Here is a 57,671-nt window from a genome sequence, read left to right as displayed (position 1 = left end):
GCAGCAGCAGCCCGGTTACGGATATCCGCCCGCCGACCAGCCGGCCCCCGGCTACGGCGCGCCCCAGCCCGGCTACGGTGCGCCGCAACCCGGTTACGGGGCGCCCCAGTCGCCCTATGACGCAGCGCAGCCCGGCTATGGCGCACCGCAACCGGCGTACGGCGCGCCCCAGCCCGGTTTCGAGGCCGCACCGGCCTACGGCGCACCGCAGCCCGCCTACGGCGCGCCCCAACCCGCTTATGGCGCACCGCAACCCGCCTATGGCGCTCCCCAGCCCGGCTACGCTCCGTTCGGGGGGTACGGGGCACAGTACGCGAGCTGGGGCGCACGAGTCGGGGCCTATCTGGTCGACGCGCTGATCACCGCCGTGCCCGCCTGGATCCTGAACCTCCTGGCCGGCACCGCGGGCACCAGTAAGCCGACCTGCAGTGTCACCCCGGGCACGTACCACACCTACTGCAGCGGCGGCGGTTACAACGCGCTGGGCTGGATCTGCCTGCTGCTGGCCATCGTGGTCGGCATCGGCGGCACGCTGTTCCTGGCCTACATGGAGGGCACCACGGGCCAGACCCCGGGCAAGAAGGTGGCCGGCATCAAGCTGATCCGCGAGGCCACCGGGCAGCCGGTCGGCATGGGCCTGGCCTTTGGCCGGCGCCTGCTGCACATCATCGACGCCATCCCCTGCTACCTCGGCTTCCTGTGGCCGCTGTGGGACGACAAGAAGCAGACCTTCGCCGACAAGGCGGTGGGCACCATCGTCGTCAAGGCGTGAGCCTGAGCGCGTAAAGCAATGGCCCGCAGCGATTTTCGCTGCGGGCCATTGCTTTTCGAGCGGTTTACCGGTGCGACACCAGATCCCAGCCCGGGACGGCGTCCGGCTTGCGCGGGGACGGGCCGGTGTAGATGGCGGCCGGGCGGACCAGCTTGCCCAGCTTCTTCTGCTCCAGGATGTGGGCGCACCACCCGGCGGTGCGGCCGCAGGTGAACATGGCGGGCATCATGTGCGCCGGGACCTCGGCGAAGTCCAGGATCACGGCGGCCCAGAACTCGACATTGGTCTCGATGGCCCGGTCGGGGCGGCGCTCGCGCAGTTCGGCCAGGGCGGCCTGCTCCAGGGCGGCGGCGACCTCGTAGCGCGGGGCGTCGAGGCGCTCGGCGGTGGCGCGCAGCACGCGGGCGCGGGGGTCCTCGGCCCGGTAGACGCGGTGGCCGAAGCCCATCAGCTTCTCCTTGCGGTCCAGGATGCCCTTGACCAGAGCACGTGCGTCGCCGGTCTTCTCGACCTCTTCGATCATGGGCAGCACGCGGGCCGGGGCGCCGCCGTGCAGCGGGCCGGACATGGCGCCGATGGCGCCGGACAGCGAGGCCGCCACGTCGGCGCCGGTGGAGGCGATGACGCGGGCGGTGAAGGTGGAGGCGTTCATGCCGTGCTCGGCGGCCGATACCCAGTAGGCGTCGATGGCCTCGGTGTGGCGCGGGTCCGGGTCACCCTTCCAGCGGGTCATGAACCGCTCGGTAATGGTGGTGCACTCGTCGATCTTCCGCTGCGAGACGGCGGGCTGGTAGATGCCGCGCGCCGACTGGGCGACGTAGGACAGGGCCATGACCGAGGCCCGGGCGAGGTTCTCGCGGGCGGTGTCGTCGTCGATGTCGAGCAGCGGCTCGTAACCCCAGATCGGGGCCAGCATGGCCAGGCCGGCCTGCACGTCGACGCGGACGTCGCCGGTGTGGATGGGCAGCGGGAACGGCTCGGCGGGCGGCAGGCCGCGGCCGAACTCGCCGTCGACCAGCAGGGCCCACACGTCACCGAAGGTGACCCGGTTGCCGACGAGGTCCTCGATGTCGACGCCGCGGTACCGGAGCGCGCCGCCGTCCTTGTCGGGTTCGGCGATATCGGTGGTGAAGGCCACCACTCCTTCGAGACCGCTCACGAAGCCGTCGGGGACGACCGAACCTGGAACCGCAGCGCTGGCAGTCATGTTGTGACTCTCCTTGCAAAGTCGGGCCACCCGATCTTTGGGCAGCCACGCCGATCACCTGGAGCTTAACCCTCGCATTACTCCGGAGTAACGTCTGCCCCATGGTTGACCAGGAGCAATTCGCCACATCCGACCTCGACCTCGCGGCCCTGCGTGTCGAGTACGGAGTCGATCAGGGCGACAACCACCCGGGCCCGGAAACCGACCTCGACGAGACCTGGCTGACCGAGGGCTGGGAGCCCTTGCTGCGCAATTGGATCGAGGACGCCACCAGCGCCGGTATGACCGATCCGAACGCCATGGTGCTGGGCACCGTCGAGATCACCGAAACCGGTCCGCGGCCCTCGTCGCGAACTGTCCTGTGCAAAGGGCTTTCTCCCGAAGGTGTGACTTTTTACACGAATTACGAGTCGTTCAAGGGCCGGCAGCTGACCCGAACCCCGTATGCCTCGGCCACTTTCGTGTGGCCCGCGATGGGCCGGCAGATCACCGTTCGCGGGCCGGTGCGGCGGGTGCCGGCCGAGGCCACCGAGGTGTACTGGCAGTCCCGGCCGCGCAGTTCCCGGCTGGGGGCGTGGGCCTCGGAGCAGTCGCGGCCCATCGCCTCGCGCGCCGAGCTGGACCGGCAGATGGACGCGACCGCGGCCAGATTCGCGGAGGTCGCCGACGTTCCCGTGCCGCCGTTCTGGGGTGGCTTCCAGATCCAGCCGGAGACCGTCGAGTTCTGGCAGGGCCGCCGCAGCCGCATGCACAACCGCATCCGGGTCACCGTCGAACCGGGCAACACCGATGTGTCGGCGATGAAAGTCGAACGCCTGCAACCCTGACCACCCTTTCGACCACCCGAAAGAGTTGGATATCTCACGTTCGAATGGTGGGATGATCGGCCCAAAACGCCTAGCCAAGCCCTCTTCGACCTGGCTAGGTTGGGTCGGTGAAGCTGCTCGCCGACATAACTCCATTACGGGATCCTGACTACCGGAGGCTCTGGGCCACCGGCATCGTCACCGTGATCGGCGCACAGCTGTCCGTCGTAGCCGTCCCCAAACAGCTCTACGACATCACCCACAGCTCTTCGTATGTCGGCCTGGCCGGGCTCTTCGGCCTGATCCCGCTCATCGTCTTCGGCCTGTGGGGCGGCGCGCTCGCCGACGCCATGGACCGCCGCAAGATGCTGCTCGTCACCGGCGCGGGCACCGGCCTGACCTCACTGGCCTTCTGGGCGCAGGCCGCCGCCGGGGTGAACAACGCCTGGCTGGTGCTGACCCTGTTCTCGGTGCAGCAGGCGTTCTTCGCGATGAACCAGCCCGCCCGCAGCGCCATCTACCCCCGCCTGCTGCCGCCCGAGCAGCTGCCCGCGGCCAACTCGCTGAGCATGACAGTCATGCAGTTCGGCGCCATCGCGGGACCGGTGCTGGCGGGCATGCTGATTCCGTTCGCGGGCCTGGCCACGCTGTATCTGATCGACTCGATCGCGCTGCTGGCCACGCTGTGGGCCACCTGGAAACTGCCGCCCATCCCGCCGCACGGCGAGACCCGGCGGGCGGGCCTGCGCGAGGTGTTCGACGGCTTCGCCTACCTGGCCACCCAGCGCATCCTGCTGGCCTCGTTCGCGGTGGACGTGGTGGCCATGGTCTTCGGCATGCCGCGCGCCCTGTTCCCGCAGATCGCCCAGGACAGCTTCGGCGACAACGCCTCCGGCGGTACCGCGCTGGGCCTGCTGTTCGCGGCCATGTCGGTGGGCGCGGTGCTGGGCGGGGTTTTCTCCGGCTGGCTGTCGCGGGTGCGGCGGCAGGGTCTGGCCGTAGTGGTCTGCATCGTGCTGTGGGGTCTGGGGATGGTCGGGTTCGGCCTGGCCGTCGGGCTGGCCGGGCACGGGCTGACGCTGACGATCGCGCTCTGGATCGCGCTGGCCTGCTTGGCCTTCGGCGGTGCGGTGGACATGTTCTCGGCGGCCCTGCGCACCACCATGTTGCAGTCGGTGGCGACCGACGAGATGCGCGGACGGCTGCAAGGGGTCTTCATCGTTGTCGTGGCGGGTGGACCGCGCATCGGTGATGTTGCGCACGGTTTCGCGGCAGCGGCGGTGGGTACCGCCGCGGCGGCGGCCGGCGGCGGCGTCCTGGTGGTGATCGGCATGATGATCGCGGCCGTGGCGTTTCCGGCGTTCGTGCGATACCGGGTGGCACGTGCGCATTCGGAGGTGCAGCTCGCGTGACGCCGCGGGGTTCATGCGCATAGCACATGACAGCCGCTCTCCTCACCTGCGAAGCATGTGACTGTGAGGTAGCAAAGCACCACCCTCATTGGTAGGGCGTAGTGGACAGCGGCTAGCGTTGACTCGAGCGCATCGCGCGCCGACCGCGTCCGATGCCTACGGTTACAAGCCTGAGAGGGATCCTTCCGTGCCCGCTGAGAACATCATCAACGTCGACGACGACGCCAAGCCGGTACTGCAATACCCGGGCGGCGAGTACCCGATGACCGTCACCAAGGCTGTCGAGGGCAATGACGGAATCGACCTGGGCAAGCTGCTCGCCAGCACCGGGTACGTCACCTACGACCCCGGTTTCATGAATACCGCGTCGACCAAGTCGGCCATCACCTACATCGACGGCGAGGCGGGCATCCTGCGCTACCGCGGGTACCCGATCGAGCAGCTGGCCGGCAAGTCGACCTTCATCGAGGTCAGCTACCTGCTCATCTACGGTGAGCTGCCGACCCAGGCCCAGCTCGACGACTTCACCGACCGGATCCGCCGGCACACCCTGCTGCACGAGGACCTGAAGCGGTTCTTCGACGGCTTCCCGCGCAACGCGCACCCGATGCCCGTGTTGTCCTCCGCGGTCAACGCGCTGTCGGCCTACTACCAGGACTCGCTGGATCCGCGCGACCCCGAGCAGGTCGAGCTGTCCACCATCCGCCTGCTGGCCAAGCTGCCGACCATCGCGGCCTACGCGTACAAGAAGTCGGTCGGCCAGCCGTTCCTCTACCCGGACAACTCGCTGTCGCTGGTGGAGAACTTCCTGCGCATGACCTTCGGTTTCCCGGCCGAGCCCTACGAGGTCGACCCGGAGATCGCCGCGGCGCTGGACATGCTGCTCATCCTGCACGCCGACCACGAGCAGAACTGCTCGACTTCGACTGTGCGCCTGGTGGGTTCGTCCGACGCCAACCTGTTCACCTCCGTCTCCGGCGGCATCAACGCGCTGTGGGGCCCGCTGCACGGCGGCGCCAACCAGGCCGTGCTGGAGATGCTGGACGACATCAAGGCCCAGGGCGGCGACGTCAAGGAGTTCGTCCGCAAGGTCAAGAACAAGGAAGACGGCGTGAAGCTCATGGGCTTCGGGCACCGCGTCTACCGCAACTACGACCCGCGCGCCACCCTGGTCAAGCAGGTCGCGGACAACATCCTGTCCAAGATCGGCGGCGACGACCAGCTGCTCGACATCGCCAAGGCCCTCGAAGAGGCCGCCCTGACCGATGAGTACTTCATCGAGCGTCGCCTGTACCCGAACGTCGACTTCTACACCGGCGTCATCTACCGGGCCATGGGCTTCCCGACCCGCATGTTCACCGTGCTCTTCGCCATGGGCCGCCTGCCGGGCTGGATCGCCCACTGGCGCGAGATGCACCGCGAGCCGCTGAAGATCGGCCGACCGCGCCAGATCTACACCGGCTACGGCGAGCGCGACTACGTGCAGATCAACGGTCGCTGACACCGACGGGCCCTGCGCCCGAAGGGTTTCCGGAGAACCCCGCCGCAACGCATCGTTGCGGCGGGGTTTTTCGTTTACAAGGACTTGTTAAGAATCTTGCTGGAGTGCGGCGGCAATCTTGTTCCTGTGAGACGGACACGATCTCACGAACAGTGAAAAGGTATGTGCCGCAGGGACATACGAATACGGAGGGGAGCATCGTGCTGGGACTGCTCGGATCGTCCATCGCCGCCAATGCCACGGCCGCGATCGGCAACATCCTCGACATCATCGGGGCGCTGACGCACCCGTAACCGATCCGGAGGGACGGGGGGCGTTCCGGGGGAACGTGATTCGGGGGGCGTCGGATCCGGGGGGATCTGACGCGATGGATCCGAGGGCCTGCGGACAGAGCGGTCCGGAGGCTTGGGGGAACCGGCGGATCTCGGGGCAGAGGAGACCGGCGGTCGGGGGCGGAGGGATCCGGGGGATCCGGGGTTAAAGAGTCCGGGGGATCCGGGGACAAAGAGTCCGAGGGATCCGGGGACAAAGAGTCCGAGGGATGCGGGGACAAGGAGTCCGGGGGATGCGGGGACAAGGGGTGATCGGGGGACTCAGGGGGCAAGGGGTGGTCGGGGGTTCCGAGCTCCGGTGTCACCTGCCGCGGCGGGGGCGGCAGGTGACGCCGGAGAAAATCGGGTGCGATGGACCGTGACTCGTGGGATGTTCGGGGGTATGGCATCGACGAATGGCATTACCGTGCGTTCGGCGCGAGCGGAGGAGCGGGCGGAGATCATCCGCCTGTCCGAGGTCTGCTTCGGGATGCGGGTCGGCCCGGCCGATCTGGAGTTCGGCAACGGCGTATTTCCGACCGAGCGGGCTCTGGTGGCCGTGGATGACGATCGCATCGTCGGGCACACCAACGACTGCACCATGACCGTGACGGTTCCGGGCGCGCGCACCGTCCAGGCGTGCGGCGTCACCAGCGTCGTGGTCGCGCCGACCCATCGGCGGCGCGGCATTCTGCGGGCGCTCTACACCGAGCAGCATCGGCGCACCGAGGCCGAGGGCGTACCGCTCACCATCTTCACCGCCAGCGAGGGCACCATCTACGGCCGCTTCGGCTATGGCCCGTCCATCGTGGCGAACGAGATCTCGGTACGCGGGCGGACCGCCGAATTCCGTTCCACCACACCGGATCCCGGCGGTGTTCAGGTCGCCTCGCTGGACGAGGCCAAGGTGCGGCTGCCCGAGATCTACGACCGCTGGCGCCGGCTGGTCCCGGGCGCGCAGGTCCGGCCCGAGGCCCGCTGGCAGCAGCGCGTCTTCGCCGACTCGGTGCAGAACGAGGAGAGCTCGCCGCAGTTCTTCCTGATCCATCCCGACGGTTACGCCATCCTGCGGCGGGCCTGGCACGAGGACAAGAACACCGCCACCGTGCGCGAGGTGCGCACGGTCACCGCCGAAGCCCATGCCGCGCTGTGGCGAATCCTGCTCAGCCTGGATCTGGTGCACACCGTCGAGGCGACCCTGAGCGACCACGATCCGCTCCCCTACCTGGTCACAAACCCGCGCCTGGTGCACGTCACCGGCCGGCACGACGCGCTGTGGACCCGGATCATGGACGTCCCGGCCGCCCTCACCGCCCGCACCTATCAGCGGGATGTGGATGTGGTGCTGTCCGTGGACGATCCGTTCCGGGACGCGGGCGGCACCTTCGCACTGCGGGTCCGCGACGGCATCGCCGAGTGCGCGCCCACCGGCCGTACCCCGGATCTCGAACTCGGTATCGACGTCCTCGGCAGCCTCTACTTCGGCGGCTACCGGGCCAAGGTGTTCGCGGCCGCGAACCGGATCCAGGCCAAGGACGCGGCCGTGTTGCGCGCGTTCGACGAGGCGTTCACCGCCGAACGGGACGCCGAACTCGGCTGGTTCTTCTGAGCCGGTCCCCCGGCACCGGGAAGATCAGGGTTTTCCCGGTGGTGGGTGGCCGCCCGGCGCTGGCATGCTTGATTATGTGAAACCCATCCAGGTGATACTCAACGTCCTGTGGCTGGTGCTGGTCGGATTCTGGATGGCCCTCGGATATGTCCTGGCCGGGCTCATCTGCTGCGTGCTGATCGTGACCATCCCGTGGGGTATCGCGTCCTTCCGGATCGCGAGCTTCGTGCTGTGGCCCTTCGGCCGGGAGGCCGTCGAGAAGCCGGGCGCGGGCGTCGGCTCGATGCTCGGCAATATCGTCTGGATCATCGTGGCCGGCTGGTGGCTGGCGCTCGGTCACCTGACTACCAGCATCGCCCTCGCCCTCACCATCATCGGGATCCCGTTCGCCTGGGCCAATCTCAAGCTGATCCCGATCTCGCTGTTCCCGCTGGGTCGCGAAATCGTCGACAGCGACCGGCGTTTCGGCTACTGACCCGCGCTACTCGGATTCGTCGACGATCTGCTTCATGATCCCGACGGCTTCGGCGAGCACGCCGACCTGGGCGGGCGAGAGCCGGGACAGCTGATCGGTCATCCACGCTTCGCGGGCCTGGTTCTCGTCCGCGATCAGGGCCCGCCCGGCGTCGGAGAGCGACACGATGATCTGCCGCCCGTCGGTCGGGTGCGGATTGCGTTCCACCAGATCCATTTCCGACAGCGAGGCGATGACCCGGGTCATCGACGGCGGCTGCACCCGCTCCTTGGCGGCCAGCGAACCCGGGGTCATGGCGCCCTCCCGATTCAGCGTGGCGAGCGCGGACAGCTGGGTCAGCGAAATCTGGGCATCGGCCCGCCGGCCTCGCAGATGCCGAGTCAAGCGCACCACCGCCAGCGAAAGTTCACCGGCGAGCGCTCGAATGTCGGAAGGCGTTGTCACAGAGGCAAACGATACGGGACCGCTCGCGCAGGGGGCGTCTGTTCCGGTGCGTGGAGGGCGGCCGCCCCGGCGTTCTACCCGAACCGCCCCTGCCCTCTACTCTGGTGGAGTGACCACGCCGCCCGTTCCGGAGATTCCGCCGCGCTTCACCGATCCGCGGCCGGTGCTGGCCGTGGGCACCATAGGTTTCCTGATCGCGACGGCGGCGGTGTGGGCGAACGACGAGTGGGCGACCGCGCGGCCGGTCTGCCTGATGGGCCTGGCGGTGGGGCTGCTGGGCTACACGATCTTCACGATCCAGCGGCGGAGCGCGCGGCGCGGGGACAAAGGCGCCCAGCTCGGTCTGGATTAGCGTGCCAGCGCCCCGTTTACCGGACAAAAGGACTGGTCGGCCGTCCAGGACGCTCTGACAAAACGAACTTGCGGACCGTGCGAATTGACTGCACGCGCCTCGGAGGCTTAACTCCCTGGAGTGTCCTCCCGATTGAGCGTCGAAGAACGACGGGCCCACCTTATCGAGGCGGCCATCGGCCTTGCCGAAAAAAAGGGCGTGGCAGGAGTTACCACGCGCGATGTTGCCCAGGCAGCCGGTGTTTCCCTCGGTGTGGTGCATTACTGTTTCGAAAACAAAGATCAGCTGATGACCGAGCTGGTCAAGGCGCTGTCGATGGAATTGCGCGATTCCGTCGACGCCAACGAAACGGTATGGCAAGACGTCGGAGCCGGAAAAGAAGCGCTGCAACAATTGGTCCGCGCCGGTCTGGAACTCATGTGGCTCAACATCGAAGCCACTCCGGAACGCCAACTACTCACCTACGAAACCACCACGTACGCGCTACGCGAAGGCGAGCAGACCCCCGCCAAACTCGCCATCGCGCGCGAGCAGTACACCTTCAACGACTCCACGGTCGCCGATGTCATCGAGCACGCGCGCGAAGCCACCGGTACCTCGTGGACAGTGCCGGTCGGCACGCTGTCCCGCTTCATGCTGGCCGCCATCGACGGCATCGTGCTGCGCTGGCTGGTCGACAACGACAGCGCCGCTGTCCGTGACCAACTGGACGTCCTCGCCACCACCGTGGCCACCCACGCGGCCTGACCCGGGCCTCCTCCGCTCCGGCGCGGGCTCTGCGCAGCACTCGTAGGCACTGCGCAGCACACCCGCGCCGGACCCGAATCCCTAGCGGTGCCCGAAATTCTGCGGCTGCGCCTGCACGTGGGTGATGTCGCCGTCTCGCCACCACGCGACCGTGACCGTGGCCTCGAACGCGCCCGTGAGCCGGACGCGGAGTTCGTCGTGCACCACGAGATCGCCTGCGGGCAGCGGCAAGTCGAACTGCAGGCGCAGCAGCACGCCCAGCGGCTCGGCGGTCCAACTGGTCTCCCGGCCGGTGCTCACCACCTCCGCCGTCACCGCCTCCGAGGCCAGCGGCAGATCCAGCAGCGTGGCCAGCGGGCGCGCCGACGCCAGGTCACCCACGACCAGCCGGTCGGCGGGCAGGGCCGGGCCCAGCCACGGGCGATCCAGCACCATGGCGTCCGCGGCCGCGATCACCTCACCGGTGAGGGCGCGCACCTGCCCCGGCAGCACCAGGTCCTCGGTGTCCAGGCGACCCGTGTCGAGCGCCTCGGCCAGATACCGGTACGTCTGCGAAATCGATTCCGGGGTGGGCATTCTCGCCGGATCCGCGAGGGCGTCGAGGAGTTCCTCGGCCAGCACGGGGGTGAGCACCTCCGGGTCGGCGAGCACGCCGCGCAGCACCGCCAGATCGTGCGTGTCGAATCCCGGCAGCTGCGGGAGCAGGCCCGCGAACAGGGTGTCGTCGGGGTGGCGCAGCAGCCCCAGCGGGATGCCGTCGATGTGGGCGTGATGGCGCAGCCACCAGGCGGTGTAGCCGTCGCGGTCCGCGAGCAGCCGGCGGGTCGTCTCGTCGGACAGCAACAGCCGCAACGCTTCCGGCCATTCGGCGTCGTCCACCAGGTCCAGATCGCGGACGGCCACCAGTTCGGCCGGATCGTCGGCCAGGCCCTCCCACCAGGTCTCCTCATCGTCGAGGTGGTGGTCCGGGCCGGTCGGATCGGACTCCGTGACCAGGGTGAAGCTCCAGCCGACGCCGATGGCGCGCAAGGCTTCCGGGCCGTAGCGCTCGACCACCTCGGCGTCCACGGTGGTGAACGGCGAATCCTCGACGAGCACCCGGGCCAGCGGCGCGCCGGGCAGCAGCAGTTCGTCGGCCGGCGTCGATTCGCCGTCCACATCAGGCAATTCGACCAGGCCCAGCCAGGACGGGAGCACACCCGGCGCGGCCAGGGTGGTGGCCGCCAGGTTCAGCACCGCGTCCACGGTGTCCGGGTCGCTCGGGTCGTCCTCCAGCACCGCCTGCAGCCCGGGGTCGTTGAGCAGATCCTCCGGCGTTGCCGGGCGCGCGCCCAGCCGGCCCAGCAGCTCGTGCGCCGCCTCCGGATGCACCAGACGCGCCCAGTGCACCGGAATCGCCTGCTCCAGACGGTCGTCCAGCACCACCGTGCGCGGCCCGGTCACCAGGCGGCCGTCGGTCAGCGGCACCGCCAGCGCGCCCAGCTCCTCCACCGCCAGCGGATCCACCGCGAACGACTCCAGGGCGTCGTAGAGCGAATACCACCACTGCGGTTCGCGTTCCAGGCTGCTCGACAGCTCGGCGATCCGCGCCAGGCCGATCCGGTGCACGTCCAGCACGGCGAGGGCATCGGAGTACTGGCGGCCGGACAGCTCCGGAATCAGCAGCGGGCCAACCATATCCGCCAGTAGATCGGCCAAATCCACGGTGGCGCCCATGAATACGGTGGTCCGGCGCGGCGCGGCCACGTTCGACCGCGAATCCGCACCCGCAGTTTCGGCGATCGGCGATTCATCCACAACCATCCCCAGGTCCGCTGGGGATGATTCGCCGAACTCGGCGGTGCGGTCGCGGGCCGCGTCGAAGGTGGCGACCACGTCGTGCGGGCCGATGGCGTCATGGGGTTCGACCGAGTCGGCGGGGCCCTCACTCTCGGACGGGAGATCCCACAGCGGCAGTGTTTCCTGCTCCCACGCCGCGGTCACCTTCGCGGCGCTCCCGCCCGCGAGCGTCGCCACCTCGGCGGCGGTGCCGAGTTCGAGCGCGGCCGCGGTATCGAGATCACCCGATGCCGACTCCGCGCCAGCCTCATCGGTCCTGCCGAAAGCGTCGAATTCCGCAGGTACCGGCGCGGATTCGCCGCCTGATTCGGGACGGCCGGTGAGGACCGGCAGCCACTCGTTGTCGCGCAGCTCGGTGATCAGGGCCTCGCGGAGCAGGCTGTCGGCCTCGCTGCGGGCGAAGCCGGGCAGCGGGACCAGCACCAGCCGGTCGCGCGGCGGCAGAGCGCGGGCGAACGCGGCGTAACCGGCGGCCAGCGCGGTCAGCGGCGCGCCCGGCAGCAGGCGACGGCGATCCGGCTGCATCGGGATGTCGGCGATGAGCAGGGCCGGGATGGACAGCTCCTCGTCGGAGCGGGTGGGCGCGCGCAGCACGTCGGGGCGGGTGGCGACGGGCCGGCCGTCGCGCACCGGCAGCAGCCAGCGGGCGCGCTCGGTGCGGTACTGCCACCACACGCGCTCATCGGAATTCGGCCCGGTGACGCGCAGCTCCGTCAGGCCGTCGCCGAGTTCCCGCTCGGCGCTGCGGATCTCGTCGTCACCGATCCGGATGCCGTGCAGCGCGGGCAGTTCCAGCAGCAGGTCGGCCGCTTCCGACCGCATCGCGGTGAGCAGGGCGACGGTGTCCACGCTCTCGCGCAACCGCAGCACGATCTCGCTGTCGAAGCCGCTCACGGGCCGTTCCGCGGTGGCCCAGGCCAGGCGCAGCGCGGGCGGCTCGAAATCGGCGGGCGTCTCCGGGATCTCGATGCCCTGCACCCCGAGCAGCGCCCAGGTCTCGGCCCGCGAGAACCGCACCGATCCGCCGGTCGAGCGGAATTCCACCTCGTCCGACACGGTCAGCACCGCGGTGAATCCCACGCCGAACTGACCGACGGCCGCGGCCTCGGTCTTCCCTGAAGCCCGCAGCGCGGTGAGTGCGTGCACACCCGAAACATCCAGCGGCGCACCGGTATTGGCGACATGCAGGGTGCGGCCGTCCAGCCACACCGCGATCCGGCCGTCGACGCCCGCCTTGGCGGCTGCGTCGGCGGCGTTCTGCGCCAGCTCGGTCAGCAAGCGGTCCCGGTAGCCGGCCCGGACCAGGTCCGCCTCCGTGGCGGCGTCCTCCCGCAGCCGGGTGGGCGATCCGCGCCAGGCGGCCACCACCCCGGCCCGCAGTTCCGCCGTCCCGAACGGATCCCCTGCATCGGTCGCGACCACGCCCTAACACCCCTTCCGCACAACCGTTGATGGCACGCCGGGCCAAGCATCCGGGTATCTCACAGAATCACGGCACGATCCACCGAAAACCGTGCCCGCCGCCGGGAATCCGGCGGCGCTACAAACTAGCCGGGCGATCGCCTCAGCGCGACTCGGACGACCCGCCCTCGGGCTCCACCCGAACCGCGTTCACCGCCCACGCATCGTCGTACACCGAATCCGGACCGCCCACCTCGAACAACCCGGCCGCATCGCCCACCGCGGGGCCCTCGGCCGCATCGCCCACCGCGGGGTCCCCGGCCGCATCGCCCACCGCGGGGCCCTCGGCCGCATCGCCCACCGCGGGGCCCTCGGCCGCATCGCCCACCGCGGGGTCCCCGGCCGCATCGCCCACCGCGGGGTCCCCGGCCGCATCGCCCACCGCGGGGTCCCCGGCCGCATCGCCGCTCTCGGACGCCACCGCCACAGCCGCGACCGTGACGTCCGCGTCGATCACACCCGCCTGCACATCCGCGGTCTCGGCATCCGACTCGGCCGGGGCCACGGCCACCTCGCCGGTCGCATCCTCGCCGTTGGTGTCCGCGGCAGCGGCCGCGTCGACCGCCGAATCAGCGTCCGCTTCGCCCGATTCCGCCGCTGACACAACGTGAGATTCGGTCGCGGCAGCCTCGACGGAGCCGATGGTCGCGGCGGCATCACCGGTCCCGGCGGCATCGCCCTTCGCGGGAGCGTCAGCGTCGGCCAGGGTGGTCGTCGAATCCGCGTCGCGCGCAGGCGCTTCCACGACCTCTACCGCGCCGGAATTGCCCACTTCGCCCTGCTCACCGGATTCGGCTGCGGGCGTGGCGGTCTCGCGGAGGTCCGCGGTCGGGAACAGATCCACGGCGGCGTCGTCGTAAGCCTCGTAGAGAGGCGAGCCGTTGCCGGTGGGGAGTTCGACGTCGGAGTGGGCGCCACAGCCGTAGGCGACGTGGACCACGTGCCCGTCGGCACCCATGGCATTGGCGCAGATGCCGAAGGCGGCGCCCAGCGAGCCGGCCATGGGGACGAAGAAGCCGCAGCGGCCACAGGTCGACGGTGCGGCGCGGGCCATGTCGGTGTCGGGGCCGTATTCGGAGAACCAGCGGTCGGCGGCCTCCTCGCGGCCCTCGCGGGAGAGCACCTGGGTGCGGCCGAGGCCGATCTCCAGGGCCACCTCGTCGACGGCCGGGTCGCCGGTGGCGACATAGCCGGGCACCAGGCGCGGGTCGCCGAGCGGCGGGGCCAGCAGATCGCCGGGCGCGAGGTCACCGGGCCGGATGCGCTGATCCCACGGAATGAAGTCGGGCGCAACCAGCGCGTCCGGCCCGGGCAGCAACGCCGACTCGCTCACCGTGGCGGTGGTCGCCTCCGGCGGCGCGGCCACCACAACCGCCCACTGCCAGCCGCGATAGCCGGGCAGTGTCGCCTCGAAGTGATGGGTGGCCGACGACTCGTCCTCGCCGGTCACGCCCAGATGCGCGCCCACTCCGACCGGTTCCAGGTCCAGGAGCGCACGGCGGGCCAGCTCGACCGCCTCCGCCAGGATGGGCCGCATACCGGACTCCGAAACTCCAACCGCGCTCACGCCCTACATTTTGCCGTATGGAGCGCAAACGCCGTGCACCGGTAGCGACCGCCACGATCATGCTGTCCACGGCCCTGGCCCTGGCCGCGACCGCGACCGGCTGCACCAGCAGCGACAACACGCCGAAGTTGCGGGTCGAGGTGGTCGCGACCCGGCCGCACGATCCGGGCGCGTTCACCGAAGGCTTGGAAGTCGACGGGCCGGTTCTCTACGAGGGCACCGGACTCAACGGCCACTCCGCGGTCCGGGCCACCGACCTGAACACCGGCGCCGAACTCGCCCGCGCAGATCTGCCCGCGACCCTGTTCGGCGAGGGCATCACCCGGGCCGGGGACGTGCTCTGGCAACTCACCTACAAGAACGGTGTCGCCATCGCCCGCGACCCCGCCACTCTCGCCGAACTCCGCACCACGCATTTCGACGGCGAGGGCTGGGGCCTGTGCACGCGGGAGGGCCGCGTGGTCATGAGCAACGGCAGCTCCACCCTCGCCTTCCGCGACCCGCAGACCTTCGCGGTCACCGGGAGCGTGGCGCTCACCAGCCACAAGGACGCCAAACTCAACGAACTGGATTGCGCCCCCGACGGTTCCGTGTACGCCAACGCCTGGCCGACGAACACCATCCTGCGCATCGACCCCGGCACCGGCGAGGTGCTCGGCGCGATCGACGCCGCCGGCCTGCTCCCCGGCAGTGCCCGCACCCCCGACACCGACGTCCTCAACGGCATCGCCCACCTGCCCGGCACCGATCACTTCCTGCTCACCGGCAAGAAGTGGCCGACGTCCTACGAAGTGCGTTTCGTCCCTGCCTGATCAGGCCCGTGGCGACCGGTCGCCACGAACTTGTGGCGGCCCACACCGGCCGTAGTGCAGCCACCGGCCGACGGCACTGCAAGAATTGGGGGCGTGACTGCTCCCCGTGACCCCGGTGCCGATCCCGGTCGCTGGGGTGACGAGGACTCACCCATGATCGAACGGCATCCGGGGTACGACCGCTATCCGCCCGCCAACCGCGCGGGCCGTCGTCCCGTCCCGCCGAGCGAGGCCGGCGAAGTGCCGGAATTCCTGGCCCGCCGCGCGCCCGCGCGTCCCGCCGACCCGCCCTCCCGGTCGCGCGGCGAATCCGCGCGCGGCCCGGGCGGCGAACCACCGCGCGAACCGGAGGGCCGGACCTCGCGCTGGGCACGCCGCCGCCACGAGAAGGCCGCCAATGAGGGCCGGTCCGAGGACAACCCCCCGACCCGGCCGTACGAGAGCCAGCCGCCCAGGGGAACCGACAGCGAGCCGGAAGCGTGGCAGCAGCCGCACGACTTCGGCACCACGCGGCGAGTGCGTTACGACCCGGAGTCCGGAAGCTCCGCCTCGCACCGCCACGAGCACGCGCCACGCCTGCGCGTTTCCAAGCCCCCGCGCTCGCACGACCCCGAACGGTACGACGCGGAGTCCGCGTCCCGATCCCGGTCGCACGAGCCGGAATCCACGCCTCCCGCACCCCGCGATCCGGGTCATCCGACGCGCCCCGACAACACGCGGAACACCGCCGCGCCACAGCCGGAAACGACTCACACGCAATCGTTTTCGCACGAGGCCGATCCGGATGCCTCCGACAGCGGCGGGCTGCACAAGCCGCCCCGCAAACTGACCGTCACCCGGGTCGCGGCCCGCCGCAGCATCGAGCTGACGCAGAGCGGGTTCGCGACCTTCCAGCGCGCCGCCAAGGCCGACGGCGCGGAGGAGTCGGGACTCACCGCGCTCATCTACGCCACCATGGCCAATTTCGCCACCGACGCCGCGATCGCGGTGGCGCTGGCCAACACGCTGTTCTTCGCCAGCGCCACGGCGGAATCCAAAACCAAAGTGGCGCTGTACCTCTTGATCACCATTGCCCCGTTCGCGGTGATCGCCCCGGTCATCGGGCCGATGCTGGACCGCCTGCAGCGCGGTCGCCGCGTCGCCCTGGCGGGCTCGTTCGCGATCCGCGTGCTCATCGCCGGGCTGCTCATCTTCAATATCGACAACTGGGCGCTGTATCCGCTGGCCCTGTGCATGATGATCCTGAGCAAGTCGTTCTCGGTGCTGAAATCCGCGGTCACGCCGCGCGTGCTGCCGCCGGGAATCGACCTGGTGCGCACCAACTCCCGGCTCACCGTGTTCGGCCTCGTCGGCGGCACCATCGGCGCGGGCGCGGTGGCCGCGCTGACCGCCAAAATCGCGGGCTCCACCGGCGCGCTGCTGTTCGCGGCGGCCCTCGCGGCGGCGGGCGCGATCCTGAGCCTGCGCATCCCGTCCTGGGTGGAGGTGACCGAGGGCGAGGTCCCGGCCACCCTCGGCTATCACGGCAACGACGCCCGCACCGAGGTGCTGGACCCGGGCCAGGCCGACGCGGTGCAGGCGAGCAAACGCCGTCAGCCCCTGGGCCGTTCGGTGGTGACCGGGCTGTGGGGCAACAGCACCGTGCGCATCCTGACCGGCTTCCTCACCTTCTACGGCGCGTTCGTGGCCAAGTCCACCGAGCATCGGCCGGTGCAGCAGCTGGCCATGCTGGGCGTCATCGGCGCGGCCGCGGGCATCGGCAACTTCGCGGGCAACGCGACGGGCGCGCGCATGAAACTCGGCCGCCCGCAATTGATCGTGGTCAGCTGCACCGGCGCGTGCGTGGCCGTCGCGGTGGTGGCGGCGGTGATGGGCAATCTGCCGGGCGCGGCCCTCGCGACGCTGGTCGCCTCCGGTGCGAGCGCCCTGGCCAAGGTGTCGCTGGACGCCTCCATCCAGGACGATCTGCCGCCCGAGTCCATCGCGTCCGGTTTCGGCCGCTCCGAGACCGTGCTGCAGCTGTCCTGGGTGGTCGGCGGGGCCATGGGCGTCCTGCTGCCGCCGACCTGGTGGATCGGGTTCACGGTGGTCGCGTCGGCGATGGCGCTGGGCTTGATCCAAACGGCGTTCAGCTACCGTGGTCATTCGCTGCTGCCCGGTTTGGGCGGTAACCGACCTCAGCACGCCAAGCAGGAGATCCCCGGTGCGCACGGCGCGGGGGAACCCACCACCCAGTGACGGACAGGAAACCCCGGTGAGACAACCCAAAGCCCGCACGATCATCGCTCTGCTGGCGGTTCTAGTCGTGGTGGCCGTGGCCTATTTCGCCGCGATCGTGGTCATCGCCCGCCACACCGAGAAGCCGAATCCGGAGATGACGGCGTACGCGCACGGCAAATCGGTGTCTGTGAATCCGTTCCTGTACTGCGATCTGCAGATCTCCAAGGACAAGTTGTCGATGGGCAAGTGCGACAACACCGGCGCCGTCTCCGAACTCGACGTGCCGCCGGGCTCGACGGTGCAGCTGTCGCTGCCCAAGGAGATCGCCGACGCGCCCTGGGAACTGCTGATCGGCTACCGCCTGCCGAACAACAAGGTCGACGGCGACGTCCTGACCTACAAGGAACCCTGGAAGCTGTCGGGCAAGCCCGAACGCGACCACGACGACAAATGGGCCAAGCCGCGCGCCCTGACCATCAAGACCCCGGCCAGCGAACACGTGCGCCTGGCCATCATGGAACTGCATCTGCCTGTTCCCGCCCGCGACGAGAACGGCAACGAGGGTGTCATCAACCGTGGCATCTGGGCCATCCACACGGCCGAATTCGATCCCGCGCTGTTCAGCTGAGATCTGCTCCGCCGCAACGCGAAAACGGGCCCCGGTGATCGAATCACCGGGGCCCGTTGGCTTCTCGACCCGACCTAGTGGTCGAGCTCCCGCGCCACGCCGCGAACCACTTCGGCGATGCGCTGGGCGGTCTTGCGGTCCGGGTACTTGCCCCGCCGCAGATCCGGCTGCACCTTGGTCTCCAGCAGCGTGATCATGTCCTCGATGAGGCCGTGCAGCTCGTCGGGGCTCTTGCGGTTGATGGGGGCGTCGTTGCGCCCGCCGCCGCGGCGGTCGCCGCGCTCGCCCCGGCCGCCGCGCTCCTCGCGCAGGGTCGGCGTCTCCAGGAGCTTCAGCGAAAGCGCCTGCGGGCCACGGCGACCCGCCGCCATTCCGAATTCGACGCGCTGGCCCGGTTTGAGGGCCTCCACGCCATCGGGCAGCGCCGACGATCGAACATAGACGTCCTCGCCCTCATCCTGGGAAAGGAAGCCGAAGCCCTTTTCGACGTCGTACCACTTCACCTTGCCGGTCGGCACTGCGCTCACCCGTTCGTCATTCGAGCCCGGGCCAGCGCCGGGGCACATTCGTGGTCGCCGACGCATGCGCCGGCGACCTTTCTGTTTGCGAAAAGAACGCGCCCCACACAGCTATGCAGGACGCGACTGACATCGAGTCTACCCCGGTGCGAATAGCGCAAGCACATCAGTTTTACGGTTCAGAGGTGTCCGACACTTCTTCCAAGCAGGCCCCTCGCGGTTCGGCGAGCTGGCTGCTGTATATCGCCTTGGGCCTGTTCGCGATTGGATTACTGGCGGTGTTCGCGATCTTCGGCGTGCATCTGCTGAGTGACGCGAAGCCCGGAGTGTGGCTGTATCTGCTCGCCATGTGCGCGCCGCTCGGGTTCCTGCTGTCGGTGGTCTACGCGCTCTGGTCGGGCCGCCGATCCCGCTGACCGTCCGGGCCACAACCACAGGGCTCGCCGACACGCGGGCGGCGACACCGAGATTGCCCAGTTCGTTACCCGGGCATGCGTGTGATCTTCATCACATAACGAGAAGGTCACAGAGCGGTGACAGACCCCTATCGGCGCGGACTCGCCGTGACCACCTGCGAAGAAGCCATTCGGAACCCCTTGCGCCGGTAAGTGACCCGGACAGACACGTCGGTTATCAAATGGTGATTTTTGGCGGCGTTGGTCGTAGTGTCTTCCACGCCGGGTCAGCCCGGCGCCACCGGCCCGCCGCACCGAACTTCGCCCCGCGGGTACCGGACCCCCAACTGGAAAAAAGGGGCGAAGACGAGGAACAGCGCACATCCAGTGCGCCGGGCCGGACGACCTCTCAGTTCGACCCCGGTAGTCGGCCTCGCAGGCGCGTACGAGAGGAAAGACCCGAAAATGAGTGGACGCCATCGCAAGCCGACCAACACCGGCCGCACTGTCGCCAAGGTCGCCCTGACGGGCATCGCCCTCGGCGGCGCTGGAGTGGCCATGGCTGGTAACGCCAGCGCGGCACCCGACTCCGACTGGGATCGCCTCGCGCAGTGCGAAGCCGGCGGCAACTGGGGCATCAACACCGGCAACGGTTTCCAGGGTGGGCTGCAGTTCTCGCCCGGCACCTGGACCGCCCACGGCGGCGGCGAATACGCCCCCACCGCCAACCAGGCCACCCGTGAGCAGCAGATCGCGGTCGCCGAGAAGGTGCTCGCCACGCAGGGCTGGGGCGCTTGGCCCGCCTGCTCCTCGAGCCTCGGCCTGACCAGCGGATCCACTCCGCGCACCGCCCCCGCGCCGGCCACCTCCGACACCCCGCAGTGGAACCCGCAGCAGGCGGGCCCCGGCAACGGCTCGGATGGCACCCAGGAAGTCTTCCAGGCCGTGGACCGCGCCATCGCGGTCGCGCAGGCGCAGGGTGTCAACATCCCGCAGCCGGCCCTGGATTTCCTCAACGCCACCAAGGCCAACGGCACCAAGCTGGACCCCGGCATCGTGAACTTCTTCGAGGCGAACAAGGGCCTGCTGCCCCAGTAGCACCAGTTCCCTCTCCGGAATGCCCCGCATCAACGTCGATGCGGGGCATTTCGGCATTTCTCCGTGACCGACTGCCCACGTTGCCCTTTCGCGGACCGAGCACTCCATGTTCGCGGCCCGCCTCGGCCTGGACTGACGTAGCGGAGGAGCGAAGCGGAGGGAGCGGAGGAGGGAAGACCGAGGTAACAGGGCCGCGAACGCGCCATAGCGAAGCGGAGGCAAATCAACACAGTGCCGGAGGGGGCGGTACCCGGGGCCGCATGCCAGAATGAGCGCGTGGTGAACAAATCGAACAAACCCTATGTCGACAACGGCTGGCCGGAGATGGCCAACGGCGATCACGCGGTCACCGAACTCTCGTCAACCCGCTCCGGCGGCCTGTCCCCGTACGGCGAGGACACCGAGTTCCCGCTGCCGGCCGACAAGCTCCCCTACGTGCACCCGCACACCGTCGTCAACCGCTGATCCGACGCACGACCGACAACCATGCGGTTAACGGCGCTCGTTTCCGAGCGGCCGCCGCGCATACGACCCCAGGCCCCACCTACCGCCTGGTCGCCGCGGCGGCCGCCGAACCGCGCCCGCACCCAGCCCGCTGAGCCGGGCCCGCATGGTCCCCAGCAGGCCGGGCGCCCGATGGATCGGGTGCAGTGACCGACCTACCCACCCCAGCCCAGACGAGCGACGACACCGCACCCGCCGAACCGGCGACCGCGACCGCCCGCTCCGCCCAGTCCGCGAAATCCGCCACCCGCGCGGAAGTGACGCTGGCCGAATGGCTTTCCAAGCGCAGCGACGAGGAACTCGTGACGCTGCTGCAACTGCGGCCGGATCTGGCCGTCCCGCTCCCCGGTTCGATGGCCGTGCTGGCCGCCCGGACCGAACAGCGCGCCTCCGTCATGCGCGCCGGCGACGAGCTGGACACCCTGGACTTCGCCGTCATCGAGACCCTGGTGGTGCACGGGGCCGGGGACGGCGGCCATGGCCGGCCGCTGCCCGCCAAGACCCTGCGCAAGCTGCTGTCGGACCGGGTTCCGGCGGCCACCGTCAATGCCGCACTGCAGAAGCTGCGCGCCCGCGCCCTGATCTGGGGCCCGGATACCGCCCTGCGGGTGACGCCCGCCGCCCAGGAGGCGCTGCCGTGGCCGCTGGGCAGCACCACCGAATTGCCGGACGCGCTCACCGAACCCGAGATCACCGCGGCCCTGGCCGCGTCCACCCCGCAGGAGCGGGTGCTGCTGGAGAAGCTGGCGAGCACCGGCCCGCGCGGTCGCACCCGCGATGCCGCGCCCGGCACCCCCTCCGAGCGCCCGGTGCAGCGGCTGCTGGCGCACCGGCTGCTGAACTGGATCGACGAGGAGACCGTGGAGCTGCCGGTCTCGGTCGGGCAGGTGCTGCGCAACGAGCCGGTCAGCGATCCGCACGCGCTGGTGCCGCCGCATCCGGATTCCACCAAGCACTCCCCCGCCGACATCAATGCGGTGGCCGCGGGCGAGGTGGGAGAACTGTTGCGACACAGCGGCGCCGTGCTGGACGCGCTGGGCGGGGCGCCCGCCCCGGTGCTGCGCTCGGGTGGGCTCGGGGTCCGCGAGCTGCGCCGCGTCGCCAAGCAGACCGGCCTCGACGAGAACCGCGTCGGACTGCTGGCCGAAATCCTCACCGCGGCCCGGCTGATCGGCAAGGGCACCCCGGAACCCGCGCCCGACGGCGACGGCACCGACGACTACTGGACGCCCACCACCACCGCCGACGCCTGGCTCGCCGTGGTACCGCCGCGCCGCTGGGCGGTGCTCGCCCAGGCCTGGCTGGATCTGGACCGGTTCCCGTGGATGATCGGCCTGCGCGACGCCAACGACAAACCGCTGGCGGCGCTGTCGGCGGAACTGCGGAACGTGCACGCCATCCGGGACCGGCACGCCGTGCTGGGCGCGCTGGCCGAATTCCCGCCCGGCACCGAGGTTTCCGCCGTCGACCTGGGCCGGATCCTGGCCTGGCGGCAGCCGCGCCGGCGCCGGCACTTCCGGCTCGACGCGGTGGCGAACACGCTGGCCGAGGCCGAGGCGCTCGGGCTGGTGGCGCGTGGAGCGGTCACCTCGGCAGGCCGGGCCCTGCTGCACGGCAGCCCCGAGGACGCCGAATCGGAGATGGCGATCGCGCTGCCCGAACCGGTGGATCACGTTCTGGTACAGGCGGATCTGACGGTCATCGCACCCGGGCCGCTCACCCCCGAGCTTCAGGACCGCGTCGCCATGGTCGCCGATGTCGAATCAGCGGGCGCCGCAACGGTTTACCGCATCAGCGAGACCTCGGTGCGGCGGGCGCTGGACGCGGGCGCGACCGCCGCGGAACTGCACAACCTGTTCACCACCCACTCCCGCACCCCGATCCCCCAGTCGCTGACCTATCTCATCGACGATGTGGCCCGTCGCCACGGCCGCCTGCGCGCGGGCCTGGCGCAGAGCTTCGTGCGCAGTGAGGATCCGACCCTGCTGGCGGAGGTGCTGGCGGCGCCCGTGGCCGGGGAGCTAGCGCTGCGCGCGGTGGCCCCGACCGTCGCCATCTCGCAGGCGCCGCTGGGCGAGGTCCTGGAGCGACTGCGCGCCGCGGGCTTCTCCCCGGCGGGCGAGGATTCGTCCGGCGCCATCGTCGATCTGCGGCCGCGCGGGGCCCGGCTGGCCGCGCGAGCCGGGCAGCGCCCGAACTGGCGGCCCACTCCGCCGAGCACCGACCAGCTCCAATCCCTGGTGGCCGAACTCCGCGCCGGCGAGCGCGCCGCCAATGCCCGTCCCGGCCAGGCGGTGCGCTCCGACGGTTCCCGCACCAGCACCGCCGCCACCCTCAACCTGCTCCAGCTGGCGGCCCGCACCCGCCGCCCGGTCCACATCGGCTACGTGGACGCCCAGGGCGTCGCCACCCAGCGCGTGGTCGAACCCCTCAAGGTCGGCGGGGGCCAGCTCGACGCCCGCGACCCGGTCACCGGCGCGGTCCGTCATTTCACCCTGCACCGCATCGCGTCGGTCGCGCTGGTGGAATAGCGGCCGCGGGCGCCCTGGAAGCACGGAAAGCCCGGTACCCGAACGACATTCGTCATGTCCGTACGCGTACCGGGCCGAGAGTTCCGAGCGTGATCACCCCTTGGGGCTGCCCAGGCAGAACGTCGTTTTCGGGTCGTGAATGATCCGGAAGCTGGTGGCGGTGTTGGCGTCGCAGGCGAATTCGTCGTCCTGGCCCTCGATCCGCTTGAGCACCTTGAACGACGCCTCGGGAGCCGTACAGGCCACGAACTTGTAGCCGGTGGAGGGGCTCTCGTTGTAGCAGGCGCCCTCCTTGAAGTTCGGGCTCAGGCATAGGAACGCGGTGGTGCCACCGTTGAGGGTCTCCTCGTAGGAGGTCTCCTCTTCCTTGCAGTCGGTCTTCTTGTCGTAGACCGCCGCGACCCGGTACACCGCCTTCTGGTCGGAGCAGTCGACGGGCGCCGTCTTCGAGTCGGTGGCCGAGCCTTCGATGACGTTGATGCAGTCGCCCACCTTGGACTTTGCGGTGTCGGACTTACTCGCGTCCTTCAGCATCGAACAGCCGGAAACGGCCAGCACGGCCACGGCCACCGCCACGAGGGCGAGTACGAGGCGCACCAGCGTCCTCGTTCCTGCGAACTTCACTAGCGAAAACCTTTCTCACCGAACAGCTCACGGCTGTGAACGCGGTGAGAATACCTGTGTGCCGAACGGATCCGCATCCGACATGGGGGTTATACCGGGAACGCATGAGTTCCCGGTATCTCCGGCGCGTTGCTCAGTGCAGCATCGACAGCCCGCGCATGCCCAGCCACGAGAGGTTCACGAGGATGGTGGGGAGGGCGCTGAGCAACTGCAGGCTGAAGGCGTTCACAATCTATACCTCTCGATCGGATCTAACTGGGCACACGTCCAGCAGTGTCCCTGCGCCCTGTGTCGCTCCCCACCCTTGCCCCGTTACATAAGCACATCAACGGGTTTCGCGCATCACCGTGCCGAACCGGTGCCCGCCGACCCACCGGCCGACCCACTTGCCGAGCCGCTGCCGGAACCGCTGTCCGCCGACCCCGTACCGATCGGACCGCTGGGCACGGTCGCACCCTTGGACCCCGGCCGGTTGACGTAGACCGTCACCGGCGTCGAGGCGTCCGCCTCCACCGTCACGACCCGCGCACCCGCCGCGGAGGTGACATGGCCGCCGTCGACCCGCACCGCGTAGCCGTCCGGGTAGTGCACATCGGAGACATAGATCTCGGTCGGCCCGGACGCCGCGCCCGGGGTGTACCGGTAGGCGAAGTCACCGGTGTCGGGATCGAAGATCATCCGGCCCGGCGTTCCGGCGGTGGCCCGCGGGTAGGTTCGCACCAGCTGCTTGCCGACGTCCCCGAGGAACGGGTCCGGTTTCGGCGCGCCCCCGCCGAACCTGGTGGTATAGGCCCAGTACTGCCAGCTGACGAAGCGCTCGTCGGCGCGGCTCAGGGTATTGCTCAGCACGGTCGCGTCACCGTCGCCGAATTCGGTGACCAGGGTGGGCAGGTGGGTGCGCGCGGTGAAGGCGTCGATATTGCTCCAGGTCTTGGCCTGCTGCACCGGGCACAGACCGCGCAGGAAGGCCGGCAGCCCCGAATAGATGGCGAGCTGGCTCGGGATGCAGTAGTCGTGCGGTGCGAAGGCGATGTCGGGAGCGCTGATCGGCGGATTCTTGCCCAGATTGGTGGGCATGGTCTCGTTCCAGGTGACATTGGGCTCCCACATCACCATGAGGTCGCCGTTGCGGCCGCGCACTGCATCGGTCAGCTTCTGCATGGCCGCCTGGTACTTCACGTCGAAACCCGGGCAGCCGTCGGGGAAGCAGGACAGGAAGGCCGAGCCCGGCCACGGCTCGTTCAGCAGTTCGATGCCGAGCGCGCCGGGGTGGCCGCTGACCCGCGCCGCGAGCGCCCCGAGCGCATCACCCAGGTAGTCGAGGACGCCGTAGGTGTTGTTCCAGACCTCGTCCCAGCCGGAGTTCATGCTGGGCATCAGATAGTAGAACGGGAAGCCGGCATTGGGCTCCAGGCCGCCGGGCCGCGCGTGGATGGCCCATTCGGGAAAGCCGTTGCCGCCCCAGATCTTCGAGAGCCCGTCCTGATGGTTGTCGAGCAGCGTGTGAATCCCATACTGCGCCAACAGGTCCACCACGCCGGCGACGCGATCGAGGTAGGCGGTGTCGACCACGCCCTTGGTCGGCATGAGCGCGTCGAAGGAGACGCCGAGCCGCACGGTGTTGAAGCCGTGCCGTGCGAGCAGCGCCGCGTCGTCGGCGGTGACGGTGACCCCGTCGCCGGGTTCGAGGAAGGGCGGCGCCTTGTCGACGTTGTTGACGCCGTGCAGCAGGGCCACCCGGCCGCTGTCGTCGACGAACCGCGCGCCGTCGGTATGGAGGCGCGCGAGCGCGGAGTCCGCGGGCGCGGCGTGGGCGACGGCGGCGGGCGCGATGAGCGCACCCGCGAGGGTCGCGGTGAGCAGTCCGCGAATCCAGCTGGGTATGGGCATCCCTGTTCAGTTCTTTCAGGTCAATCGTCCAAATGGACATGCGTCCAAGTTTCGGGTGATCGTAGCCACTGGAACTCGGGTCTTGACCGTTTTTCGCGAGATCAATATGCCGCTCACCGGCCGGTCGCGTGCGCCCTGAGCGAAAAGGACGCAGGTCACGGTGGCCATGTCGGTGGCTTCCTGGAGAATGGACGAGGCCCGTTCGGGCCCGGACAAATGCCAGGAGGTGTCGTGACCGACGGTCCACTCATCGTGCAGAGCGACAAGACGCTGCTGCTGGAGGTCGACCACGAGTCGGCCGATGCGGCGCGGCAGGCCATCGCGCCGTTCGCCGAACTGGAGCGCGCACCCGAGCACGTGCACACCTATCGGGTGACGCCGCTGGCGCTGTGGAACGCGCGCGCGGCCGGGCACGACGCCGAGCAGGTGGTCGACGCGCTGGTCAGCTTCAGCCGGTACGCGGTGCCCCAGCCGCTGCTGGTGGACATCGTCGACACCATGGCCCGCTACGGCCGGCTGCAGCTGGTCAAGCATCCCGCGCACGGGCTGGTGCTGGTCAGCCTGGACCGCGCGGTGCTGGAGGAAATCCTGCGGCACAAGAAGATTCAGCCCATGCTGGGCGCGCGCATCGACGACGACACGGTGATCGTGCACCCGTCGGAGCGCGGGCGCATCAAGCAGATGCTGCTCAAGGTCGGCTGGCCCGCCGAGGATCTCGCCGGCTACGTGGACGGCGAGGCCCACGAGATCAACCTGGACTACGAGTCGAGCGACTGGCATCTGCGCGACTATCAGGAACTGGCCGCGGAATCGTTCTGGGCGGGCGGTTCCGGCGTCGTGGTGCTGCCCTGCGGCGCGGGCAAGACCATGGTGGGCGCGGCGGCCATGGCCAAGGCCAAGGCCACCACGCTGATCCTGGTCACCAATACCGTGGCCGGGCGGCAATGGCGGCGCGAGCTGCTGGCCCGCACCTCGCTGACCGAGGACGAGATCGGCGAGTACTCCGGTGAGCGCAAGGAGATCCGCCCGGTCACCATCGCCACGTACCAGGTCATCACCCGCAAGTCCAAGGGCGAGTACCGGCATCTCGAGCTGTTCGACAGCCGGGACTGGGGCCTGGTCATCTATGACGAGGTGCACCTGCTGCCCGCCCCGGTCTTCCGGATGACCGCGGACCTGCAGTCGCGTCGCCGGCTCGGGCTGACCGCCACCCTGGTCCGCGAGGACGGCCGCGAAGGCGACGTGTTCTCGCTGATCGGACCCAAGCGGTACGACGCACCGTGGAAGGACATCGAGTCGCAGGGCTGGATCGCGCCCGCGGACTGCGTCGAGGTGCGGGTCACCCTGACCGACGCCGAGCGCATGGCCTACGCGACCGCCGAGCCGGAGGAACGCTACCGGCTGTGCTCCACCGCGCGCACGAAACTGCCGGTGGTGGAGTCGATTCTGGCCCGGCACAAGGACGCCCCGAGCCTGGTGATCGGGGCCTACCTGGATCAACTGGACGAACTGGGCGAGCATCTCGACGCCCCGGTCATCCAGGGTTCCACCCGCACCAGGGAGCGCGAGGAGCTCTTCGACGCCTTCCGCCGCGGGGAGATCCCGGTGCTGGTGGTGTCGAAGGTGGCCAACTTCTCCATCGACCTGCCGGAAGCCTCGGTCGCGGTGCAGGTTTCGGGCACCTTCGGGTCGCGGCAGGAGGAGGCGCAGCGGCTCGGACGGCTGCTGCGGCCGAAACACGATGGCGGCCAAGCTCACTTCTATTCCGTGGTCGCACGTGACACGCTGGACGCCGAGTATGCCGCGCACCGGCAGCGTTTCCTGGCGGAGCAGGGGTATGCCTATCGCATCACCGATGCGGACGACCTGCTCGGTCCGACGATAGGATAAGTGGAGGAAGAGCCTCCATAAGGCGGGAGGGACGCACGTGCGGCGCTTCGAATTCGCGGTGGACCGTGACCATGCCCGGGCGGTCAACGAGGTCGTCGCGTACCTGCGCCGGCTTCGCATCTGGGCATACAGCGCGGCCATCGGGCTGGGACTGGGCACGGCCCTGCTGGTCTGGGTGAACCATCCCTGGTCCTGGCTGCTCGCCGTGGCCTTCCTGCTCGCCGCCGCGACCGCGCTGTTCATCGGGTACTGGACGCCGCACCGCGGCCGCGTGGACAAGCTGTACGCCGCCGGCGACCTGGTGCCCGCGGTGGTCTCGGAGACCGACGGCAACGGCGCCACCCTGCTCGCCCTGGTCGATCTGGCCAAGCCGAACACCGCCGGGCCGCGCTACGCGCTGGTGACCCGCACGGTCCGTTCGCTACCCGGGCATCGGACCCGGGCCGGGGAGCGCGTGCCCGCGGTGACCGTGCGGGTGGACCGCGCGCCCGGACCGGTCGGGGATCTGTGGCAGTCGGTGAGCGCCATGCCCATCGCCTGGGGCACCCGGGACCTGAACATCATCGAGCGCGCCCGCGGGGAGATCAACGAGGTGGAGTGGAAGCTGCTCACCGACAATCTGGACCTGGCCACCAAGGTGCGGGGCGCGGACGCCAAGCGCCTGCTGCTGGACCCGCAGCAGCTGCCGGAGGAACTGCGCGGCTGACGCGCGAACCCGCCGATTTCGGTTGCACCGCTTCGTAGGATGGGATGATGATCCCCGTCGCGAATGTGGTGGCGTTTCTGATCGCGGCCTTCGTCCTGATCGTAATTCCCGGGCCCGGAGTGCTTTTCGTGATCGGGCGGGCGCTGTCGTATGGCCGGCGGGCGGCGCTGCTGTCGGTGCTGGGCCATTCCCTCGGCGTCGTCATCATCATGGCCCTGGTCGCGGCGGGTCTGGGCACCCTGCTCGCCGCCTCGGCGATCGCACTGGCCGCCGTGAAGTTCACCGGCGCGCTGTACCTGATGTACATCGGCCTGCAGGCGATCCGGGAGCGGCGGTCGCTGCGGGAGGCGTTCCAGTCGAAGGCCGAGCCGGTCGGCACCGGCCGGGCGCTGCGGCAATCGGTGATCGTCGGGATCACCAACCCGAAGGCGATCATCTTCTTCTCCGCCGTGCTGCCGCAGTTCGTGGCGCCGCACGCCGGTCCGGTGCCGGTTCAGATGCTGATGCTCGGGCTGCTGTTCATCGCCATCGCCCTGGTCTCCGATTCGGTGTGGGCGCTGGTGGCGGGATCGGCGCGGGACTGGTTCGCGCGCTCGCCGAAACGGCTGGAGGCGGTCGGCGGCGCGGGCGGGGTGATGATCATCGGCCTGGGCGCGAGCGTGGCCGTGTCGGGCAACGGTAATTGAGACACCGGCCGATTAGCATCGTGGTCGGCTGTCGGCGTGGAAAAGGGGTGGCGGGAAGGCATGAGGCGGACCTGGCGGTACCTGGCGGTGGGGGCGGTACTGCTGGCGGGCGCGAACGCGGCTCCCGCGCAGGCGGATTCGGTTGACCCGCTCGCCGGCGCGCCCGGCCTGGGCGACCCCTACTATCCGATGGACGGCAATGGCGGCTATCACGCCGGCCATTACGACGTCACCATCGCCTACGATCCCCCGACGCATCAGCTGACCGGGTCGACCCGGATCGACGCGGTGGCCACGCAGGCGCTGCGGACGTTCAACCTGGATTACAGCGGGCCGCAGATCTCCAAGGTGACCGTCAACAACCTGCCCGCCTGGTTCGATCGCACCGACGAGCACGAACTGGTCGTCACCCCCTTGATCCCGCTGCTCCCTGGGCTGCCGTTCACCGTGCAGGTGGACTACGCGGGCCCGGCGACCGGGACCGACGGCGAGGGCTGGGTGTTCTCGCCCAGCGGTGGGGCTTTCGTTGCGGGCGAACCGCATTCGGCCAGCGCCTGGTATCCGCTCAACGACTCCCCCTTGGACAAGGCGACTTTCACGCTGCACGCCACCGTGCCGCAGGAGTGGGAGGTGATGTCCAACGGCGACAAGGTGTCCGACACCGTGCAGGACGCGAATCGCACGGTCTCCTGGGAGATGCGCCAGCCGGTGGTCGGCTACCTGACCACCGTCGCCATCGACCGGTTCCAGTTCCTGGAACAGCGGCGCGCCAATGGAACTCCGCTGCTGAGCGCGTTCGCGCCGGACGCGTCGAAGGCCCGGGAGGTGGAGTCGCGGCTGCCGGAGATCCTGGACTTCCAGGAGGAGCTGTACGGCCACTACCCGTTCGACACCGCGGGCGGCATCTATGTCGACACCGATCTGCAGTTCTCGCTGGAGACGCAGTCGCGGCCCATCTACGCACCCTGGACCGATCTGGACACCGTGGTGCACGAGATCACCCATCAGTGGTGGGGCGACTCCATGTCGGTGAAGCAGTGGTCGGACGTGTGCCTGAACGAGTGCTTCGCCAGCTACACCGCCGACTACCTGTGGCCGGAACGCAAGGACGGCAAGGACGTCGACGCCGCTTACCGGGAGACCGTCGCGAAATACCACGACGATCCGAAGTTCTGGGAGATCGCGCTCCAGAATCCGGGCAAGGGCAATGAATTCACCTCGGTCTACTACCGGGGGCCGCTGTTCCTGCACGCGCTGCGCCGGACCATGGGTGACGACGCCTTCTTCCCGGCGATGCGCGACTTCGTGATGGCGCACCAGTACGGGAACGCGTCCATGCCCGAGTTCCGCGCCTTCGTGCAGACCCGCACACCCCATGACCTGACGGGTTTCTTCGCCGCCTGGCTCGATCGCACCGATCGGCCGGCCGACGAGTTCCTCTACCCCGGTCCCCTGCGCGCGTGAGGCGTTGCCCGCCCTGGGAATTCGAGGCGGGCGATCCGGTCAGGCCGGGAGCGGGCGGGTGCGGTCCGACAGCACCAGCGCGGCCATGGCGCCGAGCACCGAGCCGGTGACGAACCGCTGCGCCCGCAGCCACAGGGGCCGCCGGCCCAGGAAGGTCGAGATCGCGCCCGCGCTGAGCACGATCAGCCCGTTCACCGTGATGGCGATGCTGATCTGCACCGCGCCCAGGCACAGGCTCTGCAACCAGACCTGCCCGCGCGCGGGCACCACGAACTGCGGGATCAGCGCCATGTACAGGATGGCGATCTTGGGATTGAGCAGATTGGTGACCAGGCCCATGGTGAACAGCCGCCGCGTCGAGTCGGCGGGCAGCTCGGTGGGCGTGAACAGCGAGGCCGCGCCGGGCCGCAGCGTCCGCCACGCGAGGTGGACCAGGTACAGCGCACCGGCCACCTTCAGCGTCAGATACAGCGCCGGCACCATGGCGAACACCGCGGTGATCCCCGCGGTCGCGGCCGCCAGATACACCCCGAATCCGACCGCCACCCCCGCCAAGGACACCAGCCCGGCCCGGCGCCCCTGCGACACGGTCCGCGACACCAGATACATCATGTTCGGCCCCGGCGTCAGCACCAGCCCCAGTGCCGCCGCGGCCACGCCCACCACCGCACTCGTTTCGATCACCCGTCCAATTCTCCGAGCGCGACCCGCCCCTGTCGCGGTCCACTTATCACCGGGTGGACCGCGTCAGTTACCGAGAGCGAGGACCGCTTTGCCGCGGAGGGTGCGGGATTCGATGGCCTCGCAGGCCTTCGGGGTTTCGGTCCAGTCGAGGGTGAGGCCGATGTCCGGGGCGAGCCGCAGTCCCGCGGGTCCGGCAGGGTCGGTGAGGCAGCCGAGCATGACTACCGGACAGCTTCGGCGTTGTGACCCGCGCGCAGGCGGCGGATACCCTCGGCGATAGTCTCCTCCTTCTTGCAGAAGGTGAAGCGCACCAGGTGATTCCAGGCGGCCTTGTCATCGGCGAAGACGCTCACCGGAACCGCCGCCACGCCGAGGCGTTCGGGCAGCTCCTTGCAGAAGGCGTAGGCCTCGGTCGCGCCCAGCGGCCTGATGTCGGCGCACACGAAATAGGTTCCGTCACTGCGCTTCACGCCGAACCCGGCCTCGGTGAGCGCGCCGGAGAGCCGGAGTCGCTTCTCCGACAGCGTGTCCCGCAGCGCGGCCACCCACTGCTGCTCGGTGTTCAGCGCGTGCGCGACCGCGGGCTGGAACGGCCCGCCGCCGACGAAGGTGAGGAACTGCTTGGCGGCCAGTACCGCGTCCAGCAGCGGCGCGGGCGCGCAGGCCCAGCCGATCTTCCAGCCGGTGACGCTGAAGGTCTTGGCGGCACTGGAGATCACGATGGTGCGCTCGAACATGCCGGGCAGGGTGGACAGGCTGATGTGCTCGTGGCCGTCGTAGTAGAGGTGCTCGTACGCCTCGTCCGACATGACGTACAGGTCGTGTTCTATGGCGATCTCGGCGATGGCGGTGAGATCCGCGCGGGAGAGCACGGTTCCGGTCGGGTTGTGGGGCGAATTGACCAGCAGCAGGCGGGTTTTCGGCGTGATAGCGGCGCGCAGGCTGTCCAGGTCGAGGGCGAAGCCGTCACCGTCGGGCACCAGCCGCGCGGTGCGCCGGCGCGCTCCGGCCAGGGCGATGGCGGCGGCGTAGGAGTCGTAGTACGGCTCGATGAGCACCACGTCCTCGCCGGGTTCGACGAGGCCGAGCACGGTCGCCGCGATGGCCTCGGTGGCGCCGACGGTGACCAGCACCTGGTTGTCCGGGTCGTAGTGGGTGCCGTAGCGGCGGGCGCGGTCGGCGGCGATGGCCTGCCGCAGCGCGGGCACGCCACGCCCGGGCGGGTACTGGTTGAACCCGTCGGCGATGGCCTGCCGCGCCACCTCGAGCATGCCCGCGGGGCCGTCGCTGTCCGGGAAGCCCTGGCCCAGGTTGACCGCGCCGTGGCGCACGGCGAGCTCGGTCATCTCGGCGAAGATCGTCGACGCGAAGGGCTGCAGTCGGGCGACGGTCGGAATGCGCGGCATGTCCGGAGCCTAATCCATCCGCGAAAACGGCCGTCAGCCGTGATTTGCCGCACCGCCGGTTCAGCGCGGCAGCCGGATACCGCTCAGCTTCGCGGGGTTCACCACGTCGTAGACACCCCACACCTTGCCCTCGCGCACGGTGAAGGCATACACGCGCTGCGGGTTTCCGGGGCTCCCGTTCTCGGCCGGGATGGCGTGCGCGAGAATTCCCCACTGCCCGTTGACCAGGACCGGTTCGAGCTCGCGGGCGGGCCCGATGCGCTCGGCGTCGAAGAGTCCGAAGCGGCGCCACAGGCCCAGCCAGAGACGCGCGTTCTTGTCCACACCCGCAACCACGTTGACCGCGGTGGACACGGCCCCGCCGCCGTCGCCGACGGTGCGGACGTCCGGGTGCAGCGCGGCCACGATGGCGTCGACGTCACCGCGGGCCAGCGCGGCCAGCAGCCGCTGGACCGCGGCATTGTGCTCGTCGTCGGCGACCGGGGCGGGCGCGGCCGCCACCGCCTTGCGGGCCCGGGCGGCCAGCTGTCGCGCGGAGTCCACGGAAATGCCCAGGATGTCCGCGATTTCGCCGAAGGGCAGCGAGAAGCCGTCGTGCAGAACGAATGCCACGCGCTGCGGCGGGGTCAGCGTATCCAGCACCACGAGGGCGGCGAAACGGAATTCCTGTTTGCGCACCACGGCCGCCAGCGGATCCGGAGTGCTGGAGGGCGTCATCGCGGTGACGATGGGCTCCGGGAGCCATTGCCCTACATACTTTTCCCGCCGGACCGCCGCGCTGCGCAGCCGGTCCAGGCAGATGCGGCTGACCACCGTGGTGAGCCAGGCGCGCAGATCCTCGATCTCGGACTGGCGGGCCACCGCGAGCCGCAGCCAGCTCTCCTGCACCGCGTCTTCGGCATCGCTGACACTGCCGGTGAGCCGGTAGGCCACCGAGAGCAGATGCGGCCGATGCGTTTCGAACAAGTCGGCGAGGAGAGCGGCAACCATCGAATCGATCCTATTACCGGGCTCCGACAGCCTCGTCACCGCCCCGGGGGCCAGAACCCGCTGTGCCCGCACACGTTTCCGTGACAGCATGACCGAATGGACGCGGAAATTCTCACCGACGGCGTGGTCCGGCTGTCACCGCCCGCCGTCTCCGACATCGACGTCATCACGGCCCTGTGTCAGGAACCGTCCATCGGCGCGTGGACCACCATGCCGGTTCCCTATCACCGCGCCGACGCCGAGAAGTTCATCTACGACATCGTGGGCCCGGGCTGGGCCACCCGCAGTCCCACCTGGGCCCTGCACCGCGCCGCGGACGGGCCGCTGGTCGGCATGATCGGCCTGACCCTGCCCCATCGCCGCCGGGACGAGAACACCGCCGAGATCGGTTTCTGGCTCACCCCGGCCGCCCGCGGCGAGGGGCTGATGACCCGGGCCGCGCTGCTGGTCTCCGCGGCGGGCCTGGATCCGGCCGGGCTGGCCTTCGAACGGCTGGAGTGGCGTGCCTTCGTCGGGAATCACGCCTCCGCGGCGGTGGTCCGCCGGGCGGGCTACCACTACGAGGGACTGTTGCGGGGTGGCGCGCTGCAGCGCGGCGTGCGCCGCGACTCCTGGGTGGCCGGCCGCCTGCGCGACGACCCCGCGACACCGAGCCCGTACTGGCCCGAGGGCATCTGACACACCCGGAAAGGTGTTCGGCGCACACCCGCCGGACTGGGTGTGCGCCGAACACAGTGTGCACGCCTGACTCGTTCCGCGCGAGACGAACTCGCGACCGAGCGGGTGCCGGTCAGTTGGCCGCTCCGCTCAGCCGCGGGTTTCGCGGCGGCGGGTGACGGCGTCGGCGAGCCGGTCGAGCTGGGCCGATGTGGTGTCCCAGTCGATGCAGGCGTCGGTGATGGACTGTCCGTAGGTGAGCTCCTCCGGGCGGCCGAGGGTGAGGTCCTGGCGGCCCGCCACGATGAAGGACTCCATCATGAGACCGACCACGGTGTTCTCGCCCGCGGCGATGCGCTCCGCGAGATCGGTGACGACGTCGACCTGCTTGTTGTGGTCCTTGTTGGAGTTGCCGTGCGAGGCGTCCACCACGAGCCGCTGCGGCAGCGCCGACTTCTCCAGGCGCAGCAGGGCTTCCGCGCAGGAGGCGGCGTCGAAGTTGGGGCCGTTGCTGCCGCCGCGCAGGATGACGTGGCAGTCCGGGTTGCCCGCGGTGCGGATGAGCGCGGAACGCCCGTCCAGGTCGGTGCCGGGGAAGACGTGCGAGGCGGCCGCGGCGCGCACGCCGTCCACCGCGACCTGCACGTCGCCGTCGGTGCCGTTCTTGATGCCGACCGGCATGGACAGCGCCGAGGACAGCTGGCGGTGCACCTGGCTGGCCGCGGTACGCGCGCCGATCGCGCCGTAGGCGACCAGGTCCGCGATGTACTGCGGGGTGATCGGGTCCAGGAACTCGCAGGCCACCGGCAGTCCGAGCGCGGTGATGTCGACCAGCAGGCGGCGGCCCAGGTCCAGGCCGGTGTTGATGTCGAAGCTGCCGTCCAGGTGCGGGTCGTTGATGAGGCCCTTCCAGCCCAGCGTGGTGCGCGGCTTCTCGAAGTAGACGCGCATCACCACGTGCAGCCGGTCGTCCAGCTCGGCGGCCTTGGCGGCGAGCCGGCGGGCGTAGTCCATGGCGGCGTCGGGATCGTGCACCGAACACGGGCCGACGATCACCATCAGGCGGTCGTCGGAGCCGTTGAGCACGTCGACGGTGGCCTTGCGGCCGGCGCGCACGGTGTCGGCGAGGATGTCGTCGATCGGGTGTGCGGCACGGATCTCCCGGGGCGACTGCAGCGGGCTCACGCTGAGCGTGCGCTGATCGTCCAGATCGGCATGCCGTTTGTCGAGATCGGCGGTGGAGGTCATGGGTGGTTTTCCTGTCCCAGGCCGACCCACGGAGAGTTGTTCGAAACCCCTTCGAGCCGGTCTGATTTCGTCCGGCTCGGGGTGGAGGATGTCAGCGCAGGTTCACGCCGCGCGACCCACCCGGGGCCGGCTGGCTAAACCAGAAATACGCACGCTGCATGTCCGGGACTGTACCAGAGATCTCGAATCGTGCCTGTGGCGTAGGACACCATCGCTGGGATCGGAGTCCCACACTCTGAGACGGACCCGGTCAACGCAGGATGTAGTGCAGGATGACGTCGTGCACATGGCGGGTCTTCTCGTCGCCCCGGAACTCCACCTCGTAGGTGTGGTGCCCGGTGCTGATGGCGATGTGCCCGGACGAGAAGAACTGTCCCGCGAACGACTTGTTGGTCAGGATGCTGACACTCGAGATCCGCCCGTACGGGATGCTCGTGATGGCGATCTTCTTCCCGACGAACGAGTTGTCCTGGATGACGACCCGCCGATCGGTGATCCCCAGGAATCCGGTGCCCACCCCGATGGCGTCGTACACGGCCAGGATCTGTTCACCCGGCAGCAGTCCCTGCTGGATCTTGTCGAGCTGATCTCGCCGGTCGAATGGAATGCTCATCAGTTCTCCGGCCTCCGGGTCAGCGGCGAACGAACGGGTAGTTGACCTTGGTGAGTTGCTCGGACAGCTCCCACAGCCGCCGCGCGGTCACCTCGTCCTTGGAGGCGGCGGTGGAGGTGCTGGGTCCAGGGTAGCCGCGCATGCCGCGCAGCCCGGTCGGGCCGTAGAAGCCGCCCGGCTCGACCTCCGAGGTGGCGGCGAACAGCGTTGGCAGTGCGCCCATTTCGGCGCTCTGCGCGAACAGCCGGTTGCCGATCGACATGAGCGTGTCGTACAGGGACTCGGTGTGCCCCTGTAGGTCGGTGGCGGCGTAGCCGGGGTGCGCGGCCACCGACACCTTGCTCGATCCGGCGCCGGTCAGCCGGCGCTGCAGTTCCCGCGCGAACATGAGGTTGGCCAGCTTGGACTGCCCGTAGGCGGCCCAGCGCTGATAGGAGCGCCGCTCCCAGTTGAGGTCCTCGAGATCGATGCGGCCGATGGCGTGCATGCCGCTGGAGAGCGTGACCACCCGGTCGCGAATCTTGTCCAGCAGCAGCCCGGTCAGCGCGAAGTGACCGAGATGATTTGTGCCGATCTGCATTTCGAAGCCGTCGGCGGTGCGCTTGAGCGGCACCGCCATCACGCCCGCGTTGTTGATCAGCACGTCGGCGCCGTCGACGGAGTCGGCGAACTCGTGGATCGAGGCCAGGTCGGCCAGATCCAGCCGCCGCACCTGGGCGTTGGGGCCGATCTCGTCGGCGACGGCCCGTGCCTTGACCTCATTGCGGCACGCCATGATCACGCGCGCCCCGGCCCCGGCGAGCGCCCGCGCGGTGACCGCGCCCAGCCCGCTGTTGGCACCGGTCACGATGATCGTCCGCCCCGCTTGATCGGGGATGTCGGCGATGTCCCAACCACTCACGGGGTCGAGTCTAGGGGCGCGGCGGCGCGCACGTCTGGTGTCGGCGCGAACCGCTCCCGGATCCCGCGTTTGCCCGTGCTTCTCGCGGTGTCCGGGCGCGGCGGGTCCGGCTCGCGTTCCACTGCTCCGACCTGCCCGAGCGGCAGCGTCCGCGACCGTGGACACGCCGGTACCCGCGGGTTTGCCGGGGGTTCCGGTCCTGATCTGGAAACCGGGTTCCCGCCGGTCTGTCCTGGCGGGTCGGCACGGGGATCGCGCTTCTCAGGACAGGGCGAGGACCTCGTCGTCGGACATGGCGGCCACCTCCAGGTAGGACCGGGCCACCCCGTCCAGGCGCCCGGCCGCACCGGCGCGCTGCTCGCGATCCAGCAGGCGTCCGGTCAAACCGGCGACCGTGCGGGTCGCGAAGAAGTCGGCGACCACGGTGTCCGGGGAATCCAGCCAGTCCCGCACGCGTGCGACGACCGCGGTGGCCAGCACCGAATCGCCGCCCAGGGCGAAGAAGTCGTCGGTCGCGCCGACCCGTTCCCGGCCCAGCACGGTGGCGACGATGTCGGCCACCGCGCGTTCGGCATCGGTGCGGGGAGCGACGAACTCACCGTCCCGCTCGCCGGCGGTCAGCAGGGCCGCGATGGCCTTGCGGTCCGGCTTGCCGTTCGAGGTGAAGGGCAACTCGTCCAGCAGGTCGACGCGGGCCGGAATCATGTAGGCGGGCAGCAGATCCGCGGCGGCCGCCAGCAGCGCCGGGACCTCCGGGGTGACGTCCTCCCCCGCGACCACGACCGCCGCGAGTTTCGGTGCGGCCGCGCCGACCACCGCCGCGATGGCGTGCCGCACGCCCGGCAGCGTGCGCAGGGCGCTCTCCACCTCGCCGAGTTCCACGCGATAGCCGCGGATCTTGACCTGATGGTCGGCGCGGCCCAGGAACTCCAGGCAGCCGTCGGGCAGGTAGCGCGCGAGATCGCCGGTGCGGTACCAGCGCAGGCCCTCGTGGGTGACGAACCGGTCGGCGGTGCGCTCGGCGTCGCCGCGGTATCCGGCGGCCACGCCCGACCCGCCGATCCACAGCTCGCCGGTGACCTGGTCCGGGCAGTCCCGGCCCGACGGCCCGACCACCCGGCAGCGCACATTGCGCAGCGGCGTGCCGTACGGGACGGCCGACCATTCCTGCGGCACTTCGGCATTCACCACTTCACAGATGGTGGAGTGGATGGCGGTCTCGGTGGCCCCGCCCAGTCCGGCGAACCGGCAGTCCGGGGCCACCGCGGCGAGCCGCCCGGGCAGCGTCACATCGATCCAGTCGCCGCCGAGGATCACCGTGCGCAGACTGTCCACCGGCTTCCCGGCCGCCGCCTCCAGCAGCATGTCCAGCAGGCTGGGGACGCAGTTGACCACCGAGACCCGGTGCCGGCGGATCATCTCGGCCCACCGTCCCGGCTCGCCGCGCTGTCCCTCATCCAGCGCGACGACCGCACCCCCGGCACTCAGCAGGCCGAAGATGTCGTAGACGGACAGGTCGAACTCCAACGCCGACAGGGCGAGCGCGCGATCCTCCGCGCCGATCCCGAACCGCTCGTTGAGATCGTCGATGGTGTTCATGGCCGCCCGGTGCGGCACCTCCACGCCCTTCGGCTTCCCCGTCGAACCAGACGTGAACAGCACGTAGGCGATGGCCTCCGGATCGGGAATCACCGCCTCGGCCAGCGGTTCCGGATACCGCCGCGCCTCATGCAGCGTCAGTGTCGGCACCCCGGCGACCTCCGCCCCGGCCGTCACCGCCGCCACCACGGCCCCGGTCCGCACGATCTCGTCCCGCCGCGCCGCCGGCTGATCGAACCCGATCGGCACGTACACGCCGCCGGCCGCGAGCACGCCGGCGGTCGCCGACAGCTGCTCCGGTCCCTTCGGCAACTGCACGGCGACCGCATCGCCGGGCCGCACGCCCGCCGCACGCAGCGCCCCGGCCACCGCCAGCGCCTCGGCCGCCAGCTCGCCGTAGGTCAGCACCGTTGTCCCGGAGGCGAATTCGGCGGGCCGATCGGCGAGATCCGTCTCCCAGATGACCGCCGGCGCGGCCGGATTCGTGGCAGCGAAATCGAACAGCCCGCTGTGCAACGCCCGACCGGAAACCGGACCATCCGTGGCGTTCACGCGGGCGCGAACCACCGCCTGCTCCACCGGAATTCGCACCGCAGCCTCGGCATCCCACCCTGCGTCCGTTGCATCCGCGTCCGGCTCGTCGCTGCCCGCCAGGCGCAGGACGGCGTCGATGTAGCGGGTGAACATGGTGTCGGCCATGGCCGGTGGGAAGGCGTCGGCGCGGATGTCCCAGTTCAGCAGGAGCCCGCCGCGGACCTCGGTGACCTGGGCGTCGAGCAGGACCTGCGGGCCCTGGGAGATGATCCAGACCGGGTCGCCGAAGGTGGCGGTGACCTGGTCGGCGAAGAGTTCGCCGAGATTGATGGCGCTGGTGTAGACGATGGGGGCCAGCACCGGCTCGGCGCGCAGGCGGCCCAGATCGCGCAGGACCTCGAGGCCGGTGTAGCCGGAATGGGCTCCGGCGGCGTGCAATTCGCGCTGCAGAGCGCGGGCCCGATCGGTCACGGTGGCCGGCTCGGTCACATCGACCTCCAGCAACACCGACGAGGTGAAGTCGCCCACCACGCCGTCCACCTCCGGATGCACCGGTTCCCGGTGGAACAGCGGCAGATTCAGCAGGAACCGCCGCTGCGCCGACCAGCCGCCGATGGTCTCGGCGAACACCGACGCGAGCGCCATGGCCGGGGTGATTCCCCGGGCATGCGCCGCGGCGAACATGCGCGCCTTGGTCTCCGGGGACAACCAGCGATGCAACCGCACGGTGCGCGCGGCCCGTTCCCCAGGCTCCCCGGCCGCGGCGGCCAGTGGCAGTTCGGGCGCGCCCGGCAGGTCCGCGAGCCGCTGCTGCCACCACTCCCGATCGGCCATGCGTTCCGGTGCGGGACCGGCATATTCGGCCAGGTACTCCCGGAAGGTGTAGCGCTGCGGCGGCAGCTGCTCGCCGTGATAGAGCCGCGCCAGGTCCGCCACCAGGATCCGATAGCTCATGGCATCGGCGGCCAGCATGTCGACATCCAGGTGCAGCCGCGTCCGCCCCTCCGGCAGCAGGGTCAGCGCGATATCGACGACCTGGCCGTCCTCCACCGCCATCAGCTGGTGAGTCCGCCGCTCCCGCAACGCTTCCAGGGTCCGCTCGGCCGACTCGGCATCGGCCGCGCGAAGATCGGTGACGCTCCAGACGTCCCGCCCCGGCCGCTCCATCGTCTGCTGCGTCCCGTCCGCTAGGAACCGGGTCCGCAGCATCGGATGCCGTCGCACCAGCTCCTCGACCGCCGTTCCCAGCCGCTCCGGATCGACTCCGGCCCCGTCGAATTCGACGTACAGATGCGCGGCGACGGCCCCGAGCCGCTGCCCCTCGCCGCGCCCCACCCAGTAGGCGTGCTGCATCGGCGCGAGTTCGAACGGACTCCCCTCGTTCGCGGCGGCAGGCGCCCCGGCGCGGGGAACAATCGAATCACCCTGGGCGGGGACGTTGTTCACGATGGCCGGGGTCTCGTTCGCCACCGCGATATCCCCGTCCGGCTCGGTTCCGCCGAGGAGGCGGTGCCAGGCGGCGACGGTGGGTTCGGCGGCGAGTTGGGCGAAGTTCACCGCGAGGCCGCGTTTGCGCCAGGAGCCGGCGAGTTTCATGGTGCGGATCGAATCGAGGCCGAGTTCGATGAGGTCGGCGTGATCGGGGACGGCGGCCGGGTCGAGGCCGAGGTGTCCGGCGATGGCGGTGCGGATCTCGTCCCGGGCGATATTCGCCGCCGACCTCTGGGGTGACTCCATTTCCGCTGGTACTCCTTGTTCGAGGGGGACGGGATGGCCGCTGCCGATCCGGTAGTCGGATGTCGTCCGGCAGCAGCGTAACCCATTGAGATAGGGTCGCCTAACCTATGCAAGGCCACCCTTACCGACCAGAGGTCAGAGCTGTGAATTCGAACGCATCAACCGCCACGGACCACCGCGACGGCTTCGTCCCGTTCCCCGCCGACCTCGCCGAGCGGTACCGGCGGGCCGGCTACTGGGCGGGCCGGCCGCTGGGCGAACTCCTGCGTGACGCGGCCCGGCAATGGCCCGAGCGGCCCGCACTGCTCGGCGATACCCCGACCTCTTACGCGACCCTCGACCGCGCGGCCGACCGTATGGCGCACGGCTTCCTCGCCCTGGGCGTCCGGCCGGGCGATCGGATCGTGCTGCAGCTGCCCAATGTCCCCGAGTTCGTCCCGGTGCTGTTCGGCCTGCTGCGCGCCGCGATCATCCCGGTGCTCACCCTGCCCGCCCACCGCCGGGCCGAGATCGAGCATCTGACAAGGCTTTCCGGCGCGGTCGCCTACGTGACGGCGGACCGATTCGGCGACTTCGACTACCGCACGCTGGCCGCCGAGGTGCAGGCGAATGTCCCCAGCCTGCGGCACATCCTGGTGCTCGGTGACCCCGGCCCGTTCACCGACCTGAATTCGATTCCCGCCGAAGGCGATTCACTCCCCGAGGTCGACGCCTCCGATATCGCCCTCATGCTGGTCTCGGGTGGCACCACCGGCCTGCCCAAGCTCATCGCCCGCACCCACGACGACTACGCCTACAACGCGAAGGCCAGCGCCGAGGTCTGCGAACTCGGCCCGGACGACGTCTATCTCGCGACGCTCCCTGTCGCCCACAACTTTCCGCTGGCCTGCCCCGGCGTGCTGGGCACGGTGGCCACCGGCGGGGCCATGGCCTTCGTGACCGACCCCAGCCCGGAGAGCGCCTTCGCGGCCATCGAACGCCACCGCGTGACCGTCACCGCCGTGGTGCCGCCGCTGGCCCAGCTGTGGTGCGCGGCCGTGGAATGGGAGGACGCCGACCTGTCCTCGCTGCGCCTGCTGCAGGTGGGCGGCGCGAAGCTGGCCGAGGTGAACGCCCGCGATGTCGGTCCCGCCCTCGGCGGGCGCCTGCAACAGGTGTTCGGCATGGCGGAGGGCCTGCTCAACTACACCCGCGCCGAGGACTCCGACGACCTGGTGTGCACCACCCAGGGCCGCCCGCTCTCCCCCGCCGACGAGGTCCGGGTGGTGGACGAGCACGGCCGCGACGTCGCCGACGGCGAGGAGGGCGAACTGCTCACCCGCGGCCCCTACACCCTGCGCGGCTACTACCGTGCCCCCGAACACAATTCGCGCGCCTTCACCCCGGACGGCTATTACCGCAGCGGCGATCTGGTGCGCCGCCTGCCCAGCGGGCATCTGATCGTGTCCGGCCGTATCAAGGACGTCATCAACCGGGGCGGCGAGAACATCTCCTGCGACGAGCTCGAGGAGCACCTGCTCGCCTATCCGGGCGTCCGGCACGCGGCCGCCGTCGGCCTGCCCGACCCGGCGCTCGGCGAGAAGGTGTGCGTGGTGCTGGTGACCGCGGGCGACCTGCCGGCCCTGGCCGCCGTCAAGGCGTTCCTGAGCGAGCGCGGCCTGGCCACCTACAAGCTCCCGGACGTATTGCGGCAGGCCGGCGCCCTGCCCGTCACCGCGGTCGGCAAGATCGACAAGAAGGCCCTCGCCGCGCGCTGCTGAGCCCCGCGTCCTAGGGTTCAGACATGGGCGGGTGGAACACATCGGATATTCCTGACCAGACCGGCCGGATCGTCATCGTCACCGGCGCCACCAGCGGCCTCGGCGAGGCCACCGCGCGCGCCCTGGCCGCCGCCGGCGCCCACGTGATCATGGCCTGCCGCAATGAGGTCAAGGCGCAGGCCGTGGCCCGCACCATTTCCGGCACCGTGCAGATCCGCCCGCTCGATCTGGCCGACCTGGCCTCGGTGCGCGCCTTCGCGGCGGGCGTCGAGCGGGCCGACGTTCTCGTCAACAATGCCGGGGTGATGGCGGTGCCGAAGCAGCGCACCGTCGACGGCTTCGAATTACAGATCGGCACCAACTATCTCGGCCACTTCGCCCTGACCGGCCTACTGCTGGACCGGATTTCGGAGCGGGTGGTGAACACCTCCAGCCTCACCCATCTCATCGGCCGCATCGACCTGGAGGACCTGAACTGGGAGCGGCGCGCCTACTCCCGCTTCGGCGCGTACGCGCAGTCCAAGCTGGCGCTGCTGCTGTTCACCTACGAGCTGCAGCGGCGGCTGACGCTCACCGGTTCGCCCGTGCTGGCGGTGGCCGCGCACCCCGGCTACGCCGCCACCGAGATCAGCTCCGAGACCCAGAACCTGCTCGAGCAGATCATCGGACTCGGCAACCGGCTGGTGGCGCAGAGCGCCGAAATGGGCGCGCTGCCAACGCTGTACGCCGCCACCGCCGAGGTCGAACCGGGCGGCTACTACGGTCCGGACCGGTTCAACTGGCGCGGCCATCCGACCCGGGTCGGCTCCACCGCCGCCTCCCACGACGAGAAGACCGCCCGGCAGCTCTGGGAGCTGTCCGAGCGGTTGACCGGGGTCGAGTTCGGCATCTGACGCTCAGGCGCGCACCACATACGGCGCGACGCTGCCGAGCTTCTCGCAGGTCTCCTCGAATTCACGCTCGGGCCGGGACTGTCCGACCACGCCCGCGCCCGCGCGCAGCCATGCGCCCGCGCCGGTCTGATAGACCGCGCGCAGCACCAGCGTCGCCTCCAGCGCACCGTCGGGCGAAACCGTCACCACCGCACCGGAATACAGGCCGCGCGGATCGTGGTCGAGGCGAAATACCGCGTCGACGCCCGCGGCCTTGGGAATGCCGGAGGCGGTGACGGACGGGAACAGCGTCTCCAGCGCGTCCCACGGGCTGCGGTCGGCCGCCAGCCGCCCCCGCACCGTGGAGGCCAGGTGCTGTACGCTGCCGCGCTCCCGCACCGCCATGAAGTCCGAGACCGCCGTGGTGTCCGGCTCCGCGACGGCCGCGATCTCCGCGAAGGAGGTCTGCACCGAAATGGCGTGCTCGACAATCTCCTTCGGATCCCGTACCAGGTCGGCGCGGGCGGCCAGATCGATCTCGTCGCCGCGTCCGAAGGCCCGGGTGCCGGCCAGCGGCTCGGTGGTGACCACCCGGTCCCGGTCCACGGACGCGACCAGTTCCGGGCTGAAGCCCGCGGCCTCCAGCCCGCCCAGGCGCAGCAGGAACGAGCGCGCGGGGGTGTTGTGCACGCGGCCCAGCCGGTAGGTGGCCGGGATGTTCACCGCGAAAGGCAGTTCCACCTTCCGCGACAGGATCACCTTCTGGTACTTGCCGTCCCGGATCTCGGCGACACCGGTGGCCACCCGGTCCCGGTAGCCGGTGGGATCCACGGTGACGTCCACCGGATGGGCGAGGGGCAGCGGCGCGGCCTGCGCGGCGGCGATCAGCGCGTGGATGTCCCCGGTCTCGGCCGGCGTCGCACCCGACACCCGCACCCCGGCGGCATCGATGCGCACCTCGATGCGCGGAATCATCAGGTGTGCCAGCGTCGCTCGCGGGTGCACGTGCCCGGTCGCGCCCAGCGACCAGGCGCAGAACTCGAATCCGATCCAGCCGAAGGCGTTCCGGTCGGTCAGTGGCAGTCCGGCCAGCGCGCCGTCGACGGCCTGCGCGGGATTTCCGGACCACGATCCCACGGTGGTCTGCCCGTCCCAGCTCACCCGGAGTTCGTTCGCGTCCAGCTCGACTCCGCCCAGCGGGCCGGCGGCGAACACCCACTCGCCGGGCCGCTCGTACACCACGTACTCACCGAAGCGATCCGCCGCCGCGAGGGCGGTGACCGCCGCGACCGGATCGGTGACGTGTTCGCCCCACCGCTGCTCCCCCTCGAGCCTCACGCGTTCGTCAGCGACCGACACCTGACCTCCAAGGTTATGCTTACCTAACTCGATGGGTGAGGTTAGCATTGCCTTTCCTGTAGTGGGGAGGCGTCGATCGCGACCTGCGTCACGGCGCCGCGAAACCCCAGCGAAACCCCCGCCCCAACCGGGGAATTGCGCGACCTTCCGCCCGGCGCCGCAGGTTTGGGCTTCAATGGAGCGCAGCGGCTCATGCGGAGGTAAACAGAATGCTCGATCATGACAGCCGGCTCCCCGAAGCCGCACTCACCGCTCCGCAGTCCGTGGTCGCCCTGGTCGACGCCACCTCCCCGGTGGAGCGTGCCCTCGTCGGCCACTGGCTCGCCGAGGGCGGCATCACCCAGGAATTCGGCACCTCGGCCCCCGTCACCCAGCTCGACCTCGACGCCGCCGCCGTCACCGCCCGGCTCGTCGGGCGCGCCGACGACCCGCTGGTGGTCCCGGTCCGGGTGCTCTGGCTACCGCCCGAGCGAGACGGCGTGCGCCGCACCACCTTCAGCGACCTGCTCACCCTCACCAACCCCCGCAAACCCAACCGGCTCATGCAGCGCCGGCTGCTCAGCAAGGCCCCCGACCGGCACCTGGTGCTGACCGGCCAGCCCGCCCGGCTCAGCGAGCTGCGCGCCAACAATCCCGGATCCGCCGGTGCCCCCGACGCTTTCGGGCGGGCCATCGTGCGCGCCGGCATCGTCGCCCTGGAACGCGCCGAACGCGCCGTCATCGGCGACCGGTACAAGGTGCCCCGGCTGGTGGTCGAGGAGATTCTGGACTCGCCCGAATTCCTGCGCCGGCTCGACGCCATCGCCGAGGAATCCGGCATCCCCTCCCGCGAGATCTACCGGCGGGCCGAGAAGGGTCTGCGCGAACTCGTCGCCGCCCAGAGCCGGCTGGTGTCGGACCTGTTCACCCAGGCCATGCGGCCCGTGCACGCCTCCACCTGGAAAGTCGACGCCGACGAGACCGGGCTGGACCGGCTGCGCTCGCTCAACCGGCGCTACCCGCTGGTCTTCCTGCCCTCGCACCGCTCCTACGTGGACGCCTTCGTGCTCGGGGACATCCTGGCGCGCAACGACTTTCCACCCAATCACGTGGTCGGCGGGGCCAACCTCAAATTCTGGCCGATCGGGCCCATCGCCCGGCGCACCGGAACCGTGTTCATCCGCCGCAGTTTCGGCGACGACGAGGTGTACAAGGCGGTCGTCGAGGAGTACTTCGCCTACCTGCTCACCAAGCGCTTCAACCTGGAGTGGTACTTCGAGGGCGGGCGCACCCGCACCGGCAAACTCCGCCCGCCCCGCTACGGACTGCTGAATTACCTTGCGGCGGCGATCCGTTCGAAACGCATCGACGACGTCATGCTGGTACCGGTCTCCATCACCTACGAGCGGCTCAACGAGATCGGGGCCATCGCCTCCGAACAGACCGGCGGCCGCAAACAACCCGAGGGTCTGGCCTGGCTGGCCCGCTACGTGCGCAATCAGCAGCACTCGGCCGGGCACGTGTACGTGCGCTTCGGCACCCCGCTCTCGGCCCGCGAACGGCTGGCCGTACACGGCGATCCGCTGACCGCGCACCCGAATCCGGCGCCCGAACCCGCCCTCGAACTCGAGCACCTCGCGGTGCAGCGGCTCGCCTTCGAGGTCGCCGTCGGCATCAACGACGTCACCCCGATCACCGTCAACGCCCTCACCACCCTGGTGCTGCTGGGCGTGCACGAACGCGCCCTCACCCGCGGCGAACTGCGCGCCGCCATCGCACCCGTGCTCGGTTACATCGAGCGCCGGAACCTGCCGGGCGGCGAACTCGGCACGCTCCGTGACGATCACGGGCTGGCCGTGGTCCTCGAACAACTCACCGTCGCCACCGTGGTGACCGCGTACCGCGGCGGGCTGGAACCGGTGTACGCCATCCATGCCGGAGCCCACCTGGAGGCCGCGTTCTACCGCAACAGCGCGGTGCACTGGTTCGTCAACCGCGCCATCCTCGAGCTCGCCATCCTCACCGCCGTCGAAGCGCCCGAGGGCGATCAGCTCCGGGTCGGCTGGGAGGCCGCCTACCGGCTGCGCGACCTGCTCAAGTTCGAATTCTTCTTCCCGGAGCGAGCCGAATTCACCAGCCAGCTCACCGCGGAAATGCTGCTGGTGGACAACGAATGGCATGAGCGCACCGCGACCGGCACCGTCGGCTCCGAAATCCTGGCCCGGCTCGCCGAATCCGGATTCATGATGGCGCACCGCGTGCTGCGCTCCTTCTTCGACGCGCAACTGGTGGTGGCCGAACGGCTGGCCGCCCGCGACCCGGTCACCGAGATCGACAGGAAGGCCCTCGTCGACGAATGCCTGCAGGTCGGCAAACAGATGCTGCTGCAACAGCGGCTGCACAGCCCCGAATCGGTGTCCTCCGAATTGTTCGGCAGCGCGGTCAAACTCGCCGACAACCACGGCCTGCTCGCCCCCTCCGACGATCCGGCCGACCTGGCCGCCCGCCGCAGCCGCTTCGCCGCCGAACTGCGCGCCATCGGCCAGCGCATCTCCCGGGCCGCCACCCTCGACCCCTCCAACCGCCTGGAAGCGCTATGACACACCGGGTCCGGGGCATCGGCACGAGCAGGCCCGCACCGCCACACCGGCCCGGCGTAGGCGTCACCCAGCGCCCGGTCGGCGCCCAGAATCTCGACCAGGCCCTCGAAGCCGTGCGCACCGGGCCCCAGGGGCCGCGCGTCGCGGCGATATTCGACTTCGGCGGCACCGTCGTGCACGGATTCAACCCGCCGCCCCTGGCCCGGCGGCTGCTGCGCCGCAGCAGCACCCGGGGCGCGCTCACCGCCACCCTGCTGGGCAGCATTCGCGGCGCCCGCAGCGAGGGCGAATACGAGCGCTTCCTGCAATCGGTCATGTACGGCTGGGCCGGGACCGCCGAGGACGAGCTGATCACACTCGGACGACAGGTGTTCGCACGCAGCGTGTACGGGCACATCTATCCGGAAGCCTGGCGGCTGGTCCGCGAGCACGAGGCGGCCGGGCACACGCTGGTGCTGATCAGCTCGGTCACCTGCTACCAGGTGCGACCGGTCGCCGAAGAACTCGGCGTCCCGCACGTGCTGTGCACCACCATGGCCGTACAGGACGGCGTGCTCACCGGGCACGTCGAGGGAAAGCCGCTGTGGCGCAATGGCAAAGCCGACGCCGTGCGCCGCTTCGCCGGCACCCACGACATCGACCTGAGCCAGAGCTGGGCCTACGCCGACAGCGCCGCCGACCTGCCACTGCTGCAGACCGCCGGGCACCCGGTCGCGGTGAACCCGGATCCGCGTGTGGTGCTGGAGGCGGCCGAAAGGGATTGGCCGGTGCTGCATTTCCGGCCCCGCCAAGCCCCTCGGGCCACCGACTACGTCCGTACCCTGGCCGGATTCACCGGCCTGCTGGGCGGGGCACTGTTCGGCGTGGCCGCCAAGGCGCACACGAAACAGCGCCGCCAGATGGCGGATTCGATGATGACCCACGCCGCCGACACCACCCTGCGCGGCACCGGTGTGAAGGTCCGGGTGACCGGCGCCGAGAACGCCCGCGCCCCACGCCCGGCCGTGTTCATCTTCAACCACCAGAGCCAATTCGACATCGTGGTGCTGGCCGAGGTGCTGGGCACCGGATTCACCGGCATCGCCAAGCGGGAGATCACCAAGAACCCGATCTTCGGGCCGCTCATGCGCTTCGTCGAAGTGACCTTCATCGACCGCCGTGATACAGCGGCCGCCAAGGCCGCACTGGAACCGGTCGTCGAAACCCTGCGCGGCGGACTGTCGGTCGTGATCGCACCCGAGGGCACCCGATCCCTGACCCCGCGCATCGGGCCGTTCAAGAAGGGCGCGTTCCACATCGCCCGGCAGGCGGGCGTGCCGGTGATCCCGGTGGTGATCCGCAATGCCGGCGAAATCGCGTGGCGCAATTCGGCCGTGGTACGCAAAGGCGTCGTGGACGTGGCCGTCCTACCGCCGATCGATGTCAGCGGCTGGGATCCGGACCGGATGGACGCCGACGTGGAGCGGGTCCGTCAGCTGTTCGAGGACACGCTCCTGCACTGGCCGAGTTAGACGGCCCGGCCGAACAGCAGCTTCCACGGCATGGCCGCGGACTCCAGCTGCACCTTCAGGCTCATCTTCGAGGCGCCCTTGGTGCGCTCCTCGAAACGGATCGGGACCTCGGCGATCGAGATGCCCTTCTTGACCGTCCGGTAGTTCATCTCGACCTGGAACGAGTAACCGTTCGACTTGATCGAGGCCACGTCGATGGCGCGCAGCGTGTCCGCCTTCCACGCCTTGAAACCGGCGGTCGCGTCCTTCACGCCCAGGCGCAGAATCATGTTCACGTAGAAGTTGGCCCAGGCCGAGAGCGCCTTGCGGTACCACTTCCACTCCGCCGCGGTGGAACCGCCGGGGACATAACGGGATCCGAGCACCACGCCGGCGTCGGTGGATTCCAGCTTGTCGAGCATGGCCGGGATGACCTCGGCCGGGTGCGACAGGTCGGCGTCCATCTGAATGACCACGTCGGCGCCCTCGTCCAGCGCCTTGGTGATGCCGGCGATGTAGGCCCGGCCCAGACCGTCCTTCTCGGTGCGGTGCAGCACGCTCACCACGTTCGGCAGATCGGCGGCCAGCTTGTCGGCCACCTCTCCGGTGCCGTCGGGCGAATTGTCGTCCACCACCAGCACGTGCAGGTCGGCCACCGGCAGCGCGGTCAGCCGCTCCACCGCCACCGGCAGGTTCTCCCGCTCGTTGTAGGTCGGCACCACCACGGTGACCTTCAAGGTTTACCCTCCCGCTTGGTCGTTTTCTGGCTACGAAACCGTACCTGGTCCACCTGAGTGCCTCGTGAGCGCACCGAGCAGCGCGTCACCCCCGTCACTCCGGCGCCTAGTCGTCCTCTTGGTCCGCGCGCCGATTTCGTTCCCGCACAATATCCAACGCCCGCTCCGCTGTCGCCTTATCCGGATAAGGCCCGATCCGATCCCCTACCCAGCAGGTCTTCCCCTGCTCCGCCTTCTGATGGGAGATGCAGTAATACCACTGGTTGTCCTCAGCCATGATCCCCAGCATCCCACCAAGATCAGCACCACATGAGGGAAAACACGCCAAGCAAGAACGATCAACACCGACCAGCCCCGAGAGGGTGGGTCCGGGGGCGCAGCCCCCGGCTGGGGCGTGGGGGCTCGGCCCTCACAAGACAGACGAAGAGGGCCCCCGCCCGCGCTTTCCGCGAGCAGAGGCCCTCTGCGATCGAAGTGGCCAAGGCCGGGATCGAACCGGCGACCTTCCGCTTTTCAGGCGGACGCTCGTACCAACTGAGCTACCTGGCCGTAGGCACCCGATTCGAATGCCAAGGTGTACTACTTCTTGCAGTGCAAGGAGAGTCTTGCGACCCTGACGGGACTCGAACCCGCGACCTCCGCCGTGACAGGGCGGCGCGCTAACCAACTGCGCCACAGGGCCTTGCTCTTGCTCCTACAACGATGTTGCCATCGTTGTACCCCCTACGGGATTCGAACCCGCGCTACCGCCTTGAAAGGGCGGCGTCCTAGGCCGCTAGACGAAGGGGGCCCGCCGGATCTCTCCGGACCGTTTGCTCAACGGCTTCCGTTGGGAGCGGAGATAGCTTATGACAGGCTCCGCGTGATTCCCAAATCAGCTGGTCAGAGTCCCAAGTTCAGATCTTCGAGCCGCGCGGACACCCGCCATCCGGCGCGGCGGAACTCCTCGGTCCATTCCGGTGTCGCAGTGGCCTCCACTATCACCTCGAGCGCCTCGGCGAACCGGGACCGCAGATCCACCGGACCCGCCAGCACATCGGAGATATAGCGCTGGCCCGCCAGCGCCGCCGCCAAGGTGCGGGTGAACCGGTCCGGATCCGAATCCTGGCGCAGCTGTTTGTGCTCGGCCGCCTTCACCGCGAGCTGCCGGATGGCGCGCCCGAGGATGCGGCCGCCGCCGGCCTGGATGTCGCGATAGAACTCCGGCTCGATGATGAGCCGGAACTCGGCCTGGATGATGATGTCGTTCTCCAGCCGCAGCGCGATCTCGTCGATCATGCCGTGCAGCACGTCCAGTGGACCGAGATCGGTTCTGGCGAGCCACCTTTCGGTCGATGCCCGGTAGCGGTCGACCGCCGCCTCCAGCACCGCGCGAGCCAGGTCCTCCTTGGAGTCGAAGTGAAAGTACATGGCTCCCTTGGTCGCCCGGGAACCTTCCAATATGCGGTTGAGCGATGCAGCGGCATAGCCGCTCTTCCCGAACTCAACGGCGGCGGACCTGATGATCGCCGCGCGTGTCCGGCGGGCCCGCTCTTGCTGCCGTGCCATGCTCGAAACGCCTCCGAAGCTAGCTAACCGTCGCTGACCGCCGCGCGGCCTCGACGCAAAGTTATGTGTCTTTCAAATACTTCAAAACGGGCTTCGCCCGGAATTACCAAACTTTTGGTACGAAAAAGCGCGAAAAACTTGAAACACACCAACTGGTATAGTTTTTCCCGCCCGGATGCACCACAGGGGGTGCGCACCCGGGCGTTTCGTCGTCCTGGTCCGCCTCCCCGCAGCTTCATCGTATTAGAGCCGCGATCGGCCTGACCGGTCGCGACACGTTCGGGCACATCAACGATAAGCCGAATCCCGTGCCGCCGGGGCAATCCCGGTTCTTCGGGAATTCACCAGTCGGTCACCGTACCCGGAAAACGCACCCAGCGTGAGGTGTACCGGAAAGTCAGTTAGCCATTACACCCCCTTTCGAAAACCGCAATTCCGCAGCAATCGTATGGACGATTGGTCCGAATCGACGAATTCGCCCATATCCCATCGAGGTTCGGCCGGCCGATCGCCGCCGCGCGCACCGTCCATACCGACATCGCACGGCCGCCGGCCCGCCGCGCCCTTGCGCGCGCCGGCTCCGACCGGTTTCCACATCCAGCCCCAAATAGCTTGCCACGCATCACCATTGGATGATATTCACACTCCGGCGCAACGAAACAAACTGAGTGGCAAGGCGATTGCCGGACCACTCGGCACCGGCGATCGGCGCCCACTCCGCGGGCTGCCCGGAACCCCTCGGACCACGGGCACGGCGATACCGCATCGCCACCTCACCCCGCCCACACTCCGCGCCGACCCCGGTCCGCCCTCGGGTCCACCTGCTCGCGGTGCCGCACCGACCGGTCCGCACCCTCACAGCGCCACATCGTCCCCCCAACCGACCCCCGCGGCTCCCCGAGCCCCGCCGATCGGCACGGCCCGTCACTGCAACGGCACACCGCGTCATTCCCCCGCGCGAACCCCGCTGATTCACCGCGGCCGGTCCCCGCGTGCCCGCGCCGCACCCGCGCGGGCCGCGGCCACGCAGCATGACCTGCGCAAATACCATCTGCCAGAGCACGATCGGATACTCGTTTAACACTTGCGGGGTCGGCGCATTAAACTGACGTCCCGCACGCCCCTATAGCTCAGTTGGTAGAGCTACGGACTTTTAATCCGCAGGTCCCAGGTTCGAGCCCTGGTGGGGGCACGCGTGTGAGGGGCCCGGAACCATGTCTCCGGGCCCCTCGCCACATCCGCGAACCTGTGGCAATCTGTCCGGGTTTCCCCTACCGTGGCCCGGGTCGAGCTTTTCCCAGGTACCACCATCACAGGCGGAGTTCATGACTTCCTTCGATGACCTGCTCTCCAATGTCCCCGTCGCCCAGATCGCCGAGAGGCTCGGCGTCGACGAGGCGACCGCCAAGACGGCGATCGACGCGGCCGTCCCCGTCCTACTCGGCGGCTTCCAGGCACAGGCCGGCAACCCCGAGGTCGGACTGAATCTGGAGAACGAAGTCGCCAATCAGCCGCACGGCCTGCTCGACGGCGGTGTCGACATCGATCAGGTGGATGTGTCCAACGGCAGCCAGATCGTCGATCAGACCTTCGGCGCCGAAAAGAACACGGTCCTCAGCGCTCTCGGCAATGTCGGCGGCAGCAACATCAGCCAGGACCTGATGGGCAAGCTGCTGCCGATGCTCGCGCCGATCGTGCTGGCCTACCTCAGCAAGAAGGCGCTCGGCGGAGGCAACGGGGCCGGCGCCCAGTCCTCCGGCGGGATCGGGGATCTGCTCGGCAGTCTGCTCGGCGGCGCCACCGGTGGAACCGCCGGCGGCGGTCTGGGCGACATACTCGGCAAGGCGGTCGGCCAGAACGCGGGCAGTGTGCTCGGAAGCGTGCTGGGCGGTCTGCTGGGTAGGAAGTAAATCGCGCGCCCGACGACAAGGCGCGGCTAACGAAGTCCGGCCCACGGCGATAAACCCGTCGCTGTGGGCCGTTGTCATATGACATCGCTCACCTACCCCGCAATGGTGCGCATGTGAGTTTCACATCACCCTACGGTCACGTAAGGTATGGGCGCGGCGGCAGGCCGGCGAGGGTACGACAGCACGACGCACGACACGAAGGGCACATGTATGGCAAAGGATCTGACTCAACTCGAGCTGCTGACGGAGTTGGAGCCGGTTGCCGAGGAGAACGTCAATCGCCACCTCTCCCTGGCCAAGGAATGGCACCCACACGACTACGTGCCGTGGGACGAAGGCCGTAACTTCGCCGCCATGGGAGGCGTCGACTGGGATCCCGAGCAGTCGAAACTGAGCGAGCTCGCCAAGGCCGCCATGATCACCAACCTGCTGACCGAGGACAATCTGCCGTCCTACCACCGCGAGATCGCCGAGAACTTCTCGCAGGACGGGGCCTGGGGCACCTGGGTCGGTCGCTGGACCGCCGAAGAGAACCGGCACGGCATCGTCATGCGCGACTACCTGGTCGTGACCCGCGGCGTCGACCCGGTCGCCCTCGAGCAGGCGCGCATGATCCACATGACCAACGGGTTCGCCTCGCCCACCGAGGAACTCGACCAGCTGTCGAACAACGCCGGCTTCCTGTACTCGGTCGCGTACGTGACCTTCCAGGAGCTGGCCACCCGCGTCTCGCACCGCAACACCGGCCGGGTCTGCGACGACCCGATCGCCGACCGCATGCTGCAGCGCATCGCCGCCGACGAGAACCTGCACATGATCTTCTACCGCAACATGTGCGGTGCGGCCCTGGACCTCTCGCCGGACCAGACCCTCGAGGCCATCACCCTCATCCTGGAGAACTTCCAGATGCCGGGCGCCGGCATGCCCAACTTCCGCCGCAACGGCGTGCTGATGGCCAAGCACGGCATCTACGACCTGCGTCAGCACCTCGAAGAGGTGGTGAACCCAGTGCTCAAGAAGTGGCGGATCTTCGAGCGCGACGACTTCACCGCGCGTGGCGAGGAGACCCGCGAGCGCCTGGGCACCTTCCTCGAGAAGCTGGGCAAGGACGTCGTGAAGTTCGAGGAGCAGCGCGACCGCATGCTGGCCCGCGAGGCCGCCAAGCGCGAGAAGGAGCTGGCCGCCACCGGCAGCTAGCCCCGCCTCCGAGCGAACGGCAACGGCCCCTCCGGATTTCGATCCGGAGGGGCCGTTCCGCGTCCGGCGCGCGACTCACAGCAAGCTCCCCGGGATTCCCCAGTCGCACCGGGTGCGCGGGACCGATCATCACTGCATGAGCCTCGACACCCGCGTCCGCACCGCCAATGTGGTGCTGCTGCATGGGCAACCGGGCGATCGGTCCGATTGGGACGCGGTGACCGCCCGGCTGCCCGGATCCCTCACCGCGCTCGCCCTCGACCGCCCCGGCTACGGCGACAACCCGGAACCGGCCGGATCCATCGAGGACAATGCCCGCTGGCTGCTCGACCGGCTGGACCGCGACGGCATCGACAGCGCTGTCCTGGCCGGGCATTCGTACGGCGGCGGCGTCGCGCTGGCGGCCGCGACCCTGGCGCCGCACCGGGTGCGCGGACTCGTGCTGGTGTCGAGCGTGGGCCCGGGCTGCCTGACCGGGTGGGACGAACTGCTCGCCGCACCGTTCGCCGGCACCGCGCTGGCCATGACCGCGTGGTCGGTGCTGCCGTGGCTGGCCCGAAAGGGCCTGGACCACAGCCCCGCCCGGACCACCGCCCCGGCCGCGCTCACCCTGCTCGCCGGCGTACACCACCGGCACGGCCCGGTCTGGCGCAGCTTCCTCACCGAACAGCGCGAGATGTTCCAGACGCTGGATCGGTGGACAGCGCGGCTCGCCGACCTGCGCATGCCGGCCTTGATCCTCGCCGACCCGGCCGATAAGGTCGTGCCGATCTCCACCTCCCGCGCCCTGTGCGAGCAGTTGCCCTGTGCCCGAATCGATCTGATCAGCGGGGGTGGCCACCATCTGCCACGACGGCTGCCCGGCGCCGTGGCCGCCCGGATAGGCGACTTTGTCGACTCGTTGGACTGAACCGATGCGCGGCACCCTGCTCGCCGCACGGGAACGCGCGCTCACCCAGTTCCACACCGAGCGCCGCCATCCCGCCCCGAACCCGATCGAGCCCGGACGGCCGCTGTGGCGGCAGGTCGCCGACGAGGTGCGCTGGTCGTTCACCCCGCCCGCGCTGTGGCTCGAGGGCGTCGGCGCGAATGTGGTGCTGTCCGGGCTGTTCCTGCTGATCTCGCCGCTCACCCTGCACAAGCACGGCTGGGTGGTGCTGGTCGGCGTCTACTTCGCGACCTTCGTGCTCGCCGACGTCACCACCACGAATGTGCTCGGCGTGGACGCCGACCGGACCCGGCTGAGCCTGGCCGCCGGCGTACCGGTGCGGCGCATCCTGATGGTCAAGAACCTCGCGCTGCTGCTCATCGTCGGCCTGCCGACCCTGCTGGCCACGGCCGTGCTCACCGCCGCCACCAGCACCCACCCCATGCAGCGCACCGGGGTCTCGGTGGCCGATGTGGCGCTGCCGATCCTGGCCTGGCTCGGGGTCGGCAATCTCGTGTCGGCGCTGCTCGCGGTGCCGCCCCGCGCGCTCGGGCAGCGCTGGGCCGCCCGCCGCGACTGGCGCAGCACCCTGCCCTGGCTCACCCACCTGGTCCTGCCGTACGGGCTCTATTACTTCGTCGCGCCGATCGACGGCGAGCAGCGCGCCATCCTCGGCCACCACCTGGGCCGCTCGATGTCGGGCGAGCTGCGCGGCGCCATCCACATCGGGGTCGGGCTCACGGTGTGGCTGACCGGCACGGTGCTCGCGGTCGCCGTGGTGCGGCGGCGCGGCCTCCGGATGTGGTGACCGGTGTGACCGGGGGCACTGCCCGCGGTACGCGGCTCTGGCCGCGAACGCGCGGATGAGAGACTGGAGAGCGTGACTGCCTCGCTCGAAGCCCCCAAGACCGAGCTGCGGATCGGCCCCTACCCGCTGGATCCGCCGGTCGTGCTGGCCCCGATGGCGGGCATCACCAATGTCGCCTTCCGCACCCTGTGCCGCGAATTCGGCAGTGCCACTTCGCTGTACGTGTGCGAGATGATCACCGCCCGCGCCATCGTGGAGCGCAACGAGAAGACGCTGAACATGATGGCCTTCGGGCCTGACGAATCACCGCGCTCCATGCAGCTCTACGGCGTCGACCCCAAGACCCTGGGCGAGGCGGTGCGCATCGTCGTCGGCGAGGGCTGGGCCGACCACATCGACATGAACCTGGGCTGCCCGGTGCGCAAGGTCACCCGCCTCGGCGGCGGGTCGGCGCTGCCCTACAAGCGGCGGCTGTTCCGCGAGATCGTGCGCGAAATGGTCGCGGCCGCAGGCGATGTGCCGGTCACCTTCAAGTTCCGCATCGGCATCGACGACGAGCACCACACCTACCTCGACACCGGCCGGATCGCCGAAGCCGAAGGCGCGGCGGCGGTTTCGCTGCACGCCCGCACGGCCGCGCAGCTGTACTCCGGGCAGGCCGACTGGTCGGCCATCGCCCGGCTCAAGGAGACCGTGACCAGCATCCCGGTGCTGGGCAACGGCGATATCTTCACCGCCGACGACGCCCTGCGCATGATGGCCGAGACCGGCTGCGACGGCGTGGTGGTGGGCCGCGGCTGCCTGGGCCGGCCGTGGCTGTTCGCCGAGCTGAGCGCCGCCCTGCGCGGCGAGCCGATCCCGGAGGGCCCCACCCTCGGCAAGGTCGGCGAGATCCTCTACCGGCACGCCGCGCTGCTCGTCGAGCACGACGGCGAGGACAAGGCCATGCGCGACATCCGCAAGCACATGGCCTGGTACCTGATGGGCTTCCCGGTGGGCTCGGCGCTGCGGCGGCAGTTCGCCACCGTGACCAGCCTGGCGCAGATCGCGGATCTGGTCGGGCAGCTGGAGCCGGACGTGCCGTTCCCGCTGGACGCGCTCGGCCCGCGCGGACGCCAGGGTTCCCCGCAGACCAAGGTGGCCCTGCCCGACGGCTGGCTCGACGATCCCGAGGACGCGACCGTGCCCACCGCGGCCGATGTCATGCACAGCGGCGGCTGAGCAGTCGCCGACGCCGACCGCCGACCGCTCGTGGTTCGGGCTCGATCCGGTCAACGCCCGGCGCAGCTTTCGAGGCGTTGCGGCGAGGTCCTGGCACACTTTGCGAAGCGTGCCCGCCCGGGCGCGTGGCATACCCGACACAGCGGAGAAATCGCCCTCACCTGCGGTGGACATACGTTCGAGTGGTTCATCGTGGCGAAATCGTTATCATGGCCCTCGGTATCAAGAGCGAAATGAGGTTCGTTGGTGGGTGACGATCGGTACGGGCGTACGCCACGGCCCGGAGGTCGTGCCCCCTGGGAGCGCTACCCTGCGGACAGCGACGACCCGGCACACACCGGCCGCCGCTCCCGGCACACCGACGACGCCGAACCCGCTGCCGCCGCGCCCATTTCGGTCCAGGACCTGGTCGAGCGCGTGGACA

At 69.6% G+C, this 57,671-nt stretch carries 47 protein-coding genes and 4 tRNA genes (1 of these 51 running past the window's edge); 30 read left to right on the top strand and 21 right to left on the bottom strand.

Going from position 1 to position 57,671, the window contains the following annotated elements:
• Positions 1 to 772 carry the 3' portion of an RDD family protein gene (locus ON33_RS43895; protein WP_040855059.1) on the top strand. Its footprint begins 26 nt before the window's first position, so 772 of the gene's 798 nt are visible here — the last part of the coding sequence; its start codon lies off the left edge, out of view; it ends in the stop codon at positions 770 to 772.
• 64 nt (positions 773 to 836) lie between these two features.
• On the opposite strand, the gene ON33_RS03755 is transcribed toward ON33_RS43895, so the two are convergent.
• On the bottom strand, positions 837 to 1,979 hold the full coding sequence (locus tag ON33_RS03755; protein WP_040855057.1) for a citrate synthase 2: 1,143 nt from the start codon (positions 1,977 to 1,979) through the stop codon (positions 837 to 839).
• A 101-nt stretch (positions 1,980 to 2,080) separates the two neighbouring features.
• Here ON33_RS03755 and pdxH point away from each other — a divergent pair, with 101 nt between their 5' ends.
• The 5 genes from pdxH (at position 2,081) to ON33_RS03730 (ending at position 8,093) form a co-directional block, all read left to right on the top strand.
• Positions 2,081 to 2,806: a pyridoxamine 5'-phosphate oxidase gene (gene pdxH, locus ON33_RS03750; RefSeq protein WP_040855055.1), complete on the top strand. Its 726-nt coding sequence runs from the start codon at positions 2,081 to 2,083 to the stop codon at positions 2,804 to 2,806.
• Between the two features lie 107 nt (positions 2,807 to 2,913).
• Entirely contained in the window at positions 2,914 to 4,197 is a 1,284-nt protein-coding gene (locus ON33_RS03745; RefSeq protein WP_040855052.1) for an MFS transporter, read from the top strand.
• 187 nt (positions 4,198 to 4,384) lie between these two features.
• The gene (locus tag ON33_RS03740) at positions 4,385 to 5,698 is read left to right on the top strand and encodes a citrate synthase (protein ID WP_083868565.1); all 1,314 of its coding nucleotides are present in this window, start codon (positions 4,385 to 4,387) and stop codon (positions 5,696 to 5,698) included.
• A gap of 714 nt (positions 5,699 to 6,412) precedes the next feature.
• Entirely contained in the window at positions 6,413 to 7,618 is a 1,206-nt protein-coding gene (locus ON33_RS03735; protein ID WP_040855049.1) for a GNAT family N-acetyltransferase, read from the top strand.
• A gap of 64 nt (positions 7,619 to 7,682) precedes the next feature.
• Positions 7,683 to 8,093, top strand: coding sequence for a YccF domain-containing protein (locus tag ON33_RS03730; protein WP_218001366.1), 411 nt, complete (start codon positions 7,683 to 7,685; stop codon positions 8,091 to 8,093).
• 6 nt (positions 8,094 to 8,099) lie between these two features.
• Here ON33_RS03730 and ON33_RS03725 read toward each other — a convergent pair whose 3' ends face one another.
• A complete protein-coding gene (locus ON33_RS03725; RefSeq protein ID WP_040855042.1) occupies positions 8,100 to 8,537 on the bottom strand; it encodes a MarR family winged helix-turn-helix transcriptional regulator in 438 nt (145 codons plus the stop codon).
• Positions 8,538 to 8,646: 109 nt separating this feature from the next.
• Here ON33_RS03725 and ON33_RS03720 point away from each other — a divergent pair, with 109 nt between their 5' ends.
• Both ON33_RS03720 and ON33_RS03715 read left to right on the top strand, forming a co-directional pair.
• Complete coding sequence (locus tag ON33_RS03720; protein ID WP_051151603.1) at positions 8,647 to 8,889, top strand: DUF2530 domain-containing protein; 243 nt, start codon at positions 8,647 to 8,649, stop codon at positions 8,887 to 8,889.
• A 132-nt stretch (positions 8,890 to 9,021) separates the two neighbouring features.
• Positions 9,022 to 9,636: a TetR/AcrR family transcriptional regulator gene (locus ON33_RS03715; protein ID WP_245550286.1), complete on the top strand. Its 615-nt coding sequence runs from the start codon at positions 9,022 to 9,024 to the stop codon at positions 9,634 to 9,636.
• Between the two features lie 81 nt (positions 9,637 to 9,717).
• Here ON33_RS03715 and ON33_RS43020 read toward each other — a convergent pair whose 3' ends face one another.
• Positions 9,718 to 12,897, bottom strand: coding sequence for a sacsin N-terminal ATP-binding-like domain-containing protein (locus ON33_RS43020; RefSeq protein ID WP_245550285.1), 3,180 nt, complete (start codon positions 12,895 to 12,897; stop codon positions 9,718 to 9,720).
• Between the two features lie 142 nt (positions 12,898 to 13,039).
• Positions 13,040 to 14,503: a DUF3027 domain-containing protein gene (locus tag ON33_RS39290; RefSeq protein ID WP_245550284.1), complete on the bottom strand. Its 1,464-nt coding sequence runs from the start codon at positions 14,501 to 14,503 to the stop codon at positions 13,040 to 13,042.
• A 17-nt stretch (positions 14,504 to 14,520) separates the two neighbouring features.
• Here ON33_RS39290 and ON33_RS03700 point away from each other — a divergent pair, with 17 nt between their 5' ends.
• From ON33_RS03700 to ON33_RS03690, 3 genes are all read left to right on the top strand, one after another.
• Positions 14,521 to 15,315, top strand: a complete 795-nt coding sequence (locus ON33_RS03700; RefSeq protein ID WP_040855037.1) for a glutaminyl-peptide cyclotransferase — start codon at positions 14,521 to 14,523, stop codon at positions 15,313 to 15,315.
• Positions 15,316 to 15,891: 576 nt separating this feature from the next.
• The gene (locus ON33_RS03695; RefSeq protein ID WP_083868569.1) at positions 15,892 to 17,553 is read left to right on the top strand and encodes an MFS transporter; all 1,662 of its coding nucleotides are present in this window, start codon (positions 15,892 to 15,894) and stop codon (positions 17,551 to 17,553) included.
• A gap of 16 nt (positions 17,554 to 17,569) precedes the next feature.
• On the top strand, positions 17,570 to 18,163 hold the full coding sequence (locus ON33_RS03690) for a DUF2771 family protein (protein ID WP_157184390.1): 594 nt from the start codon (positions 17,570 to 17,572) through the stop codon (positions 18,161 to 18,163).
• 74 nt (positions 18,164 to 18,237) lie between these two features.
• On the opposite strand, the gene ON33_RS03685 is transcribed toward ON33_RS03690, so the two are convergent.
• On the bottom strand, positions 18,238 to 18,681 hold the full coding sequence (locus ON33_RS03685; protein ID WP_040855030.1) for a cold-shock protein: 444 nt from the start codon (positions 18,679 to 18,681) through the stop codon (positions 18,238 to 18,240).
• A 185-nt stretch (positions 18,682 to 18,866) separates the two neighbouring features.
• Between ON33_RS03685 and ON33_RS03680 the strand changes: the two genes are divergently transcribed.
• The 4 genes from ON33_RS03680 (at position 18,867) to ON33_RS03665 (ending at position 23,209) form a co-directional block, all read left to right on the top strand.
• Positions 18,867 to 19,097: a hypothetical protein gene (locus ON33_RS03680; protein ID WP_040855027.1), complete on the top strand. Its 231-nt coding sequence runs from the start codon at positions 18,867 to 18,869 to the stop codon at positions 19,095 to 19,097.
• A gap of 444 nt (positions 19,098 to 19,541) precedes the next feature.
• On the top strand, positions 19,542 to 20,174 hold the full coding sequence (locus ON33_RS03675) for a transglycosylase family protein (protein WP_040855022.1): 633 nt from the start codon (positions 19,542 to 19,544) through the stop codon (positions 20,172 to 20,174).
• Between the two features lie 276 nt (positions 20,175 to 20,450).
• Positions 20,451 to 20,639 carry a hypothetical protein gene (locus ON33_RS03670; RefSeq protein ID WP_040855020.1) on the top strand — a complete coding sequence of 63 codons (189 nt, stop codon included), beginning with the start codon at positions 20,451 to 20,453 and terminating at the stop codon, positions 20,637 to 20,639.
• Positions 20,640 to 20,935: 296 nt separating this feature from the next.
• Positions 20,936 to 23,209: a helicase-associated domain-containing protein gene (locus ON33_RS03665; protein ID WP_040855113.1), complete on the top strand. Its 2,274-nt coding sequence runs from the start codon at positions 20,936 to 20,938 to the stop codon at positions 23,207 to 23,209.
• A 93-nt stretch (positions 23,210 to 23,302) separates the two neighbouring features.
• On the opposite strand, the gene ON33_RS03660 is transcribed toward ON33_RS03665, so the two are convergent.
• Positions 23,303 to 23,833 (bottom strand): LppU/SCO3897 family protein, encoded by a 531-nt coding sequence (locus ON33_RS03660; RefSeq protein ID WP_040855017.1) that lies wholly within the window; start codon positions 23,831 to 23,833, stop codon positions 23,303 to 23,305.
• Positions 23,834 to 24,175: 342 nt separating this feature from the next.
• The gene (locus ON33_RS03655) at positions 24,176 to 25,723 is read right to left on the bottom strand and encodes an endoglycoceramidase I (RefSeq protein WP_051151602.1); all 1,548 of its coding nucleotides are present in this window, start codon (positions 25,721 to 25,723) and stop codon (positions 24,176 to 24,178) included.
• A gap of 231 nt (positions 25,724 to 25,954) precedes the next feature.
• Between ON33_RS03655 and ON33_RS03650 the strand changes: the two genes are divergently transcribed.
• The 4 genes from ON33_RS03650 to ON33_RS03635 are packed head-to-tail and all read left to right on the top strand — an operon-like array spanning position 25,955 to position 30,469.
• On the top strand, positions 25,955 to 27,613 hold the full coding sequence (locus ON33_RS03650; protein ID WP_040855015.1) for a DNA repair helicase XPB: 1,659 nt from the start codon (positions 25,955 to 25,957) through the stop codon (positions 27,611 to 27,613).
• 37 nt (positions 27,614 to 27,650) lie between these two features.
• Positions 27,651 to 28,319 carry a DUF3239 domain-containing protein gene (locus ON33_RS03645; protein ID WP_051151601.1) on the top strand — a complete coding sequence of 223 codons (669 nt, stop codon included), beginning with the start codon at positions 27,651 to 27,653 and terminating at the stop codon, positions 28,317 to 28,319.
• Positions 28,320 to 28,366: 47 nt separating this feature from the next.
• Entirely contained in the window at positions 28,367 to 29,005 is a 639-nt protein-coding gene (locus ON33_RS03640) for a LysE family translocator (protein WP_040855104.1), read from the top strand.
• A gap of 60 nt (positions 29,006 to 29,065) precedes the next feature.
• Positions 29,066 to 30,469 carry a M1 family metallopeptidase gene (locus tag ON33_RS03635; protein ID WP_040855013.1) on the top strand — a complete coding sequence of 468 codons (1,404 nt, stop codon included), beginning with the start codon at positions 29,066 to 29,068 and terminating at the stop codon, positions 30,467 to 30,469.
• A 39-nt stretch (positions 30,470 to 30,508) separates the two neighbouring features.
• Here the strand turns inward: ON33_RS03635 and ON33_RS03630 are convergent, their stop codons facing one another.
• From ON33_RS03630 to sigJ, 4 genes are all read right to left on the bottom strand, one after another.
• Positions 30,509 to 31,153, bottom strand: a complete 645-nt coding sequence (locus tag ON33_RS03630) for a LysE family translocator (RefSeq protein WP_040855010.1) — start codon at positions 31,151 to 31,153, stop codon at positions 30,509 to 30,511.
• 63 nt (positions 31,154 to 31,216) lie between these two features.
• Positions 31,217 to 31,372 (bottom strand): hypothetical protein, encoded by a 156-nt coding sequence (locus ON33_RS40895; RefSeq protein ID WP_157184389.1) that lies wholly within the window; start codon positions 31,370 to 31,372, stop codon positions 31,217 to 31,219.
• Positions 31,373 to 31,374: 2 nt separating this feature from the next.
• Positions 31,375 to 32,559: a pyridoxal phosphate-dependent aminotransferase gene (locus ON33_RS03625; RefSeq protein ID WP_040855007.1), complete on the bottom strand. Its 1,185-nt coding sequence runs from the start codon at positions 32,557 to 32,559 to the stop codon at positions 31,375 to 31,377.
• A gap of 60 nt (positions 32,560 to 32,619) precedes the next feature.
• Positions 32,620 to 33,549, bottom strand: coding sequence for an RNA polymerase sigma factor SigJ (sigJ, locus tag ON33_RS03620; protein WP_040855005.1), 930 nt, complete (start codon positions 33,547 to 33,549; stop codon positions 32,620 to 32,622).
• Positions 33,550 to 33,645: 96 nt separating this feature from the next.
• Between sigJ and ON33_RS03615 the strand changes: the two genes are divergently transcribed.
• On the top strand, positions 33,646 to 34,227 hold the full coding sequence (locus ON33_RS03615) for a GNAT family N-acetyltransferase (RefSeq protein WP_040855003.1): 582 nt from the start codon (positions 33,646 to 33,648) through the stop codon (positions 34,225 to 34,227).
• 129 nt (positions 34,228 to 34,356) lie between these two features.
• Here the strand turns inward: ON33_RS03615 and ON33_RS03610 are convergent, their stop codons facing one another.
• The 4 genes from ON33_RS03610 to ON33_RS03595 form a co-directional block, all read right to left on the bottom strand.
• On the bottom strand, positions 34,357 to 35,454 hold the full coding sequence (locus ON33_RS03610) for a 3-deoxy-7-phosphoheptulonate synthase (RefSeq protein ID WP_040855001.1): 1,098 nt from the start codon (positions 35,452 to 35,454) through the stop codon (positions 34,357 to 34,359).
• A 250-nt stretch (positions 35,455 to 35,704) separates the two neighbouring features.
• Complete coding sequence (locus ON33_RS03605; RefSeq protein WP_218001365.1) at positions 35,705 to 36,067, bottom strand: PH domain-containing protein; 363 nt, start codon at positions 36,065 to 36,067, stop codon at positions 35,705 to 35,707.
• A 19-nt stretch (positions 36,068 to 36,086) separates the two neighbouring features.
• On the bottom strand, positions 36,087 to 36,968 hold the full coding sequence (locus tag ON33_RS03600) for an oxidoreductase (protein WP_040854997.1): 882 nt from the start codon (positions 36,966 to 36,968) through the stop codon (positions 36,087 to 36,089).
• Between the two features lie 261 nt (positions 36,969 to 37,229).
• Positions 37,230 to 40,838 (bottom strand): non-ribosomal peptide synthetase, encoded by a 3,609-nt coding sequence (locus ON33_RS03595; protein WP_040854995.1) that lies wholly within the window; start codon positions 40,836 to 40,838, stop codon positions 37,230 to 37,232.
• A gap of 143 nt (positions 40,839 to 40,981) precedes the next feature.
• On the opposite strand from ON33_RS03595, the gene ON33_RS03590 reads away from it, so the two are divergent.
• Both ON33_RS03590 and ON33_RS03585 read left to right on the top strand, forming a co-directional pair.
• Positions 40,982 to 42,598: a (2,3-dihydroxybenzoyl)adenylate synthase gene (locus ON33_RS03590; RefSeq protein WP_040854993.1), complete on the top strand. Its 1,617-nt coding sequence runs from the start codon at positions 40,982 to 40,984 to the stop codon at positions 42,596 to 42,598.
• A gap of 23 nt (positions 42,599 to 42,621) precedes the next feature.
• Complete coding sequence (locus tag ON33_RS03585) at positions 42,622 to 43,491, top strand: oxidoreductase (protein WP_040854992.1); 870 nt, start codon at positions 42,622 to 42,624, stop codon at positions 43,489 to 43,491.
• A gap of 3 nt (positions 43,492 to 43,494) precedes the next feature.
• Here ON33_RS03585 and ON33_RS03580 read toward each other — a convergent pair whose 3' ends face one another.
• Positions 43,495 to 44,877 (bottom strand): salicylate synthase, encoded by a 1,383-nt coding sequence (locus ON33_RS03580; protein WP_085996664.1) that lies wholly within the window; start codon positions 44,875 to 44,877, stop codon positions 43,495 to 43,497.
• 161 nt (positions 44,878 to 45,038) lie between these two features.
• On the opposite strand from ON33_RS03580, the gene ON33_RS03575 reads away from it, so the two are divergent.
• Both ON33_RS03575 and ON33_RS03570 read left to right on the top strand, forming a co-directional pair.
• On the top strand, positions 45,039 to 47,408 hold the full coding sequence (locus ON33_RS03575; protein WP_040854988.1) for a glycerol-3-phosphate 1-O-acyltransferase: 2,370 nt from the start codon (positions 45,039 to 45,041) through the stop codon (positions 47,406 to 47,408).
• Positions 47,405 to 48,919 (top strand): HAD-IB family hydrolase, encoded by a 1,515-nt coding sequence (locus tag ON33_RS03570; protein WP_083868560.1) that lies wholly within the window; start codon positions 47,405 to 47,407, stop codon positions 48,917 to 48,919. The genes ON33_RS03575 and ON33_RS03570 overlap by 4 nt, the downstream gene beginning before the upstream one ends.
• Here the strand turns inward: ON33_RS03570 and ON33_RS03565 are convergent.
• The 5 genes from ON33_RS03565 to ON33_RS03540 form a co-directional block, all read right to left on the bottom strand.
• The gene (locus ON33_RS03565; protein ID WP_040855099.1) at positions 48,916 to 49,617 is read right to left on the bottom strand and encodes a polyprenol monophosphomannose synthase; all 702 of its coding nucleotides are present in this window, start codon (positions 49,615 to 49,617) and stop codon (positions 48,916 to 48,918) included. The genes ON33_RS03570 and ON33_RS03565 overlap by 4 nt on opposite strands.
• 493 nt (positions 49,618 to 50,110) lie before the next feature.
• A tRNA-Phe gene (locus ON33_RS03555) sits at positions 50,111 to 50,184 on the bottom strand.
• Between the two features lie 59 nt (positions 50,185 to 50,243).
• A tRNA-Asp gene (locus ON33_RS03550) sits at positions 50,244 to 50,317 on the bottom strand.
• Between the two features lie 35 nt (positions 50,318 to 50,352).
• Positions 50,353 to 50,425: transfer RNA gene (locus tag ON33_RS03545), tRNA-Glu, on the bottom strand.
• Positions 50,426 to 50,517: 92 nt separating this feature from the next.
• Positions 50,518 to 51,183, bottom strand: coding sequence for a TetR family transcriptional regulator (locus ON33_RS03540; RefSeq protein ID WP_040854983.1), 666 nt, complete (start codon positions 51,181 to 51,183; stop codon positions 50,518 to 50,520).
• Positions 51,184 to 52,302: 1,119 nt separating this feature from the next.
• On the opposite strand from ON33_RS03540, the gene ON33_RS03530 reads away from it, so the two are divergent.
• From ON33_RS03530 to dusB, 6 genes are all read left to right on the top strand, one after another.
• A tRNA-Lys gene (locus ON33_RS03530) sits at positions 52,303 to 52,375 on the top strand.
• Between the two features lie 133 nt (positions 52,376 to 52,508).
• Positions 52,509 to 53,093, top strand: coding sequence for a DUF937 domain-containing protein (locus ON33_RS03525; RefSeq protein ID WP_040854977.1), 585 nt, complete (start codon positions 52,509 to 52,511; stop codon positions 53,091 to 53,093).
• Positions 53,094 to 53,303: 210 nt separating this feature from the next.
• Positions 53,304 to 54,290: an acyl-ACP desaturase gene (locus tag ON33_RS03520; protein ID WP_040854974.1), complete on the top strand. Its 987-nt coding sequence runs from the start codon at positions 53,304 to 53,306 to the stop codon at positions 54,288 to 54,290.
• A 136-nt stretch (positions 54,291 to 54,426) separates the two neighbouring features.
• Entirely contained in the window at positions 54,427 to 55,200 is a 774-nt protein-coding gene (locus ON33_RS37890) for an alpha/beta fold hydrolase (protein WP_051151600.1), read from the top strand.
• A gap of 4 nt (positions 55,201 to 55,204) precedes the next feature.
• Positions 55,205 to 56,026, top strand: coding sequence for a hypothetical protein (locus ON33_RS03510; RefSeq protein ID WP_245550282.1), 822 nt, complete (start codon positions 55,205 to 55,207; stop codon positions 56,024 to 56,026).
• A 72-nt stretch (positions 56,027 to 56,098) separates the two neighbouring features.
• Positions 56,099 to 57,247: a tRNA dihydrouridine synthase DusB gene (dusB, locus tag ON33_RS03505; RefSeq protein WP_218001364.1), complete on the top strand. Its 1,149-nt coding sequence runs from the start codon at positions 56,099 to 56,101 to the stop codon at positions 57,245 to 57,247.
• Positions 57,248 to 57,671: the final 424 nt, after the last annotated feature.

The organism is Nocardia niigatensis NBRC 100131, from assembly GCF_000308655.1.
Lineage (GTDB): Bacteria > Actinomycetota > Actinomycetes > Mycobacteriales > Mycobacteriaceae > Nocardia > Nocardia niigatensis.
This window is presented reverse-complemented; position numbering and strand designations above follow the sequence as displayed.

What these genes read in the sequence shown, in the direction of transcription:
- ON33_RS03755 (WP_040855057.1), bottom strand. Translation starts at nt 1,979, where the DNA reads ATGACTGCCAGCGCTGCGGTTCCAGGTTCGGTCGTCCCCGACGGCTTC.
- pdxH (WP_040855055.1), top strand. Translation starts at nt 2,081, where the DNA reads ATGGTTGACCAGGAGCAATTCGCCACATCCGACCTCGACCTCGCGGCC.
- ON33_RS03735 (WP_040855049.1), top strand. Translation starts at nt 6,413, where the DNA reads ATGGCATCGACGAATGGCATTACCGTGCGTTCGGCGCGAGCGGAGGAG.
- ON33_RS03730 (WP_218001366.1), top strand. Translation starts at nt 7,683, where the DNA reads ATGCTTGATTATGTGAAACCCATCCAGGTGATACTCAACGTCCTGTGG.
- ON33_RS03700 (WP_040855037.1), top strand. Translation starts at nt 14,521, where the DNA reads ATGGAGCGCAAACGCCGTGCACCGGTAGCGACCGCCACGATCATGCTG.
- ON33_RS03675 (WP_040855022.1), top strand. Translation starts at nt 19,542, where the DNA reads ATGAGTGGACGCCATCGCAAGCCGACCAACACCGGCCGCACTGTCGCC.
- ON33_RS03655 (WP_051151602.1), bottom strand. Translation starts at nt 25,723, where the DNA reads ATGCCCATACCCAGCTGGATTCGCGGACTGCTCACCGCGACCCTCGCG.
- ON33_RS03640 (WP_040855104.1), top strand. Translation starts at nt 28,367, where the DNA reads ATGATCCCCGTCGCGAATGTGGTGGCGTTTCTGATCGCGGCCTTCGTC.
- ON33_RS03635 (WP_040855013.1), top strand. Translation starts at nt 29,066, where the DNA reads ATGAGGCGGACCTGGCGGTACCTGGCGGTGGGGGCGGTACTGCTGGCG.
- ON33_RS40895 (WP_157184389.1), bottom strand. Translation starts at nt 31,372, where the DNA reads ATGCTCGGCTGCCTCACCGACCCTGCCGGACCCGCGGGACTGCGGCTC.
- ON33_RS03625 (WP_040855007.1), bottom strand. Translation starts at nt 32,559, where the DNA reads ATGCCGCGCATTCCGACCGTCGCCCGACTGCAGCCCTTCGCGTCGACG.
- sigJ (WP_040855005.1), bottom strand. Translation starts at nt 33,549, where the DNA reads ATGGTTGCCGCTCTCCTCGCCGACTTGTTCGAAACGCATCGGCCGCAT.
- ON33_RS03615 (WP_040855003.1), top strand. Translation starts at nt 33,646, where the DNA reads ATGGACGCGGAAATTCTCACCGACGGCGTGGTCCGGCTGTCACCGCCC.
- ON33_RS03610 (WP_040855001.1), bottom strand. Translation starts at nt 35,454, where the DNA reads ATGACCTCCACCGCCGATCTCGACAAACGGCATGCCGATCTGGACGAT.
- ON33_RS03605 (WP_218001365.1), bottom strand. Translation starts at nt 36,067, where the DNA reads ATGAGCATTCCATTCGACCGGCGAGATCAGCTCGACAAGATCCAGCAG.
- ON33_RS03595 (WP_040854995.1), bottom strand. Translation starts at nt 40,838, where the DNA reads ATGGAGTCACCCCAGAGGTCGGCGGCGAATATCGCCCGGGACGAGATC.
- ON33_RS03585 (WP_040854992.1), top strand. Translation starts at nt 42,622, where the DNA reads ATGGGCGGGTGGAACACATCGGATATTCCTGACCAGACCGGCCGGATC.
- ON33_RS03580 (WP_085996664.1), bottom strand. Translation starts at nt 44,877, where the DNA reads ATGCTAACCTCACCCATCGAGTTAGGTAAGCATAACCTTGGAGGTCAG.
- ON33_RS03575 (WP_040854988.1), top strand. Translation starts at nt 45,039, where the DNA reads ATGCTCGATCATGACAGCCGGCTCCCCGAAGCCGCACTCACCGCTCCG.
- ON33_RS03570 (WP_083868560.1), top strand. Translation starts at nt 47,405, where the DNA reads ATGACACACCGGGTCCGGGGCATCGGCACGAGCAGGCCCGCACCGCCA.
- ON33_RS03540 (WP_040854983.1), bottom strand. Translation starts at nt 51,183, where the DNA reads ATGGCACGGCAGCAAGAGCGGGCCCGCCGGACACGCGCGGCGATCATC.
- ON33_RS03525 (WP_040854977.1), top strand. Translation starts at nt 52,509, where the DNA reads ATGACTTCCTTCGATGACCTGCTCTCCAATGTCCCCGTCGCCCAGATC.
- ON33_RS03520 (WP_040854974.1), top strand. Translation starts at nt 53,304, where the DNA reads ATGGCAAAGGATCTGACTCAACTCGAGCTGCTGACGGAGTTGGAGCCG.
- ON33_RS37890 (WP_051151600.1), top strand. Translation starts at nt 54,427, where the DNA reads ATGAGCCTCGACACCCGCGTCCGCACCGCCAATGTGGTGCTGCTGCAT.
- ON33_RS03510 (WP_245550282.1), top strand. Translation starts at nt 55,205, where the DNA reads ATGCGCGGCACCCTGCTCGCCGCACGGGAACGCGCGCTCACCCAGTTC.